We start from the raw sequence: 45,801 nt of genomic DNA on the forward strand, positions 1-45,801 counted from the left end.
TGAAGGCGCAGGGGAAGAGTAGTAAACCAGACCAACCGATGAAGACGAAACGGTCTCTTTTGAGCCAGTCATCGAGAGCATCAAACAGCCCTCTTTCTGGGGCGCGTCCGACAGCAATGGTCATGGGGGTTTTCTCCGAAAAATGTATATTATTGCTAAGATTCCTTGCTCTCTTCTCCATCTATCCGAGCAGGCGAGCAGATGTGTGGAAGAATTGTGAGAAATCTTTACTTTTCTTAACTTACACTATATTGGAAAAAATGACCAATATTTTTTAGGTCGATCTTAAGAAAATCTAAAATTTTTCGGGGAGACCACTTGCTGCGTGTTGCGGGGGGAGATGGGGAGTTATGCCGGCTCATTTGCTTGGTATTGTCGTCTTCACGTCTTGAGTGGAATGCTAGACCCCTCTGTGCGGTAATTATCCCCAAATTTCGGATGGGACATAATCGTGTAAGACTTAAGTAGAGTTCACTCGAAAGGGGAATGATTAGCTCAAGAATCCCTCGCTTTTAGCGACGGGAGTGTCAATAAAGCTGTTGGCAACTATAAATGACAAGTCGATGACGGAACAGGCACTAATAACCCTTACTAGCGATTTTGGACTACGGGACGGTTATGTGGGCATTATCAAGGGAGTAATTGCGGGAATTGCCCCCCATGCTCGCACGATCGATCTGAATCATCAAATTTCGCCCCAAGACCTCTACGCTGGTCGTTTTATCCTCCTAAATGCCTATCAATATTTTCCCCAAGGCACTATTCATCTGGCAGTTATAGATCCAGGAGTGGGAAGCAAAAGACGCGGGGTAGGGATTCGTTTTGCCGGTGGTTATTTAGTCGGTCCAGATAATGGTTTATTTAGTGGTATTTTAAGTCAATCTCCCGCTATGTCTGCCGTTAATCTCAATAATTCTTCCTGTTGGCGCACTCCTAACCCTAGCACAACTTTTCACGGTCGTGATATTTTTGCTGCTGTGGCCGCTTATTTAGCCCAGGGAGTACCCCTAGAAATGTTAGGTGAGATTATTGATCCCGATAGCTTGCAACAATTAGCGATCGCTGTTCCGCAAATCGAGGAAGATAAAATCAGGGGTCAAATTCAATATATTGACATTTTCGGCAATTTAATCAGTAATATTGCCGATTATCTCCTAGAAGGAAAAAATTGGTCGGTGCATTTGGGTCGAAAAATTATCCCCGCAAAAAACACCTACAGTGATGTTCCTTCGGGGGAAATAGTCGCTTTTATCGGTAGTCACGGGGGGTTAGAAATTGCCGTCAATAGTGGCAGCGCTCAAAGGCAATTACACCTAAATATTGGCGATGCGATCGAGGTTAGAATAGATAGGAGTCAGTGATCAAAACTGATAACTGATAACTGATAACTGATAGAGCCTTTTAATCAATTCTCATGCTAATATCTAACCAAGTAGAACGGGTAATCGGGGCGCTAGTGGAAATATAATCTACTCCTGTTTCGGCAACGTTGCGAATGCGATCAAGGGTAATATTTCCCGATGCTTCTATTTTGGTTTTACTATTAAAATTGCGGATCATCTCCACAGCAGTTTGCATCATCTCTAGATCCATATTATCTAACATAATGATCTCTACCTGCTGATGCAGAGCTTGATTCACTTCTTCTAATTGGCTAGTTTCTACCTCAATTGTGAGAGGATAGGGCATATTTTGCCGTACACGACGCACTGCTTCCTCGATGCTGCCGGCAGCTTGAATATGATTATCTTTAATCATAATTGCATCATCTAACCCCAAACGATGGTTAATCGCACCACCGATACCGGAGGCATATTTTTCTAAAATTCGCAATCCGGGGGTAGTTTTGCGAGTATCCACCAATCTTGTCGACAAATCGGCAATTTTCTCCACATACTGACGAGTGGCAGTAGCAATCCCACTCAAGCGCATGGCAAGATTTAAAGCGACTCTTTCCCCGATTAACAGCGCATCGAAGGAACCTTCTATCTCGGCAATAACCTTAGACTTGGGGCAGAATTCCCCCTCAGCAACGGTGGGGGTAAAGTGAATAGTGGGGTTAAGCAGTTGAAAAACGCGTTCAGCTACGGGTAAACCAGCAATAACACCAGCTTCCTTGGCAATCCAACTAGCTTGACCGATTTTAGCATGACCGAAGAAAATTGCTTGGGTGGTGCGATCGCCTCTACCGAGATCTTCTCGTAACCAGTTTTCTAACAAGGGATCAAGAACTAATAGGGGCGGTAACATAGAATTTATCGAAACAATCGGGACGTATTTATTTTAAGTCTAGGAATGTTTGACCTGTTTGTAAACTTTCTTTAATCGAAACTTATTCCTTCATAGATTAACTCGATCGCACAGTGAAAATCGAGGCTAGATAGAATAATTTCTTCCCCTTGACTATAAGCGCAGTAAAACCAAATTTTATCTTCACCGCGGCGATAAACCTCAACACTAATCGATTCGGCATCGACTAAAACGTATTCTTGTAAACTGGCAATCTGACGATAATATTGTAACTTTTTAGTGCGATCATAATTTCCTGTGCTAGGGGAAAGCACTTCAATAATCACTTGTGGATGTTGAATAAAATTACGAGATTCCCTATCCCTAGAATCGCGACTAATCACCAAATCGGGATAAAAATAACGACTATTATTAGCTTGTACCTTCACATCAGATACATTCACCCGGCAGCCTCGCGGACGGAGATGAAGTCTTAAAGCAGTATAAAAATTCAAGGTAATATCATTATGAGGCAGACTACCCCCAGTCATGGCGATAATTTCCCCATCAATGTATTCATGGTGCCATTCCTGGGTAGCTTCCCATTCTAGATACTCTTCTGGGGTCATTCTTTTTGGGTATTGAGGTTGAGCAATCATTTTTCTTTTTCCTTGTCAACTAACTAAATTAATATCCCATTTCCTTTTTATGTTATACTATTTTATCGCCTGAAGATTTAAGAATAGTTATAATTAAGCGGCGACTGATTACCCTAATGATAAGATAGAGAGACAAAGCATTATTATCGCAGGTCGCTAAGATGACGAAAACAGTTGCCGATATCATGACTCCCAATCCCATCACCGTCACCGCTAACACTTCCCTGTCGGAAGCAGTGAAGATTTTGGCCGAAAAGCGTTTTAGTGGCTTACCCGTGGTGGATGACAATATGCGACTGATTGGGGTTATCTCCGAAACTGACCTTATGTGGCAGGAAACGGGAGTAGAAGCTCCTCCTTACATTATGCTCCTCGATAGCGTCATCTATCTACAAAATCCTAGCCGTCACGAGAAATTACTCCATAAAGCTCTCGGTCAAACCGTGGGGGAAGTAATGACCGATAAACCCATTAGTATCACAGGCGATTGCCCTTTGAAAGAAGCGGCCTCGTTAATGTATGATCGTCATGTGCGTCGTTTGCCGGTGATTGAGGAAGAAACCCACAAAGTAATTGGTATTATCACCCGGGGCGATATCATTCGCGATATGGCAAAATCCGAAGCATGAAGCGCCGTCAATTTCTCGTTAATTCCGCCCTAACTGCTGTTAGTTTTTCCCTAATTCCTAGAAAAGTTGTTAGTGCTAATTTTCCTCTAATTAAACCGCCACATCTACAACCAGGGGACGGAGTGGGTATTATTAGTCCGGCAGGAGCAACTTTTAAAGAAGATGATTTGAACATAGTTATCGAAGCAGTTAAAGCCCTAAAATTAGTCCCAAAAGTTGGTCAATACGCTTTAGATCGTTATGGTTACTTAGCTGGTAAAGATAGCGATCGAGCATCGGATATAAATCAATTTTTTGCCGATGATAATACTGCCTTAATTGTACCAATTCGCGGCGGTTGGGGCAGCGCTCGTTTATTACCTTATCTCGACTACGATTTAATTCGTCGTCATCCCAAAATCATCTGTGGTTTTAGTGATATAACTTCCTTATTATTGGCTATTTATGCCAAAACTGGTTTAGTTACTTTCCATGCTCCCAATGGCTTTTCTAGTTGGCGCACTGCTCAAACTGAAAGCTTTCGACAAGTTTTATTTTCTGGGGAAAAGTTAACTTTTAGAAATCTTCCCGATCCCGATGATGCTAATCGTTTAATGCAGGTAAAAAACCGCATTCAAACTATTACTAAAGGTCAAGCAAAAGGTAAATTAATCGGCGGTAATTTAACTACTTTAGCCTCAATAGTTGGCTCCCCCTATCTACCAGATTTTACCGGTGCTATCCTATTTTTAGAAGATATTGGTGAAGATGTTTATGAAATTGATCGCCTGTTAAATCAATTAAAATTAGCGGGAATTTTCGATAATTTAGCTGGATTTATCTTCGGTCAATGCAGCAATTGTAGCGCCGATAGTGACTATGGTTCCTTGACGTTAGAAGAAGTGATTAGAGAATATATTCAACCCTTAAAAATTCCCGCTTGTTTGGGTTTAATGATCGGACATTTAGAAATCATTGAAACTATTCCCATCGGTATTGAGGTAGAATTTGATGCTAATCGGGGAACAATTACTATGTTAGAGTCGGCGGTTAGTAAAGCGTAAAATAGCTGACTGTTGCTATTCGCTTTTTTAGCTGATAACGGAATATTTAGACTGGCGAAGTCACACTAAATCCGTTGAGTATAGGCTAGTTATGAGGAGAGGCACTCATGCAAGAGCCAAGCTTCAGAAGCTGATTACTGATTACTCGACCGAATCTAAAACCTAATTTATTAAGCTAAAAGCTTTGATGTGCTTAGTTTCTAACCTTATTTTTAGGTAAGAGAATTGCCAGATTTTTTCTTTTGCCTTTTGCCTGTTGCCTGTTGCCTTCAGAAACTGATTACTGATTACTGATTACTGATTACTGATTACTGATTACTGTCGCGGTTGTACAGGGAAACCTTGACGCTGAAGCATTTCCGCCGCATCTTGACCAGGTTGATAGTTGATGCCGAGGGTAGAGGTGGCCGTATCTTCGATGATTTTGGGAGTGAGGAGAATAATCACCTCACTGCGAATATTGCTATTGGTACGACTGCGGAATAAAGCCCCTAAAATGGGAATATCGCCTAAAATCGGCACTTTTCTCTCAGAACTCTGTTGGCGCTCTTGGATAATCCCGGAAAGAATTAAACTCTGTCCATCCCGGAGACGAATCACCCCAGAAGTCAATTCCCGACGAATCAGAGGGGTAAGGGTGTTAACTGTGAGACCACCGCTATCAAATTGAATTGGAGACCCCGGAGAGGCAACAGTGGGACTAACGGACAGGGAAATAAAGCCGTTATCATCCACCTGATCGACGTTTACCGCTAGAGTTAATCCAGCATCAGCCAGGACAGGAGTAGTGGTGCGTACACCACTGAGAGGATCCACCTGGGTGTTAACACTTTCTAGCACTTTCTCGGTCAGCTTAACGGTGGCCTGTTGACCTTCCTGCACTACTAGGGAGGGATCGGTGAGAATCTTGGCATTTCCTGTCTGAATTGAGGCTTGCAGGGTCATCAGGAATTTTTGGGGATATTGGAAGAGAGTCGGGGGTTCGTAGGTGAACACGGGGGCTCTACCGTCTTCACCAGGAGTGAATTCACTCAATCCGGGCTGAAAAGGATTACTAATCCGACCAAAACTAGGGCGCGCGTAGGGTGTCAGACCCCCTGAAAAGTCATTCGGTCCCTGGTTAACACGGCCAAAGGGAGCACCATTCTGAATGTCAATAAAAGGTTGAATTTCTGCTGTTCCCGTACCCGATATGATATCGAAAATCGGCACGACAGGCTGTGCAAAAGCCCCCGGTCTGGATACAGTTGAGCTAGTGGGTGGGTTCATATTACCAAAGTTCAGCACCGCCGCCCCGTTATCTTGAACGAAGAAACCATCGTTAAAACCAAAGGAAAAACTACTGCTAAATTCGTCCGTATTGAGCAGGTTGACATCAATAACTTTGACGTTAACCACCACCTGACGGCGACGGGCATCCAGTTGGGTTAATAAAGAGGTGGCGATCTGGACTTGCCGCGGTTCGCCGATTAAATTGATAGAATTAAGGCGCTCGTCGGCGGCAATTCTTAAACCGGTTAAAAGTAGGGCAGCTTTTGAGCCTTCTGTGTTTTGGGGTTCCAGTGCCTCTAGGGTGGGAGGAGTATCTCGGCGACCGATGACTCGTCCGGTGAGGGGATCGACGATATCTTCGGTTTGGGTAACTAAACGCTGGTATTCTGCACCTTGGGTGGCGAGGAAAATGGCGGCATTAACGGCTTTAACTTGGTTGAGACGCAGGGTGCGGCTAATCAGATTACGAGCACCTTGGGGTAATTGCGCTCCGACAAAAATGGTTTTACCCTGACGGTTGGCCTGGAGTCCAGAAATTAACAAGACGGCGTTAAAGATGTTTTCCACCGATTCGTTAGTAAATTCCAAGGAAACTGTCTGGGAGGTGGCGTTAGCTTCCCCCTGGGCGCTGGTGAAAACGACGTTATAACCGGCATAGTTAGCGAGGGTCATTAACACTTCTCTAGCGGAAGCTTCCCGCAATAACACACGAGGTACGGTGATATTACGATCGAATTTGACCTTTTCGGCACTAGCATCGATGTTAGAGATGGCAATATCTCCCACTGGTGGGGCAACGGCCCGGGGTAGGGTGGGAGAGCTGGGGGCTTGGGGTGCGCCTTGAATGATAATTTCCGGGTTGGGAACCATAGGCGCACTTTGGGCGAGCAGTTTTTCACTGGCTAAAATGCGATCACTTATTTCCTTTTGTACGGCATCGGGGGTGGGAAGGAGATTCTTCGGTCTTTTTTGTAAATTTTCTTGACTAAACTCTTGCGAAAATTCAATTTTTGATGTACTCGATTTTAACTCCGAACCATCGAAGGATTCGGGGGTTTCGGCCAAGACGCTCAGGGGAGCCATCAATAAAAACGAAGCAATTTGCGGGATAAACAGGGCATAACGGGACGGATTCACTTTAACTTCACTCCTCAACAATTACGGGATTCAACGGATAAAAAACGCAATACTCACACTGGAATCAAAACTATTTAAGCACTGAAAGTTCTCCTATTGGGGCGGACTAGCGGGGGGCTGACCTTCGGCTGGGGGTTGACCTTCGGCTGGGGGTGGCGGTGCTAATTTCGCTAATTCGGCGGCATTGAGAGGAATAATCACATCGAGAAGAAAGGTGGTAGTAACGGGTTGATCGCCTTGGGGAACGATAGTGGCTTGATTTTTGCCGGTACTAACCACTTTAACCACCGATTTTTCCTTTTCTATCTGGGTATTCAGACTTTTCAATAAAATAAGCGGTTGTAATCTTTCTAAATCCCGAATAACCTCTTGGCTGTTAACATAGTTCCCTTCGATCTTGACGTTAAAAGTTTGACGTTTGAGCTTGTTATTAACTGCGCTACCGAGGGAACTATCGGAGACCACCACTGGTTTTAGTCCTTGGGGTTGGAAACTAATCAGCTTAACATTGCGAGACTTAAAGATATTACTAATATCTAAGAGAATTGTGCTTAAGTCCTTTTCTTGAGCAAAAAGCGCCAGAATTTGCTGTTTAGTTGCCTCTTTTTGTTGCAACTGACTCTCGATTTTTTGTAATTCCGTGGCCCCGAGACTACTTTTTTGTTGATCTACCTGTTGTTGTTTGCCGGCTGCATCGATTTGCAGTTGCTGCAAGGTATTATAAGCGGGCATCACCCAGTTAAACAACAGATAGAGTCCGCCAAGCAAACCCACCATACTGGCGGTGATGCCACTATTGCGGGGAGTAAAAGTTATCCCGAAAGCGGTGGGATACTGGTCAAGTTCCTCTAATTCCTGGTCCTCATTGGCAATGTATTCTTCAGTAAAGGTCATGGTTGAATGGCTCCTTGGCGTTTGAGGGTATTAATCCTGGTGATAACTCCGATCGCTCCATTCCTGGCGAGATTGGGCAGTTGTTCCGTAGCGGGGGTATCACTTAATTGGGCGGTGATCACAAATTGAACCGCTTGGGGGAAACTAACACTAATATTTTTGTACTCATTAGCTACCTGTACGGGTAAATCGGCCAGGGCGGCACTTTCGATCGCTGTTTGTTTACCCTGTAAAAAAGGGGAAGCTTGCAGGGTTAAGAGATAATCATTGACTGCTTCGTAACTACTGGCAAAACCACTAATTTTTAACTGAGTAGCCGGATTGGGTTGCCCCTGATCTGGGGCAGCGGGAACTTCCACCTGCTGCAGACTGGTTAGCTGGACACCAGGGGGAGTTTGTTGGCGAATTTCCTGGAGAATGGCTGACATGGGCCTAATCTGATTGAATACAGTTACCAGAGCTTTATTTTCTGCTTCTACCGCCGTTAATTGCCCTTTTAAATCCTCTATTTTTTTAGTTTGGGCTTGCAGTTGACCTAATTCCCCGTCCAGTTGCTGAATTTTGGCCTGAGTTTCGCCGGTTTGCCAACCGACGATTAAACCGAGTAATCCCGTCAGGGCCAAGAATCCAGCCCCCACTCCCACACCGATCAACAGGGGTGTTTGTTTACTCATGTTAATAGCGGTGGGCATCTTGGCCGAGGTGGTTTCTTGCCCCGTTTGCTTAAGATGGCGCTCCTTGAGAAAATTAACGTCAAGACTATACATAATTTTTGTCTATACCTCCCGTAATCCTAAACCGAGAACTGTTCCTAACCCTGGTCTTTGGGTATGAGGAATCTCTTGATTGATGGCTAAGTTCAGTGCTGTGATCGGATCGATTTGCGTGGTGGGGACGCTGAGATGTTGGGTAAAATACTCGTCTAGTTGTGCTATCCCCCCCCCGGGACCGGCTAAAAGTAACTGGACGATTTCCAGTTGCTCACTTTGGTTAAGATAGAACTGAATCGATCGGCGCAATTCATCGGTTAATTCTCCTAAAACCCGCATCAGTGCTATTATCCCAGGGTTACTATAGACGGACGATGTGCCAGTATTGGTGCTAAGACTATCAAAGGGAGTAGTCGGGATTGTCATCCCCAAAAGAATCTCAGGACTGCGAGAAGTGGGCAAATTCATCGCCCTGGAGAGGGCATTTTGTAGCTGGAAAGTCCCGATGGGGACAGTGCGAGAAAATTGGGGAACTCCATCAACTACGATGGCAATTTCCGTGTTATCAAATTCTATATCGATAATCACAACGGCTTCATGGGAACTAAATTGTCGCAACTGTTCGCGAATTGTCCGAATTAGGGCAAAACTATTAATTTCTAGCACATCTACCCGTAATCCTGCCTGTTGGAAGGTTTCCATATAGGAATCGGTGATTTCCCGACGTGTGGCAACTAATAAGACTTGTACCTTTTCAATCCCGTCTTCATCCTGAAAGTAGCCTAGTTTTTGGTAGTCGAGATCCACTTCCTCCCGGGGATAGGGCAGATATAAACTGGCCTCATGATTTAAGACTGTATCGCGCAATTCCTGATCGTCCAATTCTGAAGGAATGGGGATAATCCGGATAATTGACTCGCGCATAGGGACACCAGTAGCAACTTGTTTGCTAGTAATTTTATTTTCCTTGAGTATTTCTTGGATTAATTGCGCTAAAGCGGGGGAATCGGCGATTTTTCCCTCCTCAAAGATGCCTTCCGGGATATCCGTCGAACAATATTTAACTAATTTATGATTTCGTCCCTGTTTGGCGATCTGAGCGACGTTAATGCGCTCTGGGGTAATCTCTAAGCCAACACCTTGAGATTTTCTTGTCAACAGCTTCTTAAAAAAACTTACCATAGATTTTACTGAACAGCTGGGGATTGGTGATTAACAAAGCAGACAATTTTTTGCCCTGATTTTATCTATTGCCGATCAAGGCAGTAAATCAGTCTCTAAACGATCCTAACTGGGTAAATCACCCAGAAAAGGTAAAAATGGAGGAGGAGAGCCGCTATTTCTGTACTCAATGCTAACCCGATTATCTGTGTTCAGATCGAGCGAGGTTAATCTTGACGGGGTGAGAGGAGGGGAAGTGCCTATTGATGGTGACATTGTAATCAATTTTGGTGAAAGAACCAAGTCTAGACAAAAAATATTTAACCCCTCCATCTCGTTTCCTACTCCAGAAAAATTCGCTTTCGTTGGTTAGAATACCCAAGTATCTAGAAAAAATTTAAATTTTTCGGCTCTCTTCCTTTTTTGTGTGATAAGTTTAACTTATATAAAAGTGTTCAATCTTTGTGTCTTTTCTGTCTTTGTGGTTGGTTCCAGTAGCTCGCTGGCAAGACCGTATCTTAGAATATATTTTACCCGCCAAACCCAAGAGAGCCATTTTTCTAGGCACTATTTTGGATTGATTCCTGGAAACCAGCGATCAAATGCTTCTGACGGGCGTGATTTTCCCGTATAATTAGGAGTTTGCACAGTGATAAAAGAAGTTAAGGAGCGAGTTCGATGGCACAAATGTACTATGATGAAGATGCCAATTTAGATTTATTAGCGGGAAAAACGATCGCTATTATTGGTTATGGTTCCCAGGGTCATGCCCACGCATTAAATCTCAAGGATAGTGGCGTTAATGTGATTGTTGGTCTATATCCCGGCAGTAAATCGGCCATCAAAGCCAAAGAAGCCGGTATTCCGGTTTATGATGTGGCCCAAGCCGCTAAAATTGCCGACTGGATCATGATCCTCTTACCGGATGAAGTGCAGAAAACGATTTATCTCAACGAAATTGCCCCGAATTTGAGCGAAGGCAAGGTGTTATCTTTTGCCCACGGCTTTAATATTCATTTTGGTCAAGTGGTTCCCCCAGATAATGTCGATGTGGTTATGGTCGCACCCAAAGGACCGGGCCATCTCGTCCGTCGCACCTACGAACAAGGTCAAGGGGTCCCCTGTTTATTCGCCGTCTATCAAGATGCTACCGGCCAAGCACGCGATCGGGCAATGGCCTACGCTAAAGGTATCGGTGGCACTCGGGCCGGGGTTTTGGAAACCACTTTCCGCGAGGAAACAGAAACCGACCTTTTTGGCGAACAGGCAGTATTATGCGGCGGTTTAAGCGCTTTAATTAAAGCCGGCTTTGAAACCCTCGTAGAAGCTGGTTATCAGCCCGAATTAGCCTATTTTGAGTGTTTACACGAAGTGAAACTGATCGTCGATCTGATCGTCGAGGGCGGTTTAGCGAAAATGCGCGATAGTATTTCCAATACAGCCGAGTACGGTGACTATACTCGCGGTCCACGGGTGGTGACGGAAGCGACTAAGGCCGAAATGCGGAAAATCCTCGGGGAAATTCAATCGGGACAATTCGCCAGAGAGTTTGTCCTCGAAAATCAAGCAGGTAAACCGGGATTTACCGCGATGCGTCGTCAAGAAGCAGAACATTCGATCGAAGAAGTCGGCCAAGATCTGCGGGCGATGATGAGTTGGCTAAAACGCTAGTTCTCTTTTTTCGCTGGAGGGTTGGACGCGACGCAGGAATTCTTCCCGTTGCCTCTCCCTCTGCTGACTGGGAGGTTCCGGTCTGGGTTTGGGCATTAGGGACACTATCAACCGATTAATTTGTTCTCTGGTATTGCGGCTATAGCTACTCCAAGGTCGGGGCAAAAAAACATCGCCGACGGTGACGAAACCGAGGGCACCAAAGAGTAGGATGACGGAAATAAATCTCTTAGGCATACTCTTGATGATTCGGCGCAAAAGTTTATTTATAACTGTTAGCCGATTATTTCCATTTTAGTAGATCGCCTCCCGTGATTTGACCAGACCGATCGCCCGTAAACCGGCAATCACACCACAACCGATCACCATACCGACGAGGGAACGAATCAGATTTTCTACGGGAATGATCGGAATTAAAGCGATCCAGACTTCTTCGGGCCAGTTAAAAATCGAGTAGGTAATGGCGACGACCCCTAAATGGGAGAGGCCGCTGGCGGTCCAAGTACCCCCAAAAATTCCCGCCGCTACTAGGACAAAATTGCCACCTTTGATCCAATGGGTAAACAGAGTCCGGGTTGGCAGGATAAATAATACCAAAGCCGACCAATCAACGAAAGCCCCGGCAATAAAGACTCGTGGCGAAATGCCGTTCAGTCCGATCGCCCGGTTAGCGTAGATAAACAAGGGAATCAGAAAAATTAACGTTAATCCTAACCACCAATAACGGCGTTTTTTGCCTAAAACCATCGTTCCCGCCACAAAACTAGACAAAATCGCCCCAAAGACCGAAATAGCGGGAATTCCTGCCGTGTAGGGGGCAAGAAAAGCCCCAATTAAGGATCCAATACCACTAGCGATCGCCCCAGCGATCGGGCCGAGTAACCAACCCAAGAGGGGAAAAACCGCTTGACTGAGGGGCATACTACCGCCGGAAGCGAGGACAATGGAGAAGGGAATAAAAGAAAGGGTAGTGACAATGGCCGCTAAGACGACAATATAGGCGATCGGCGCACCATCAATGGCGGCACTACTGACAGCTTCCACTTTGCGTTCTTCCCCTTCGGGGATAATATCTAGGGTCATAGTTGCAAGGGTAATTCTAACTTTTCTATCATCCTCTGGTTTGATCTCCTTCGGGCGATGAAAAGGATATTCTTGATTAAATCCTTTGAAAAAATACCAGTTAATAATAGTTTGCCTCTGGGGGTTAACCAGTTATAAAACTTTTTAAGTTGGGCTGTAGGTGAGGGCAAATGCTCGATGATACTAAATCCGTTAAGTATAGGCTACATATCAGGACAGGCACTCATGCAAGAGCCACTCATGCAAAACGGAGAATAAATAATCAGTTTTTAATAACCGGATTTATGGCATAGAACGAGTTAGTTAGGACGCTTTCAATTTTCAAACTCTTATCGGTCAAGGGTTTCAGCGATTGATTGTCCTAACCACCCCGATCTTTGCTATAGTATGACATCCAAAGAGATAAAACTAAAAAACAGTAGCACCAGCTTTTGGCGTATATCCGCAAAAACTGGCACCGTCTATCTATTCAGTTTCTTATATTTAAGGTCTTTATCTTGGCTGACCTCATTTGAAGTTATCTATAGTATTTACTACTTTTCGCTATTTACCTCTATACTTAATTATTTTTTAATATTTACTTTTGTGATGATTGGTCAGGTTTTATTAAGTAATGCTGCGGATGGAGGGAAACGCCGAGAATTTGTGATACCCATACCTCAAGATCGTGGATTGGATAAGCTTGCTCCCCCGTCAAAGGGTTTACCATTGGTTTCACCAGAATGGTAAACATTCCCAGACGATTTCCCGCTAAAACATCGGTAAACAAGCGATCGCCAACCATAGCAATTTGTTGGGGGGGAAGTCCCATGGCTGTCATCGCTTGCCGGAGTTTGCGTCGAGAGGGTTTCACCGCACCGAGAAGGTAGGGAAGTTGTAAATTCTCAGCGATCGCGCCGATCCGATTTTCGCTCAGATTATTGCTTACCAACCAAATCGGTAGATAAAGACGCAAGGAATCGACCCAACGCTGTAAATCGTCAGAAACCGTCGTTTCCTGGAGGGGAACAAGGGTATCGTCCACATCGAGAATCAATCCCTTAATCCGATGCTGACTCAAAATCTCCAGAGTGAGACCGAGAATCGTATCCCCTAAAATTAAATCAGGTTGTAGAATTTTTGCTCTAGTCATTAACTTCTCAAAAATAACTGGCAGCGAGTCGATCAAACTCAGCTTGATCAAAAAACCGTTGCCCTCTTTAGTATAAATGACCGACTGCCCCTGAAAATAATGCCTGGCCGATCCCTTCACTTGGCCGCTTGAATCACCTGTAAACTACCACCAGCGTATAATTTTTGTTGACAATCACGAAAACCGATCGCCTGTAAAGATCGGATCAGGTCCCGATCAATAAACTGCCAAGCGGTATCGGTTTCAAATAATTGCAAAAATAGGGCTAAAGAAGGCCAAAAAAGCGGGTTAGTGGGTCGATGAAAATCCACGAGGGCAAAAATTCCCCCCGGTCTGAGAACTCGATACACTTCTTTAAGAATTTCCTCTAACTGCTCTGGTTCCATTTCGTGGAGAGCGGCGCTAGTATGAACAAAGGCGAATTCTCCAGCATTAAAGGGCATTTTTTCGGCTAATCCCTCCACATAATGCGCTTGCGGCACCTCTAAACTAGCTCGCTCCAGGGCCACAGGAGAGACATCTAAACCGGTACAGCGATCGGATAGGGGGACTAAATAACGGGTGGTTTGACCAGCACCACAACAGAGATCGAGGATAGGGTCATTTTTAGCGATTTTTAAACCTTCTAGGGCCAATTGCCGAAAACGGGACTCCCCACCCACTGCTAGGGCAGCCAGACGGGAGATACCATCGTAAAGCCATTGATATTGATAACTGAGGGGACGTAAAATTGTAGCCAAGATCAACCTCCAAGATTTGATTAAGTTCTATATTGTCTGTAATTTGTTTTAACGGTTCCACCGATATATTGTTAAACTTGGTAAAGAATCTGAAAATTTAAAAATTATCTGTTAACACTATGGGTCGCGTTGGCGTTTTATTATTAAATTTGGGTGGGCCGGAGCGGTTAGAGGATGTGCGTCCTTTTCTATTTAACCTTTTTTCTGACCCAGAAATCATCCGTTTACCGATCAAAGGATTACAAAAACCGTTAGCTTGGTTAATATCGACGTTAAGAGCGAGTAAATCCCAGGAAAATTACCGTCAGATCGGCGGTGGCTCCCCTTTACTCAAGATTACGGAAGCACAGGCCACGGCACTGCAACAACGTCTCGCAGAAATGGGGCGCGAGGTGAGCGTTTATATCGGGATGCGTTACTGGAATCCCTTCACCGAAGAAGCGATCGAGCGGATTAAACGAGACCATATCAAAAAATTAGTTATTCTTCCCCTTTATCCCCAATTTTCGATCAGTACCAGTGGTTCCAGTTTTCGTGTGCTAGAGGAAATGTGGCAGCAGGATCCCTATCTGCGTTTGACGGAATACACTCTCATCCCCTCTTGGTACGATCATCCCACTTATCTGAGTGCTATGGCCGATCTGATTGCGCGAGAATTAGAGCAGTGTCCTAATCCTGACCAAGTACATATCTTTTTTAGCGCCCATGGTGTCCCCCAAAGTTATGTGGAGGAAGCGGGAGATCCCTATCAAAGGGAAATTGAAGAATGCACTAGGGCGATCATGCGTACGCTCAACCGACCCAATCAGTACACTTTAGCCTATCAAAGTCGCGTCGGTCCAGTGGAATGGCTAAAACCCTATACTGAAGATGCTTTAAAAGAGTTGGGAGAGCAGGGAATTAAGCATTTATTGGTCGTGCCGATTAGCTTTGTCTCGGAACACATCGAAACCCTGCAAGAAATCGATATAGAGTACCGAGAAGTGGCGGAAGAAGCCGGAATTGAACATTTTCAGCGAGTACCGGCTCTTAACACTCACCCGATGTTTATCGAATCTCTCTCCCAGTTAGTGGTAAAATCCCTAGAGGAAAAACCCACCACTTTCGAGCAAATTACCCATCCGAAAGCGAACATGAAAATGTATCCCCAGGAGCGTTGGGAATGGGGAATGACCACGGCAGCCGAGGTGTGGAATGGTCGATTAGCGATGATTGGTTTTCTGGCAATTATTATCGAATTAATTACCGGTCAAGGACCGCTACATTTTGTTGGTTTACTATAACTTCGAGCTTCGGTGCCATTGCGTTTGATGGTAACTACCAAAATGAGGTTGGGTTTAACTATATTTAACCCAACCATTGGTGATTTCATCTTCTCTTAGGACATCATATTAGCAGAACGAACATTAACGTTAACTTCTAGCCTGCCATTGCCGAGCATATCTAACCCAGTGACGCTAAACAGATTAGCTTTAATCCCCCTTTCCTGAAAATTAGCCTGCAATTCTTTGATGAGAACCTCTTCCACTTTCCCTTCATCATCTGCTAGAGCTTGGACGATTTTAGCGGCGAAAGAGCCAATTTTTGCGCTTAATATTTCTTCCACATTGGTAATCTCGATAATAACCATTGATTTTTCTTCTTAGTAGAGGACAAAGAGCTTGACAAGCCAATAAGAACAGAATTTGCGAGAAAATAGAGCTGCTCTCATCTTAGGAATCAGTATAACCTGCACTGTTACCCCCTAAACGTAAATTCCCACCCAGAAGGAGATGACTACATGATAAACCTAGAGACCCTAGAAGGTTGGTTAAATGCTCCAGTGGAAAATGAGCGACTAGAATTTAAAGAGGCTAAAACTCAATTTGATACAAACAAACTGTTAAAATATTGCGTCGCCCTTGCTAATGAAAGAGGTGGCCATTTTATCTTAGGTGTTACCGATAAACGTCCCCGTAAAATTGTTGGTTCACAAGCCTTTCCTACACCCAAAGAAATTAACAGAATTAAAGCGCTAATCGTTGAAAAACTTCGCTTGCGCGTGGAAATCACCGAATTGGCCCACCCTGATGGTCGTGTCTTGGTTTTTGAAGTGCCAACCCATCCCACAGGACAACCTATCGCCTTTGAAGGTGCTTATCTAATGCGAGCAGGGGAAGACTTAGTACCCATGACACCTGATCTGCTTAAGCGCATCTTTGCTGAAGATCAACAAGATTGGTTTTGTCAATCCGCTCGCTCTCATATCAGTCCAGATGAGGTGATTGACCTACTCGACACCCAAACCTACTTTAAATTGCTCAAGCTTCCCTATCCTAGCCATCGTGATGCTGTTCTAGAAAGGTTACAAGGCGATCAACTCCTTGACAAAACATCAAAAGGTTGGACAATTCCTAATTTATCGGCCATCCTTCTGGCCAGACAACTTGAGAGCTTTTCCCCTACCTTAGCGCGTAAAGCACCACGAGTGATTATCTATGAGGGAACAGGTAAAATTAACACTCGGCTGGAACAGACAGTAATTACGGGATATGCTGTGGGTTTTGATGGTTTAGTTAATTTTGTCCACGATTTAGCCCCTCAAAATCGCGTCATCGAGGAGGTTCTTAGGGAAGAAGTGAAAATGTTTCCTCGACAAGCTTTGCGAGAACTGATCGCCAATGCTTTGATTCATCAGGACTTTCTCGCTACAGGCGCTTCGGTGATGATTGAAATGTATGATGATCGAGTAGAAATCTCTAACCCTGGTATTCCTTTTATCAAAGTAGAACGCTTTATAGACGAATATCGCTCCCGTAATGAGCAATTAGCTGACATAATGCGTCGTTTTCGCATTTGTGAAGAAAAGGGCAGTGGTATTGATAAGGTTATTTCCGCTGCCGAGAAATTTCAACTTCCCGCACCAGATTTTAGAGTAGGTGAGATCCGAACAACTTCTATCCTATTCGCTCATCAGGATTTTGGCAAAATGAGTCAATCTGACCGTATTCGCGCTTGTTATCAGCACTGTTGTCTCCTATATGTCAATAATCAACGGATGTCTAACCAAAGCTTAAGAGAGCGATTTCATTTAGACGAGTCAAGAACTGCCACTGTTTCTCAAGTGATTGGGGCAACTAAAGAAGCGGGACTGATTAAATCCGACGAATCTGAATCTAAATCAACTCGTTATGCTCGTTATCTCCCCTTTTGGGCCTAGACTAGCCTTGGGCGAAGTGTACACTGAGCTTAGTCGAAGTGTGGAAATGCTAAAAAGTGCTTTAACGCAAATCCATTTTAGGGATGTCAAATCGGCGAAACCCTTATACAGCAAGCAAAAAAGTGTTTTAACGCAAATCGACATTTTTCCAAGAGGAGATTTTATCATCACTTCCACACGGGAGTGGGACTTGTGGACGACAACGGCGATACATTTCTTTAAACTGCACCCCCTAAACGTAAATAGCCTTCAATAAAGCTATCTAAATCCCCATTCATTACCCCGGTAACATCGGTGGTTTCCACATTACTACGGAGATCCTTAACTAATTGATAGGGATGAAAAACATAGTTACGGATTTGATTGCCCCAAGCGGCCTCCACCATATCGCCGCGAATTTCGGCGATCGCTTGAGCCTGTTGTTCCCGAGCGATAATTAACAATTTCGCTTTTAATAAAGCTAGGGCTTTTTCTTTATTTTGTAATTGCGATCGCTCTTGGGTACAACGTACAGCGATACCTGTGGGAAGATGAACTACACGCACGGCAGTTTCCACTTTATTAACATTTTGTCCACCTTTTCCCCCCGATCTAGTGGTGGTAATTTCTAAATCTTTATCGGGAATTTCTACTCTCACCGCATCATCGCCCAAAATTGGCATTACTTCCACCCCGGCGAAACTGGTTTGACGTTTACCATTAGCATTAAAAGGGGAAATTCTGACTAACCGATGGGTGCCTTTTTCTCCTTTCAGATAACCGTAAGCATAAGTTCCGGCAATTTCAATTGTCACCGATTTAATTCCCGCTTCATCTCCTTCTGATATTTCCGCTAAAGTGACTTTATATCCCTGTTTCTCGGCCCAGCGAGAATACATTCTCAGGAGCATTTCTGTCCAATCCTGGGCATCGGTTCCCCCGGCCCCGGCATTAATCGTTAAAACCACTCCTTTTGCGTCGTAGGGACCATTTAAAAGCTGTTGCAATTCCCAGCGATCAAGGTCATGCTGTAAATGAGTTAAATTGTCGGTCGCTTCTTCTAGTAAAGTTCGATCGGATTCTAATTCTAATAACTCGATAATTGCCTTAGTATCTTCTAATTGTTCACACCAACCCTGATAGGTTTGTAAAGAAGATTTACATTCATTTAGTTCTTGCAGGGTTTTTTGGGCAGTATCGGGATTATCCCAAAAAGTGGGTACGGCTGCCACCTGTTCTAAGTCTTTAATTTTGGCCCTTAAAGTGGGTAAGTCAAAGATAGTCCTGGGTTTTACCCAGGCGCGATCCTACTATCTCGATACCTTTTTTTAGTTCCGATATTTCCATGTTTTCAGTTATCAGTTATCAGTTATCAGTTATCAGTTACTCTAGAAGTCAGGAGTCTGGGGAGTCAGTCCCGATGAAAAAATTTTCACCCCCACAGAGGAAAGAGGTTTCCTTCCCTACACCCCACACCCCACACCCTACACCCTCTTTCAAGTCAGGAGTTGAGAGTTGGGGTTTTAGGGTTTTGGGGTATTAGTTGAAATTCCCCTGTCTCCCCATTTCCCCATTTTCCCATTTCCCCATTTCCCCTATGCACTATCTGTTCCCCGTTCCGCAGTTCCAGCGTTCCCTAAAATGGTACGATCAACCCGCGCAGGGGGGCAAGACTTTGTAAAGCATTTTCAGCCTTATCGCGACTACTAAACGCGCCTATTTGCCAGACGCGACGACCTTGGTGGGAAGTGGGGAAAGCGTCGGGATAGAGAGAACGAACCTTAGTACGATCGCTATCGGTTTTAGCTTCAATTACTACTTTAAAACCTTTGCGGCCACTATTGCTGCTATTGCTACTACTGGGATTAGCGGCGGCTCGATTAAAATTAATCACATCCGATAAACTTCCCGGATTGCCTAGGTTGCGCGGTGGTGGCGGTGGTACAATTGCATTACTATTCTGAGCATTGGGAGGAGTCAGGGGGGGTAAATTATTGGTAACTGGGGTCTGTGGGGTAAAATTTGGCTCTGGTAGTGGATTACTGACCGCTGGCTGAGGATTGCTCTCTACTGCTGTTTGTGCAGCAGTAAAGGTATATTCTCGCACTTCGGGATTAGCAGAAGGATTAACTGGTGTTTCTGCCTTGACGGATTCTCTGGGGGGGGAATAACTATTACCCGCGAGTAATTCCGGGGGAGGATTGAAACTGGAACTATCGGCAGTTAGATAGATATGACTGAGATTTTGACTGGCTAGACTGCGTTTAGTAAAGCGCCAGCCATCGATGAGATAAATTTGCATTAAACCGGTCCCTAAACCTTTTGTCCGTCCAATAATTACCTCCGATTGTCTGGGATTGCGGGGGGTCCCGACGAGGACTAATTCCCCGTTGCGTTGTACGATACGCAGCAGGTATTCTAAACCGTAATCTTTGCCCTGAATGCGAAGGGAATAACCGTTACTGTCGGTGGCCCGTTCACAACTGCCGGTAAAATCGAAATCGAGGAGGAGAGGCTGAACAATGGTCGGTTCTCTGCCATTTACCGCCCAACATTGACGTTTTCCTTGGATTTGTTGCAAAATCAGTAAATCGTATTTTCCGTTACCGTAGGGTCGGGCAATAGCGATAAAATCCTCTTGATTAACTTCTCGTTGTTCAAAGAGAGTTGCTTGACTAGGTGTAGTCAGGAGACAACCCCCCAGAAGCGAAAACAGTAGGGTAAATTTTAAGGATGATTTTAGATTCATAAATAGGGAGCGTTGTTATGGAGATCGTACTTGCATTTATTTTATCGATCTAGACGTAAGCGAGAGATTTTTGTTTTCTTGGAAGATAGCTATTACTTGACCTAATCCACAGTAGGATAGAGATTGCTAAAAATTGACCCTTGAGTAGAGTGGCAACAAGATGGCTTCATCGGCGATTATTGGATTGGGAAGATCGGGAATAGCGGCGGCAAGATGCTTAAAACGGGATGGTTGGCAGGTGACATTAAGCGATCGCTCTGATTCTCCCAGTTTACAAGCAACCAAAACCAATCTGGAAAGGGAAGGAATTATTGTCAATCTTGGTCAAAATCTCAGTCTAGAGGCTTCGGACTTGCCTAATCTTATCGTGGTTAGCCCCGGCGTGCCTTGGGATGCCCCGATTTTAATTACTGCCAGGGAAAAAGGCATCGATACGATCGGAGAATTAGAATTGGCTTGGCGTTATCTGCAATCTTCTCCTTGGTTGGGGATTACGGGAACTAACGGCAAAACCACCACCACCGCCCTCTGTGCCGCTATTTTTCAAAAAGCGGGGTTAAATTCCCCTTCCTGCGGTAATATCGGCTATGCTGCCTGTGAATTGGCTTTAAAAGCCGATAAGTACGATTGGATTATTGCGGAGATTAGTAGTTATCAGATCGAGTCTAGTCGAGATTTATCGCCGAAAATCGGCATCTGGACAACTTTTACCCCCGATCACCTCAGTCGTCATCAAACCCTGGAAAATTATTATCAGATTAAAGCCTCTTTACTACAAAGAAGCGATCGCCAAATCCTCAACGGTGATGATCCCTATCTGCGTCAAATCGGTGTTAGTCAATGGCAAGAAGCTTACTGGACTTCTGTTCAGGGCAAAGAGGCACTCTTAGGCGATCCTAGTCGTGGTGTTTATCTCCAAGATAACTGGATCGTGGCTTTTGGGGAATTAATTGCCCCGGTTAATCTCCTGAAAATGGTGGGCAGTCACAATCAGCAGAATTTGCTTATGGCTGTGGCCGCCGCTAGATTGGCAGGAATCGAGAAAAAAGCCATTACGGAAGCGATCGCCACTTTCCCTGGCGTTGCCCATCGTCTTGAGTATATTTGTACCCATAAAGGACTAGAATTTATTAATGATAGTAAAGCAACTAACTATGATGCCGCCACAGTGGGCTTAAAATCCGTCCCTAGTCCAGTGATTTTAATTGCGGGGGGAGAAGCGAAAGCAGGGGATGATCGGGCTTGGATCGCTGAAATTAAGGCAAAAGTCGCCACTGTGCTGCTGATTGGTGACGCTGCCGGCGATTTTGCCTGTCGTTTAGCATCGACAGGTTATCAAGATTATGAATGTGTGGAAACGATGGACAGGGCAGTTCAACGCGCGGCTGAACTAGGACTGGCTAAAGAGGCTAAAGTGGTGTTATTATCCCCCGCTTGCGCTAGTTTCGACCAATACCAAAGTTTTGAACATCGCGGCGATCACTTTCGGCAATTGTCTCTACAGTTGTAGGGAAGTGGGGGAATGGGAAAGTGGGGAATTTCAACTAAAACCCCAACAACCTAACAACCTAACACCCTGTTGCCGACGACTAAGACGCAATTTTTGTTCCCAAAGATACTCTTTTTTGGCTAAGTTGGGTAAAATCAGGAGGAGTTAACCAAAAAATTAAGAGAAAAAAAACGTGCTGGGATCGTCCTTCCATCTTGATCATCTTTTTAAAAAGCCCCTAATTACCTGCCTCTTGTCCTGTGTGGGTGTCTTGCTACCGATCCCAGTTTTAGCGACACCGGTGGCAGTGTTAAAAAGTCAAGAAAATGCCAATCAATGGACAGCTATCACCAGTCGTCTGCAAAATGTCGGCGTTAATTACTGCATTCTCCAGAGTAATCAGTGGCAAACTGACAAGGATTTAAATAAAATTAAGGTTCTAATCATCCCCAACGTCGAGACTATTTCCGGTTTACAAGCTGGTGTCTTGAGTCGTTGGCTTAATCGCGGTGGTAAAATAATTGTCACCGGTCCGGCGGGGAATCTTTCGGAACCTGCTGTGCGTAATCAATTGCGATCGCTATTTGGGGCCTACTGGGCCTATCCCCACTCCCAAGCTTACACCCTGCGGCCGACTAATTTAGGCGAACTAAAAAACCAAAAACCTCTAGCCAGCAGTCTCCTCGGTGGCGTGGTTATCCCCACGGGAGTTAATAGCCAAACCGTCGCCGTCTGGGGGGCGCGCAATAACCCCCCCGCCGTTGTCCTCAATAATAACTCGATCTTTCTCGGTTGGCGCTGGGGCAGTGATGCCGTCGCTAATCTCGCCCTCGATAGCGCTTGGCTAGAAACCGCCCTGCAACGCTACGGCATTAATCGCAGTTCTTCTCCTAGCACAATTGCGCCCTATTGTCAAGGCCAATCAACAATAGTTAATAATATTAACAATGCACCAACAGCGATCTCGCGTAGCGAGCGCGTTGCGACCGCACCCCGTCGTTCTGTACCCCAGATTGCAGAAAATCCCCCCAATGAAACGGCGAGATTAAGTCCGAATACTGGGCAAATTCCCCCCAGAGGAACCCTAACTCCTCAACAAATTAGCCAAATGACGGCGGAATTGCAGGGATTAATCGGGCGTTATGGGGCGACTCTCTTAGCTGCAGAAGCCAGCAATAGTAATATATCCAATACTGATAAATCCTTAGCACAAGCATTTCATGATCGCGGGAAAAATTCCCCCACCACAGATACAGCTAGACGATTCCGTTTAGCCCTAGAAAATGCCCAAGGAGCCTTAAATAATTTTCAGAATTTAATCGCCCAGGGTTCCTATACCCAAGCGCGGGAATTTTGGTTACAAGCGCGGCGAAGTCTTTGGGATAATTATCCCACTAATCGGCAATTTGCCCAACCAGAAATACGGGCAATGTGGTTAGATCGAGGCACGATCGTACAAGCTAAAAACGAGGAGGATTTAGCCAGAGTATTCGATCGCATGGCCGCAGCGGGTATTAATGTGGTCTTTTTCGAGACAGTTAATGCTAGTTATACTATTTATCCCAGTCAAGTTGCCCCCGAACAAAATCCTTTAACTAGAGGTTGGGATCCCCTAAAAGTTGCCGTTAAATTAGCCCATGAACGCAATATGGAAATCCACGCCTGGGTGTGGGTTTTTGCGGCGGCTAATCAAGCTCATAATAAAGTATTGGAGCAACCATTAGATTATCTCGGGCCGGTTTTATCCCGTAATCCCGATTGGCGGGCAACTAATAAAAGTGGTGGTTCTTTTGATTATAGTCAAGGCACGAAAAAAGCCTTTTTTGATCCCGCTAATCCCGACCTACAGAACTATCTTTTATCTCTTTACGAGGAAATTGTCAAGAATTACGATGTGGATGGCTTGCAGTTAGATTATATTCGCTATCCCTTCCAGAGTCAAAATTCTAATCAAACCTATGGTTATGGTAAATCCAGCCGTTGGTTATTTAAACAAATCACAGGAGTTGATCCCATTACTTTAAATTCCCGGGGTGCTTTATGGGAACAATGGACTAGCTTTAAAATTCGTCAGGTTGATACTTTTGTCTCGCAGGTTTCTACTCGTTTAAAACAGATTCGCCCCCAATTAAAAATGTCGGCGGCGGTGTTTCCCCTAGAACAAAAAGAACGATTATATCGTATTCAACAAAACTGGGAAGAATGGGGACAAAATCAATGGATAGACCTGATCTTTTTAATGACCTATGCTCTTGATACAGGTACTTTAGAAGATAAAACCCAGTCTTTATTTGATCGCCAAATTGCAGGAAATGCTCTGATTATACCTGGGATACGTCTGTTAAAAGTACCCGATCAAGTCACGATCGATCAACTACAATTTATTCGCAATCTTCCCACCTCGGGATTCGCTCTTTTTGCCACAGAAAATCTCAATCCCAATTTGCAAACAATTCTTAATCGCATTCAGGGATCGATAATTACGAAAAAAGCGGAACCTTTACCCCACCGTCAACCCTTCAAAACCGCAGCAGCGCGGTTTAATTCCCTGCGTCAAGAGTGGAGTTTTCTCCTAATGAATAATTTATTAGCAATGGAGGAGGGAACCTTAAAAGCTTGGGGGCAAGAAGTGGACGAAATGGCTAATCTACTAGAGCAATTGGCTCATAATCCCAGCCCTCGCAATTTTACTTTAACGCAAAATGCTTTAAAGCGATTTAGCTATCAATTTAAATCTGTGATGTCCAGACAAAAAGATTTATCTGCCTATCAAATACAAGTCTGGGAAAATCGCCTCGCAACCCTACAAAGTCTCTTAAGTTATGGTCAAAGAGTTGAGTTTTAATTAGGATTTACTGAAAAAGTTTGTTGGTGGAGTCAGGAGACAGGAGACAGTATTCAGGAGACAGCTTTTATTTATTCTCCCCACACCCCACACCCCACACCCCACACCCTCTTGTCAGAGGCCCGCCGGAATATGTAACAATTTATGGGAGAAACCCCCAAGCAAATTTAACGAGGAAAACATGGCAGCTACAATTAAGAAAGGAGCTTTAGTCCGCGTGGTGACGGGAAACCTAGAAAATAGCCTGGAGTCCCTAGCTAGCGATCGCCGTTTACCCAGTTATATGTTCGACTCGACAGCAGAAGTATTGGACGTAAAAGATGATTACGCTTTGGTTAAATTCTATGTTCCTACCCCCAGTGTGTGGCTAAAGCTCGAACAACTGGAACCCGCCTGATGAGGAATTGCCTCATCCATAAACCATGGCTGACTTCTACGATACACCCATCCCCTGTCAATCGCCCCGAGTCTCGGTTATTGGTGCTGGCAACGTCGGACGCACCCTGGCCCAACGCATCGCCGAAAAAAACCTCGCTGATGTGGTTCTCCTCGATATCGTCAATGGTTTACCCCAGGGTATTGCCCTAGATTTGATGGAAGCCCAGGGCATAGAACTGCACGACAGTGAGATTATTGGCACTAATAACTACGAAGACACGGCAGGCTCGGATATTGTCGTGATTACGGCCGGATTAGCCAGAAAACCGGGCATGAGTCGCGATGATCTCATGAATGTCAATGCTAAAATTGTCGTCGAGGCCGCCACTAAATGCCTCAAGTATTCGACCGGAGCCATTTTTATCGTCATCACCAATCCCCTTGATGTGATGACCTATCTAGTCTGGCAAGCAACTGGTTTGCCCCCCCAAAGAGTGATGGGAATGGCGGGAGTCCTGGATTCTTCCCGTTTACAAAGCTTTATCGCTATGGAATTGGGGGTTAGTACCGCCGACGTTCATGCTATGGTTTTGGGTGGTCACGGTGATTTAATGTTGCCCCTACCCCGTTACTGTACCGTCAGTGGTGTGCCGATTACCGAATTAATGGACGAGATGACAATTAATCGTCTAGTGGAGAGAACTCGCAACGGAGGGGCTGAAATCGTCAAATTACTGCAAACTGGCGGTGCTTATTACGCCCCTGCTTCCTCTGCCTGTATCATGGTCGAGACGATATTGAGAAATCAATCCCGTTTACTGCCGGCGGCAGCCTATCTCAAGGGTGAATACGGTTTACAGGATGTCTATCTGGGGGTTCCCTGTCGCTTGGGCTGTCGGGGTGTGGAAAGTATTCTGGAAGTGCGTTTAACCGATGCTGAACGTCTGGATCTACACACTTCTGCTGCCTCAGTTCGTCAAAATGTTCATTTAGCTCTTGACAGTCTCAAGGTTTTGATGTAGTCAATACAATTCGTATTTTAAAAGGGTACAGGGCAAAGAACCGTTATACAAGGGAGTGCGACGGGAAGAACGCAGGCCGATTTGTTTAGTCAGTTCTTTGTTACCCGATAAAATATAGGCTGTCCAACCCTTAAACCTCTGTTTTAAGACATCACCGAAGGATTTATATAAGGCCCCTAATTCTTCGGTATTGCCCAATCTTTTGCCGTAAGGGGGATTACAGAGAATAATCCCTCGATCGCTCGTCGGTTCTAAGTCGGTGATGCTTTGCAAGCTAAAATTAATATAGTCCTGCACTTGACAAAAATAGGCGTTATCCTCGGCCTGATGCAAAACCTCATAATCGGCATCACTAGCATAAATTGGCGCATTTAGCTGAAATTTTTGTTTTTCTTTAGCTTCCTTAACCAAAGATTGCCATAAATCCGGTTGATAGTCTGGCCACTTCTGGAATCCGAACTGGGAACGGGATAAACCGGGGGCAATATTTAAAGCTTTTAACGTCGCTTCGATGACAATGGTTCCTGAACCACAGAAAGGGTCCAAAAGCGCCATATCATCCTGCCATGCCGATAATTCTACCAAAGCAGCGGCGAGACTTTCTTTCAGAGGTGCGACTCCCATGGCCCGATGATACCCGCGACGGTGCAAACTATGGCCAGAACTATCTAAACTAAGTACACAGCGATTTTTCTCGATATGAGCGTTAATTTGCAGGTCGGGGTTTTCTGTATCCACAAAAGAACGGGGATTTCCCTGCTGACGCTGTTGGTCGATAATAGCGTTTTTGATGCTTAAGGCGGTGTAATGGGTGTGATTGAGGCGATCATTCGTTCCCGTACATTGTACCGCTAAAGTTTCCTCACTGCTGAGATAATCGCGCCAATCAATGGCTTGAATGCCATCATACAGTTCCTTCCCATCCCCACAGGGAATTTCGGCAATGGGAACCAAAACCCGAAAAATAATTCTTGACCAAAGATTGACTCGATAGAGTAGGGAGATATCCCCCTGAAAATGGACTCCCGTGAATACTGGTTTCACTTCTTTGGCCCCTAGGAGTTCTAATTCCCTAGCGGCAATTTCTTCTAGTCCCCTAGCGGTAGTAGCAAAATAGGATCGAGTCATTTCATTTATCAGTCATCAGTTATCAGATGTGAGTTTTCAGTGACTAGCGCCAGTCGTTGGTAGCTTGAAATCAGAAAGATTTTAATTTTTGTCCCCTTGTAAATTCTCTTTCTGATTTGCTCAAGTCAGTTAAAATCGTCTAATGCCACAGGATTTAGTCGGTGGGAAAATTTTGCCCAATCACGGGCATAACAATCCTCTTTTGTCAAGGCAGAAATGTTTAATAATTGTGTCCCTGTGGTCATTAGTTTTATCCCGACTCTGTGGATATCTCCTCTCCCCTAGAGTCTTAACAGGTAATTGAGATGCACGGGTAGCTAATCTACTGAGAAACCCAAAAAATGCGTCTTTGATTAGGATCCCGTCGGGGACTTTGTTCCCCCATGACTTGCCTCGCTTGACTGGGATCAAAACTACGACTAAATTGATCCCGCAGTTGATTAACGCGTTCCTCCTTTTCCTGGGCTGCCAAACGCACTTCTTCCAGTTTTGCCTGTTGCATCTGTTGGTAGGGTAACAAACGAGCGATCGCAAAAACCGCCGTGATCGAAAGGGTGCTATAGGCAATAATTCGCAGCCAAATCTCGATAATTTGCCATTTTTGAGATTTATTGCCGCTTTTTGGCTTTTTTTGTGGTTTTTTGTCGGTTTGGTTTCGTGTTCGTGCGGTCATAGATTTATGAGTACAAGTAAAATCGGTGAGAAAGGTGGCTAATTACTTTTAAGTTACACCCAATCACTGATAACTGATGACCGATAACCGAAAAAACCCCAATCGGTCTATCCTATAGCTAGGTCAGACGGGATTAGGGTTTATTGAAAGCGATTTTACTTATAAAGTTCCGTCGCTAGACGAAAAGCCAAAATCCCGGGGATTAAAGCAATTACCAGAGCGACTAGAACTTGAGTATCAGAAAGCATTGCTGATTATCTCCTCATAAAGATATTCATCCAATACTTTCCGACATCATCGGGGTTCTCTGCATCATTTCGTTACAAGACTTCATATCTCCCCCCTGATGACGGTTATCTCCCCTAGAAAAGAAAGTTGTAAAAGCGTTAAGCTGAAGTATTGCCATGATTACATTTATTTTTACCTGCGGCCTCAATGTTAGACTCGCTCCTTGATTCATCTCTAACCCTTAGTCTAAAAACCCCGTTAATTCTGTTGGTTCTCATTGCCCTAGAAGCGGTATTATCAGCAGATAACGCCATTGCTCTCGCTTCCATAGCACAGGGATTAGGAGATCATCAGCGTCAACGTCAGGCCTTGAATATTGGCTTAGTTTTCGCCTATATTCTCCGTATGGTCTTGATTCTTACCGCCACTTGGGTGGTTAAATACTGGCAGTTTGAACTTTTGGGAGCAGTATATTTGCTCTGGTTAGTCTTTAATTACTTTGCATCCCCTGAAGACAAGGATCACACCCATCATAGTCTCCAGTTTCACTCTCTCTGGCAAGCTATCCCCCTAATTGCCGTTACCGATTTAGCTTTTTCCCTCGATAGTGTCACCACCTCCATCGCCGTGGCCGATGATACTTGGTTGATCCTGCTTGGTGGTACGATCGGAGTAGTTACCCTGCGCTTTATGGCGGGTTTATTTATTCGCTGGTTAGAGGAATACACCCACCTAGAAGATGCTGGTTTTGTCACCGTCGGTTTGGTGGGTTTAAGACTGCTGTTGCGGGTGATTAGTCCCGATTTTGTGCCGCCGGAATGGATTATGATTAGTTTAATTGCTATCCTCTTTGCTTGGGGTTTCTCAAAACGCAACGATCGAGAACCAATAGAGAGTGATACCATCCAATCTGATAAATTGCCATAAAATAATCATCAGGAGTCAGGAGATTATTTTTATTTATTCTCCCCACTTCCCCACTCCCTACTTCTCAACCCCTCACTAATTACCGACCACTGAAAAGAGAATCCCTAGAAGATCATGTCATCTTTACCGACTCCATCTGCTGAGACCTTAGAAAATTCTACTCGATCGCCCTCTTGGAAAATTAAACTCCTCTACGATGGAGAATGTCCCCTCTGCTTGCGGGAGGTTAATTTTCTGCAAAAACAGGATGCTGGGAGAGGATTAGTTGTTTTTGTCGATATTGCCGCCGAAAACTATAATCCGGAGGAAAATGGCGGTATTCCCTTCGCGGCAGCCATGGGACGAATCCACGCCGTACTAGCTGATGGTACTATCATCCAAAATGTGGAAGTGTTTCGCCAAGTCTATGATATTTTGGGCATTGGTTGGATTTATGCCGCTACCAAATGGCCGATTATCGGGTTTCTAGTGGATATTATCTATGAAATTTGGGCTTCTTGGCGATTAACCTTAACCAGAAGACCGAATTTAAAAACAATCTTAGCAGAACGTCAAAAAAGGCAGCAATGCAACTTATCAAATCGTTGTTCTGGGTGAGTTAAAATCTCCTAAAAAATAGGGATTTAAATACTCCCTAGTAGGGTTCTTCTGTTGCTGATCTAACTAAATCAACGCTTCAAAATAATCGCGAATTTGATGACCTCGCCCGGATTGACGCAATTTTTGCAATGCTTTCAACTCAATTTGTCGTACCCTTTCCCGGGATAATTCCAAAGTACGACCGATATCGGCTAAAGAATGGGATTTACCATCGAGAAAACCATAGCGCAATTCAATCACTTCTCGTTCACGAGCGGTTAAATCTGCCAATAATTCTCTGATATCTCTTTGCAAAGATTCATAGACAAGATGATTTTCTGAAGACAGGGCTTCGGTTTCCAAAAGGTCTAATAATTCCGTATCTTTTTCCTTACCTACTTTTATTTCTAAGGAAACCGAACGCGGCACTTTCATCAACAATTCCCGCACTGCTTCAGGAGTCAGAGCTAACTCTTGGGCAATTTCCTCGACCGAAGCAGTGCGACCGCGCATTTGCGAGATTTTCGTTTGTGCCTTCTTAATTCTGTTCAGTTTTTCGGTAATATGAACCGGTAAGCGAATAATCCGGCTTTGAGTTGCGATCGCTCTGGTAATTCCTTGACGGATCCACCAGTAGGCATAGGTACTAAAACGATAGCCTTTGGTGGGATCAAATTTCTCGACGGCGCGTTCTAAACCCAGAGTTCCCTCTTGAATCAAATCTAATAATTCTAAACCGCGATTCTGATATTTTTTGGCCACCGACACCACTAGACGTAAATTCGCCTTAATCATCTGTTCTTTGGCACAGGTACCAAGGGTAATAATTTCTTCTAATTCCCCCACTTCTAAGCCCGCTAGGTGCGCCCAACGCTGTTTTCCTATTTTTAAAGCATTTTTTAACTCAGACACGCTGATTTTGGCGGTTTTTGCCCAACGTTCTAGGGAGGGACGATGGACTAATTGAGCGGTTAGCCGATCGCGAATCTCAATTAACTTGACAAATTGCTGTACTTGTGCATCACCTTGTTTAACAGCAGTGGCACATAATTCCAGTAAAGACAGATGACGCTGCACCTGTTGCGCTTGTTCAACTTCCTCATCCCGTTTGAGTAGAGGCACTCTGCCAATGTCTTTTAGGTATAAACGTACTAAATCAGTGGTTGTCCCTTTGTTGTAGCTTTTTTCAGGACTAGATACTAAATCATCTTCTAAATCACTGCCGAGAAAATCTTCATCTCGGTCGATCGAGTTTTCCTTCAGTTTTAGGGCAGAAAAAGAGGGAGAGATAAATTCAGTTTCGAGCATCGAGGGGTTAATTGCAGACATGGTGGCTTCTCTAGGGGTGACTGTGATAGGAATTAGAAACTTCTAAATCGTTCACCGTAGTCATAGATTTCCCAATTAAGCGAGAAAATGATACAGTCGGAAAAATTTTTTTCTCAAAAGTATTTATCTTTAAACCTAGAAGTTACACCAAGTCTGGGGTTTACCTTCTTAGTCCAACTTCTCGAATTAATGATTGATTTAGAAGTAATTTCCCCTACACCCCTATTTCCATCTATTCCTGATTTTCCAGATAATTACTGATCTGTTCTAGTTTAGCCAGGGCTTTTCCCGACTGTAAAGATTTTTGTGCTTGTTGGAACCCGGTGGGGATATCTGGTGCAATTCCACAGCGCCAAAGATAAAAACCACCGTTAAAAATTGCCGCATCGGTTAATTCATTATTTTCTCCAGCTAATAAACCCTTTAATTTATTGGTGAGCATTTCTAAAGATTCGAGGGGATAATCCGACGGACAAAAGCTATAATCGCGAGGATTTAAGAAAAATCGCTGAAAGGAAGGGGGATCGGTGGGATTTCCCAGACCAATAATCGCTGTCCGATTACAGGCTAAATCACAACTGCCCTCTAATCCTTTCACAGTCGTGAAATGAGAAATATTTCTCAGGGCAAAAGTTTCGCAAAAACGATCTTCGGTGGGGGGATGAACAAAACCCGATATTTGATGAATATTACCGACAAAAGGCGACCACATTAACTCTACCGTGGCCATAGGCGGACGTTTACCGATTTGCTCCCGATAGGTGGTGAAATTATGTACTAGGGGAAAATGGGACGGAATGTAGAAAAAAGTCAATCCTGTGGTGATTAAACAGTCTTTCACTGCTGCTAAGGATAGTTGACTAAAATCTGCTCCTAATTGCTGCCAGATTTCCCTGAGGGAAATACCGTATTTAGTCGGCATTCGATCGCCACCGTGCAGGACTACGGGAATCCCCGCCGCCGCTAGGATTAAAGTAGTGATCGGAGTAACCGGGGCAGTGCGAGAGCGTCCATCGTAGGGATTACCAAAAATAGCGATCGGATGCTGAAAAGAGGCTGATTCTAGGGTTATTTGCGGGCCAAGCTCGGCGTAGGCATCAAGCATTCCCGCTAACTCATCGCTGGTGGGGCGTTTAATGCGATGGGCAATCATAAAAGCACCGATTTGGGCTGGAGTCGCCTCTTGGGTTAACATCATCTTGGTGGCCATCGCCGCTTCAGAACGGGTTAGATTTTTGCCCGTATGGGTGCCACTACCGATCGCTTTTAATAATTCTCGAAAAGTATCGCTCATCTCAAGGAAGAAAATAAAGAGTAAATAGGATTGATTGGGATTTTTAAGGCTGGACAGGGGGATTTTCTCAGCTTTTAACCACACTTTGCTTCATTTGCCGCACTAATTGACAAAAATGAGCGATCGGTGGTATCTGTAGGCGATCGCTAGTGGTGACGAGGACTACCTGACGGGTGAGACGATGACTAAATTTACCATTATTAAGATGGGGATTTTCGCCACTAGGGGAAGCAAGAGGACGAATGGCGAGGGTAGCATCGCTACGAGCTTCCATCAGGGCAGATTGGGGCAGAAGAGCGATAATATTACCCTGACGCACCACACCGCGAAAAGCATCGAGGGTGTTTAATTCCATAACAGTTTTCAGGTGGGCATCCTGACGGGAAAACCATTCTTGTACTAATCTTTGCATTCCGTAGCCATCTTTGAAAACCACTTGCGGATAGGGGATTAATTCCGACCATGGCACTTCTTTGTATTGGGCGAGGGGATGATTTGCGGCCATGAGAATTTCGATCGCTTCTTGGTATAATACCTCGACCACCATCTCCGGACTAGAGGTGAGAAAACGATTATTCATTACCAACGCCACATCTACTAAACCATCCCGCAGCACTTTTAAAGCGCGATCACTGCCTAGTGCTGTCACTCTTAACTGCACTTCTGGGTATTCAGCGCAAAATTTCGGCAAAATCGGCGGTAAATAATGGGCGCACACAGAATGAATCGCCGCCACACACAATTCTGGCTGTTTTCCTGCTTGTAGGTCAGTGATTTCCTCGTGAACATTCGTCCATTCTTGACAAATTCGTTTCGCCCGGGGCAGTAATTTCTCCCCAGCAATGGTTAACTTCGCTTGGGCGGTGCGATGGAAAAGAGGTAGTCCCAAATCGGTTTCTAGGGATTGAATCTGGCGGCTGATAGTCGATTGGGTGACTCCACACTGGCGCGCGGCTTGACCGAAATTGCCCGTATCGGCTACGGCTAAAAAGGCTTGCAACTGCTCGATCCGCATTCTTTCTCGTTTTAATTACATTCCCTCATGACTTTATGACAATAACGAATTTTATTCTGACTTTTGGTAGAAATTGCTACCGTTTTCTCAATTATCAGTTATCAGATGTGAGTTTTCAGTTCACTGATTACTGTTTACTATTGACTGTTCACTGAAAAAAACTAGCCCTGCACCACCTGTTTAAGGGTGGTAAAGGTTTCTAGGTTGATTAACCCCCGGCGTTGGCCTTTTTGGTTGGAAATGCCCAAAAATACCGATTCTCCCTGTTTGGGATTGCGATCAAATCGGGGTGAGGAATTGATATAAACTAAAGCACTATCGGACTCCATGGCGAATTGACGACTTTCTCGATAGGATTCGGTGACAATACAATCGGCATGACCGCTACTATACTTATTAATCCAAGCGATCGCATCAGTGAGGGTATCCACTAACCGAAAGGCCAGAGTTTTTTCTAAATAGGGTCTTTGCCAATCATTATCGGTAGCAATGGTTAAATGTTCCGGAAAATCCGCCGCTAATCGGGTATCTCCCCGCAATTTAAAGCCCTTTTCCTGCAAACTTTTAAACAAACGGCTTAAAGTTGAAGAATTCTGATGGGGACTAATTAAAACTTTTTCGATCGCGTTAACCGGATCTGGTATGCTGCCATGACTATCGATAATTACCTGACGAGCTAACTCCAAATCCCCACTAGGAGACCAATACAAATAACAGTTTCCCATGGCCGCGCGCAAAACGGGAACCGTAGCCAATTGACTCACCCGACCGATTAAACTAGGGCGACCGTAGGGAATAATCAAATTAACATAATTTTCTTGGGTCAGCAACTCCTCTAGGGAGGGACTAGAATCACAGGGTAAACCACTCACACAATCCACGGGTAAACCCACATCTTCCAATGCTTCTTGGATAATTTCCGTAATCACCCCATCGGAATGACTAGAGGCATTGGAACCGCGAATAATCAAACTATTGCCACTTTTTAGGGAAAATCCTGCCGCTACGATCGCTAATTCGGGAAAACCTTCATAGACGAAGGCAATCACTCCTAAGGGCATCCTTTGGCAATAGGTTTGGGAAGGATTAAGTTGATAGGCTGCGTTAATTACCTGTTGCAGCGGATCCGATGCTTCCGCTAGTTGTTGTAATACCTCCACTGTTGTCTCTAAACGTTCGGGAGTTAACCGTAACCAGCGAATCATTTGTTCTGAGACGGCCATCTCTCGACTGACTTCTAAATCGAGGGTATTGGCTTCTAAAATGCGATCAAAGCCCGTTTTAATGCCCTTAGCGATCGCAATTACTCCGCGATTTCTTTCGTTGCCATTAAATTGACCTAGAGCCAGAAAAGCATTGTATGCTTGCTTAAAGATCGTCAGGGGGGGGGTGGAGGAACTTTCGATCATAGATTCTTGTCTAGCGTCGATAGGCTAACCAGAAGATGAATGCGGGCAAAATAACTAATAGCATAACTAGAATTGCCCCAAAAATCACGCTTACCCCCGGCGGTGATTTTAAAATTAAGGGTAGCCAGACGATCGATAGTAACAGAATTATCCCCATCATCAGGGGTAATACCTCTTGTCCCAGGCGCTGATTGGTACTCACCCAACGAAATCCCGTCCAGCGCCAAGTGCGTTTATAGGGGTACTGGGGGGCTAATTGTTCGATAATTTGGCCGTTTTCCTGGACAACAAATATCTGTTGACAGCGATCGCATCCAAAGGCATCGGTCAATAAAATCGGGCATAATGTCCCTTTCCGACGACAGGGACAGGGATAGTCTTGGTGTTGGTCGATTTTGGTATGTTTATGCGGTCGCACAAGCTAATTTTTTGTTTATCAACGGTTGTTTTTAGTCGCTCGTGGGGGGGAATAGCTCAGGGATTCAATGGTTGCCCAAAATCCTGAAACCTGTTTCTCACGGGTAATTCCCATCTTAAGGGATACCTCTAAATTATTCATCCCAATTTTAAGGTCTATTTCAAGATTTTTTTAAGCGGGCAACGCGATTCGAACGCGCGACATTCACCTTGGCAAGGTGACGCTCTACCACTGAGCTATGCCCGCAAGCCTTTTTTTTACACTTCCCTAACTATGCCAAATCTCAGAGCATTTGTCAAGTGGTTTGGAGCATTTTTTTACAATGATTCATCTTCTGGCAAATCCCCCAAACCCGTAATAGCTTCGAGAACCACTTCTATCTTAGCCTGTAGTCGGTTGAACTGATGTTCCAAGCGATCAAAGAGCTTGTCAATGGCGGCGAATTTTTCATCTATATGCCGTTCCATAGCGTCAAAAGCTTCCGTAATCCGCCCCTCTGGTTCTAAATCTAATTCCCGAGTCTTGATTCTCTCGACAGCGTTGACTAATTGCCGTCTGAGTTGGTTAATATATTTGTTCTGTTGGGCTTCGCTCATCAGTGGAACTCTTGGGGAGTGGGGACAACTAAAACCCTAAATGCTGGGGTAATTTTCTTAGCCTTCTATCAGTGCCTGTCGGGGATTATTTTCCAATAATTCTAGGGGTTTTTCTTCATCCTGGGGGCGCAATTGACGCATGAGACTAGCCATTTCTAGGGCAGATAGGGCATAATTCCAGCCCAAATTACTTTTAATACCCGCCCGTTCGAGGGCTTGTTGTAGGGTATCAGTGGTGAGAATACCGAAGACAACGGGAACACCTGTCTGAAAAGCGGCCGCGGCGATGCCTTTGGCGGCCTCGGCGGCAACGTAGTCAAAATGGGGCGTTTGGCCGCGAATAATTGCCCCTAGACAGATGACGGCATTGTAACGGTGGGAAAGGGCGACTTGACGGGCTACCATTGGCACTTCAAAGCTACCGGGTACCCAGATATAATCCACTTGAGTGCCATCGGGATTGACATCAACGCCGTGACGCTTGAGACAGTCTTGACAGCCTGATAACAGTTTATCGGTGACGAGATCATTAAAGCGACCGATCACGATCGCAAAGCGCAAAGAGGATATATCCTGGGTAAAATTTCCCTCAAAAACAGTCATAGGTAGAAGGGGATAGGGGAGTAGGGAGATGGGGAACTGGGGGGTAGGGGAGGTGGGAAGTGGGGAGTAGGGAGAGTGCTGCCTGCTGCCCCCTGCCTCCCGTCTCCTGATCAAGACTAAATCACTAAAAAGTTTAAAATAGCGACGGCAACGACTAAAATTGCCCAAATGGCCGAACCGAGATAGAGAAGGGGTTTCGATTGATCCCAGTTTTGGGGGGAAGCATAGGCAACGGGGACACCAATCACCATCAGCAAGGAAAATAAAACTAGGGCAATGAGAAAAAATTGAAAAACAATAGACATGATTGGGTTCTCCTAAAGCAGTTGATCTTTATCTAGATAATTCTCCCAGATTTGATACTTGTAGGGAAGATACTCGCTTCCACTCAACTTAACTGGACAATCCTTCCTCTAACTCCCCCCTGAATCAGGGGTTACAAGGATATATCCCCGTCAGACCGAATCCACGAGCATTTTAATTTTACTGCCAGTGACTACCCAGCCGCAGCGGTGCTGAAAACTTTTTTGATGTCTCCGTCCTTGCCAAAAGCAGGATTACAGGGGTTAGGTGGGGGGGAGTGACTTCCTAGTACCCCCTGCCCAGATTACCCTATTTTTGCGTTTTCGCCAAACCTGGCCTAGAAGGGTTTCCAGACTGCCGAACTGCTAAAAGCTAATGGTTGCAGCCTAGGTCAAGCCCCCTAAACGGATGCCGGCACCAAAAATGACGAATAATACTGCTAGAGTGGTGACAGCGACTATGTGCAGGGCGAGAGAATTTAAGTTTTCCTTGCTCAGTTTAGGAAGGAGAAAAAAGCGGGAATGAAGGGCTAAGATGAGAGTTAATAACAGTAAAGCCAACTTAATTCCTATATAAACTGATAAAAAACTATCAAATGACCAAAAATAACGAAAACTGGGCAAATAAATCCAAGTCAGTCCTAGGCCTGTTATTACCTGCAACAATAGCGCAGATAACCCAAAACCTTCAAAATATTGCTCAAATTGACGAATTAGGTCTGGTTCTCGGTTTTTGAGGGCCTGGGGTAGAACTGTGACTGCCAACAATAAATGGCCACCGGCCCAGACGGTCGCCCCTAGGGTGTGGAGAATTACTAAAATTTTGAATAACATGGGTTTCTCTCAGTCATGATTTGCTAACTTATAGTTCTTGCTGCGGTTATTTCCGAGTATTCAGTAACAATAAATACAGAAAAAATTCTAATATCTTCTCTCTACTAAAGAGTATGGATTTAATTTTATGTCATCAAACGGCGGATTTTGACGCTTTGGGGGCAGCGGTGGGTTTATCGTTGCTGAAAGCGGGTAGTCGTATTGTTTTAACGGGAGGCGCGCACCCGACGGTGAGGGAATTTTTGGCCCTACATCGGGATGAATTTGCTTTAATTGAACTGCGTAGTGTTAGTCCGGCCCAGATTCGCTCTTTAATTATCGTTGATAATCAGTGGCGGGAGCGTCTGGGAAAAGCCTCCCAGTGGCTAGATTTAGGGCATTTACAGGCGATCGAATTGTATGATCATCATTTGGATAGTGAAAGTGATATTCATGCCTCTAGCGTCCATTTAGAGGCAGTGGGAGCTACCACGACTTTAATTGTCGAAGCTTTACAAAAAGCCCAGATTAAACCAAACTCGATGGCAGCGACGGTAATGGCGCTCGGTATTCACGTTGACACGGGTTCCCTGACTTTTGCCGGTAGTACCCCCAGGGATGCCTATGCTTTGGCTTGGTTAATGACCTGTGCTGCTAACATTAAAACGATCGCCCAATACTGTCAACCGAGTTTTTCCCCGCGCTTACAGGAATTATTTAGCCTTGCTTGGGAAAATCTAGAGATTAAAACGATCTATGGCCGTAAAATCGCCCACGTTCTCCTCCATACTGCCGATTTTATCCCCGGTTTGTCTAGTGTGGCCGAGCGCCTAATGGAATTATCCGATAGTGATGCGTTACTTTTCGGCCATATTTATAGTAAAAACGAGGAAGATAAGTCCCGACAGCGTTTAACTGTGATTGGTCGCTCTAGAATCGATGGAGTGAATCTATATCAGCTTTTTTCCCCCTATAACGGCGGTGGTCATGCTCAGGCCGCTTCGGTGAGTTTTCGCGATGTTCAGCCAGTTCAACAGTTAAATCAACTGCTGGGGGACTTAATTGCCCAAATTCCTCCCCCTCCCACCGCTAGGGATTTAATGTCTTCTCCGGTGCGAACCATTCGTCCCGATACTTCCATATCTCAAGCCGAGCGCATCCTTTTTCGTTACGGCCATTCGGGGTTATCGGTGGTAGATGAGCAGGATCGCTTAGTTGGGGTGATTTCTCGTCGTGACCTCGATTTAGCTCTCCATCACGGCTTTTCTCGCTCTCCTGTGAAGGGATACATGACTTGTAATCCGAAAACTATTACCCCCGACACTTCCCTTCAGGAAATCGAGTCACTGATGGTAACCTATGATTTAGGGCGTTTACCTGTACTAGAAAACGGGCAGTTAGTCGGTATCGTCACTCGTACAGATGTATTAAGACAGATCCATCAAAATGAGCGGGTGCGTTTTGAAGGGGTTGCTTTGGTTTCCTGTCTTTTCCCAGCGATTAAAGAGCGTTTAGAGCCGATTTTATGGTCATTCCTGCAAGCTGCCGCCGCTGCCGCTCAAAAACGCGGTTGGCATCTCTATCTGGTTGGGGGTGCGGTGCGCGATTTATTGTTAGCGGCAGAAAGGGATAGTTTATTGTTACAGGATATCGATTTAGTGGTGGATGGCTGCCATCGCGCCGCCGATGTGGGTGCGGGGGTAGAGTTGGCTAATTGTCTAAAGGAAATTTATCCGGGGGCCCGGTTATCGATTCACGGGGAATTTCAGACGGCGGCTTTGTTATGGCACAAAGATGAGCGTTTTGGCTCGTTATGGGTGGATATTGCCACGGCACGCACGGAATTCTATCCCTATCCCGCCAGCAATCCCCAAGTGGAGGCTAGTTCGATTCGACAGGATTTGTATAGAAGGGATTTTACGATTAATGCTCTGGCAATTCGTCTAACTTCCCCGAAAGAGGGGGAATTACTAGACTTTTTTGGCGGTATGTTGGATTTACGCGCCCAACACATCCGGGTTCTCCACGCTAATAGTTTTATCGAGGATCCGACGCGCATCTATCGAGCGGTGCGTTTTGCCACTCGGTTAAGATTTGTTATTGAACCCTTGACAGAAAGCTATATTAGGTATGCGATCGAAAGTGGGGTTTATGAGCGCTCACGACAACAAAATCAGAATGCACCGGCTTTACAGTCCCGTTTAAAAGCGGAGTTGAATTATATTTTAGAGGCAGATTACTGGGAAAGTGCCTTAGCAAAGTTGGCTGATTTGGGGGCTTTGCACTGTTTACACAGGGATTTAAGTTTAAATCGGGCTTTATGGCGACAATTGCGCTGTCTCAGTCGTTGGTTAGATTGTTTAAGTCTGGAATTGCCAGTGAATGCTTGGTTAATGCGGTTGGAATTATTAATCGCTTCTCTGGCTGTGGGGGAAAGAATAGCGATCGCTAATAATTTACAATTGCCCAAAGATACTGTGGCGCGTTTACAAAAACTAGAAGTTATGGAAAGGGAGATTAGCAATAATTTTGCTTATGATCGACCCGTTAGTCAAATGGTCAGCTTTTTCAATGGTTATCAGGTTCCTAGTTTGTTACTGGTGGCGATGAGGAGTCAGACTAGGATTCGGGGTTTAATCTGGCAATATTTAACTAGATGGTCGCAGATCGAGGCTCCTATCGACGGCAATGACCTAAAAGCTTTGGGTTATCAACCCGGTCCCCAGTTTAAACTATTACTTGCGGCAGTGTTGGGGGCGACTTTAGATGGAATAGTCAGCAATAAAAGCGAAGCTATGGCTTTTATTGCTAGATTAACTAAGTCAGCAGATTAGGTATCGGCTGCCCCTTCATTTTCCGAAGATTGTCTTTGATCGCTGGAATAACCGCCTCTACCTCCTCTAGTGGTGGTACGATTAGAGGCAGCCCGGAATTGACGAGCGTAGGCGCGGTTGCGTTCAGCTTTTTCTTTTTTCAAATTACGACGTTTAGCCACAAGAATCTCCTTGGGATAATAGATAGACAAGCGGGGAAACGAGCACTCGCTTCCCCTATTGACAATGAAAACAAGTTAGGTAATCATAGCCTAGAATGGTTACGATCAGGGATTAGTAGCGACGGTCTCGATTGCGATCACCACCAGCGAAGGAAGATTTGGGTTCTTTTTCACGAGCTTGATTGACTTTTAATTCTCGTCCCATCCATTGGGCTCCGTCAAGAGCGGCAATAGCGGCCGATTCTTGCTCTGGGGTTTCCATTTCCACGAAAGCGAATCCGCGTTTTCTTCCCGTTTCCCGATCCATGGGGAGGTGAACGCGCTTAATTTTACCATATTCGGTAAAAACCTCCACTACGTCTTCTTGGTCAACCTCGAAGGGGAGATTACCAACATAAATTGACATAAAACCTATCCTTGCACAGATAAAAACAACAGATTTGTAGAGAACCAAGATTTCGGGAACTAGCTGAACCAATACTAAACAGAAACGCTTAGACCATTAATACTGACAACGAGCCGCAGTGCCGACTTTTATTCTCAATATCCATCCTAGCACATAGCTATTAGCTTTGATCGATTCTACCTCTCCCGCCACGGGAGCAGATAAACTAGACTATAATGCTGCCCTATAAAATGCCCTAATTATGAGTTTATCCCCCCATCCGATCGAAACTGCCCTAAAAACCCTAGCAGGGAAAGCGGAAAATTCCATCGAACAAATAACAACCCTAGAAGACTTAGAACAGCTAAGGGTGAATTATCTGGGTAAGAAAGGAGAATTATCGCAGATTTTACGGGAAATGGGCAAATTAAGCCCCGAAGAGAGACCGCGACTCGGTGCGATCGCTAATGAGGTCAAAGAATTAGTACAATCGCTGCTGGAATCCCGGCGAGAAAGTCTCCAGAATGCCCAAATTAAGGCGAAATTAGCGGCGGAAACCCTCGATGTCACCCTACCTGCTCTTAGCCGTCCTTTAGGGCGAATTCACCCCTTAAATAGCACAGTTGATCGCATGATCGATATTTTCGTCGGTCTGGGTTACAACATCGCCACTGGGCCGCAGGTAGAAACCGATTATTATAATTTTGAGGCTTTAAATATCCCTGCTGACCATCCGGCCCGGGATATGCAGGATACTTTTTTCTTGAGGGATGGTCGTTTATTGCGGACCCATACCTCCCCGGTCCAGATTCGCTACATGGAAAGTCACGAACCCCCGATTCGGATTGTGGCCCCGGGGCGCGTTTATCGTCGCGATACCGTGGATGCAACCCATTCCGCAGTTTTTCATCAAGTGGAATTATTAGCGGTGGACCGGGGATTAACTTTTACGGATTTGAAAGGAACAATTAAAGAATTTCTTAAGCAAATGTTCGGGGCCGATTTACCGGTTAAATTCCGCGCTTCCTACTTCCCTTTTACTGAACCCTCGGCCGAGGTAGATGTGCAGTGGAAAGGCAAATGGTTGGAGGTGATGGGCTGTGGTATGGTGGATCCTAATGTCTTAAAAGCAGTCGGTTATGACCCCCAAATCTATACGGGTTTTGCTGCTGGTTTTGGCGTGGAAAGATTTGCTATGGTATTACATGAGATAGACGATATTCGCCGTTGTTATAATAGCGATATCCGCTTTCTCCGCCAATTTTAGGGGGATAAACCCGATGGTCATGAGTGAAGATTTAACCAAAAAAAGACTCCTATCCGTGGCTTGTCATGCTTCGATCTTTTTGAGTGCTACGCTGGTATCGGTGGGGATTCCCTTAGCTATTTATTTCATTTCTGATGATGAAACGGTGAAGGAAAACGCCAAAGAAGCTTTAAACTTTCACCTAAATATGTGGTTATACTACCTAATTGCCGGGATTCTAGTTTGGGTTTTAATCGGTTATTTGCTCTTACCGATTCTTGCTGTGGTGAATATGGTTCTCCCCATTCTTGCTATTCTGCAAGTCTGGAAAGATGCCTATAAGGTTTTCCGTTATCCTTTTATTTTCCGGGTTCTGTAATTAATTATCGGGGTTGAAACCTGTTCAACCCTTTTTTATTCCTATTCCCACTAGAAAAATAGCCTCTGGAGTTTATGACTAAAATTGTCATCATCGGTGCGGGGATAGTGGGGGCCACCATTGCCTACGAATTAAGTGCCATCGAAGGATTAGAAATTACCCTCATTGATGAAAAAAAACCTGGACAAGGAGCAACTGGGGCAGCTTTAGGGATTTTAATGGGGATTATCAGCCATAAAACTAAAGGTAGAGCCTGGAAACTGCGGCAAGAAAGTTTAAAACGTTACGAAACCCTCCTTCCTGAGCTAGAATCCCTCACCGGACTGACTATTCCCTGTAACCGTGATGGTATTGTCCTACTGCGATCGAGTGCCGAAGACGAAGAAAATTGGCGCAAGTTAGCGCAAATCCGCCAAGAACAGGGATATTGTCTAGAGATATGGGATACAGAGACTTTAAACCAAAAATGTCCCCAAGTGGCCAGCGAGCATCTCCAGGGTGCTATCTACTCCCCCAGGGATCATCAAATTAACCCGGTCCTGCTCACGGAAGCTCTCGTCGCTGCTGCGGCAAGAAGGGGGGTAAAATGTCAATTTGGGGTAAAAGTTGAAAAATTCGGGAAGACAGAGCTTCAAAGCTCTAGTTTGAGGCAATGCACCCACGTTTACAGTTCCAGTGGTATAGAGGAAACCGACTTTTTGGTTCTTTGTGCGGGAATCGGTTCCACTGCTTTAACTGAAACTCTTACCCATCCAGTGGAGATCCGACCGGTTTTAGGGCAAGCTTTGCAGATAAAATTGACCCAACCCTTAGAAAGTTCCGATTTTAAGCCGATTTTAACGGGAAATGACCTGCATATTCTGCCTTTGGCCGGAGCGGAATACTGGATTGGGGCAACGGTGGAATTTATAGACGAAAAGGGCGAAATTATCGCCGATACTGCCCTATTAGAGCAAGTGTATCAACAGGCGATCGCTTTTTGTCCATCTTTGGCTGCGGGTGCGATCATGCGTACTTGGTCAGGTAAGCGACCGCGACCGGAGAAAAAATCCGCTCCCATCATCGAATATTTGCCCGGATACGATAACGTTATTCTAGCCACGGGACACTACCGCAACGGGGTTTTATTGGCCCCCGCTACCGCTAAAATGGTCAAGGAAATGTTAAGTGGTAAGTTAGGTATTGATCGCTTATCGGCAGCCGATGACCCTATCTGACCAAGAAAGACAACAACTCTGTGACACTGCTCGGGAAGTGGCGAAACTTTCCTATTCTCCCTATTCCCGTTTTCGGGTGGGGGCGGCGGTCTTGACAGATAAAAAGATTTATGCTGGTACTAATGTAGAGAACGCTAGTTATGGCTTGAGTTTGTGCGCAGAAAGGGCAACTTTAGCGCAAATAATCGCAGCGGGCGATCAAGAAGTACGGGCGATCGCTATAGCCTGTATCGATGGGGTGGACAAGGATGATATTAGTCAGTTAACTCCCTGCGGAGCCTGTCGTCAATGGATAGCCGAATTAGCGCCGCAAGCAGAGATTATTATCTGTGGAACTCAGCAAAATTATCGTTTTAGTCTCTCGGATTTACTGCCTTTTTCCTTTCGTTTTTAACTGTGGGTAAAGTGTAGGGGTTAAGGTACTACAATGCTATCGCCTTGATGCACTTTTGACTATTTAGGGTTTGCTGAATAAATCCGCCAATTGAGACTTGAATTGGCGGAGAATCATCAAAAACAGTTTTTGCCTCCTCAAATGAGGCTGGCTGCTTTGATAGATTGCGTTTTGCCTTATTTTTATCCCAGTAAAACTGCCTAAAGCCATTATACTGCTACCCACTGAAACTGATGGCACATTTTTGATATGTTTTGTCTATTACTTGAACGGGATATATTCAACTGTATTGAACCATCGATCTGGTTCAGAAACCCAAGTAAATTTCCAGTGGGGCTAAAGCTGACGAATATTACTAAAATCTCGCTAACTGGAAGATATGCCACTTGTCTTAGGCTGCTTCATCTCCAACACTTAAGGGGCTAATAACTAAATTTTATCTCCTCCCGTGGCGACATTTTTAAATCTTTCTTGGGCAGCGGAAAAAGCCTCTTTCATCACCATTTGGATCCTTTTAGGATCGGGTTTTTTACCCCCCATTAAATCGCCAAAATAGACACAAGCACCCTCTCCTAGGGCCCAGGTATAGGCGGCAGCCCAAGAAGCGGCGATGACACTGCCAAAACCGGGAATAAATTTCACTAATTCCCGACCGATGGCCTGGGCCAAAAAGCCGCCAGCGATCGCACTGACAATTCCACCGGCTTGGGATGGGGTTAAGACTTGACCGTATAGTTTGCCTAAAACCCCCACCATTGACACTTGTAGGGCGGTTAACACGGGCATAGTCGCTAAGGGTAAGGGAATCGCCGCCAAGGTTCCCGCTATGACGGAAAAGGCTAACATATAGCGTCGGGCCACGTCCCGATAGAGATGGCCTAATTTATCGCTGGTTTCCCGATCTAAAAGTTGGTGGATGGTGTTAGCCTCGGCTTTTGGCAATAAATCGGCTAAATTGTCTCTAAATGCCTCTAAACCGTAAAAAACGGGGTTGTAACCGTCTTCCTCTAGGGTGAAATCTATTAGCACAGAATTGTCATATAAATCCTTAAAAGTTTCTTTAATTTCTTGATAGGCGCGATTGATATCCTCGCAATCGGGAGGATAAGGGGGATGATCGGCGGTATTAGGAGGATAAAGCTGATGAAGGCAGGTTACAGCCAGTAAACAGGGGATTTTAGGGTATTTTTGCCGCAGTTGTCTGGTAATTTCCAGAAGGCTATCGGTGGCAAAATCATCAATTTTTACCGTCACGATAAAAACTTGGGCGCGTCCCGTGTTTTCGGCTAAATCTGCTAATAATTCCGCGATTACCGTGTCTGTGTGTTGATAGGCATCTCCTAACCCCACTGTATCGGTAAAAATCAACAGGGGTAAGTCTTCCGCGGGGTAGGTGTAGCGCTGGGTGTTTTGGGTGTGGGGACGGAAACCTTGCCCGACGATTTCCGCCGAAACTCCCGTTATTCCCCGAATAATCGAACTTTTTCCCGTTTGGGGTTTGCCGATTAACAGCGCCTCGGTGGTGGGTAATTCTTGACGGACTTTTTCTAAAATTTCCGCCACTTGAGTGTCACTAACACTAAACCACTGGAGGACAGTATTAGTCAACTGGTCGATGGGGAGTCTTTTCATCACTTCCCCCGTGAGACTATTCCAAGTATTGACCAAAGAATCAATGGGCAGTTTATCAGTCATGGGGATTAGAAGGGTTTATGATAACTAAATTGACACTCCCGTCGTCAAGCTGACGCTGTGACGGGGGATTCTTGATTCATAGAAACCCGCTTTTGGGTACAAGTACCAAAGAGTCTTACAGTTTCTCCCCAAGCTTGAAATTCCGACTGTCCATC

The 45,801-nt window shown here is 45.0% G+C and carries 45 protein-coding genes, 1 tRNA gene and 1 pseudogene; 17 read left to right on the plus strand and 30 right to left on the minus strand.

From position 1 onward, the window contains the following. Positions 1 to 124, minus strand: a pseudogene (locus MiAbW_RS14855) (photosystem II D2 protein (photosystem q(a) protein)); the annotation flags it as partial. 439 nt (positions 125 to 563) lie between these two features. On the opposite strand from MiAbW_RS14855, the gene MiAbW_RS14860 reads away from it, so the two are divergent. Beyond that, entirely contained in the window at positions 564 to 1,361 is a 798-nt protein-coding gene (locus MiAbW_RS14860) for an SAM hydrolase/SAM-dependent halogenase family protein (protein WP_151696778.1), read from the plus strand. A gap of 40 nt (positions 1,362 to 1,401) precedes the next feature. On the opposite strand, the gene nadC is transcribed toward MiAbW_RS14860, so the two are convergent. Next, positions 1,402 to 2,250 carry a carboxylating nicotinate-nucleotide diphosphorylase gene (nadC, locus tag MiAbW_RS14865; RefSeq protein ID WP_151696738.1) on the minus strand — a complete coding sequence of 283 codons (849 nt, stop codon included), beginning with the start codon at positions 2,248 to 2,250 and terminating at the stop codon, positions 1,402 to 1,404. Positions 2,251 to 2,321: 71 nt separating this feature from the next. Beyond that, entirely contained in the window at positions 2,322 to 2,888 is a 567-nt protein-coding gene (locus MiAbW_RS14870; protein WP_151696739.1) for a Uma2 family endonuclease, read from the minus strand. 161 nt (positions 2,889 to 3,049) lie between these two features. Between MiAbW_RS14870 and MiAbW_RS14875 the strand changes: the two genes are divergently transcribed. Continuing rightward, entirely contained in the window at positions 3,050 to 3,517 is a 468-nt protein-coding gene (locus MiAbW_RS14875) for a CBS domain-containing protein (protein WP_151696740.1), read from the plus strand. Continuing rightward, positions 3,514 to 4,560: a S66 peptidase family protein gene (locus MiAbW_RS14880; RefSeq protein WP_151696741.1), complete on the plus strand. Its 1,047-nt coding sequence runs from the start codon at positions 3,514 to 3,516 to the stop codon at positions 4,558 to 4,560. The genes MiAbW_RS14875 and MiAbW_RS14880 overlap by 4 nt, the downstream gene beginning before the upstream one ends. A gap of 315 nt (positions 4,561 to 4,875) precedes the next feature. On the opposite strand, the gene MiAbW_RS14885 is transcribed toward MiAbW_RS14880, so the two are convergent. The 4 genes from MiAbW_RS14885 to pilM form a co-directional block, all read right to left on the minus strand. Then, positions 4,876 to 6,969: a secretin and TonB N-terminal domain-containing protein gene (locus MiAbW_RS14885; protein WP_151696742.1), complete on the minus strand. Its 2,094-nt coding sequence runs from the start codon at positions 6,967 to 6,969 to the stop codon at positions 4,876 to 4,878. Between the two features lie 93 nt (positions 6,970 to 7,062). After that, on the minus strand, positions 7,063 to 7,863 hold the full coding sequence (locus tag MiAbW_RS14890; RefSeq protein WP_151696743.1) for a pilus assembly protein: 801 nt from the start codon (positions 7,861 to 7,863) through the stop codon (positions 7,063 to 7,065). Next, a complete protein-coding gene (locus MiAbW_RS14895) occupies positions 7,860 to 8,630 on the minus strand; it encodes a PilN domain-containing protein (protein WP_151696744.1) in 771 nt (256 codons plus the stop codon). The genes MiAbW_RS14890 and MiAbW_RS14895 overlap by 4 nt, the downstream gene beginning before the upstream one ends. Before the next feature lie 9 nt (positions 8,631 to 8,639). Continuing rightward, entirely contained in the window at positions 8,640 to 9,755 is a 1,116-nt protein-coding gene (gene pilM, locus MiAbW_RS14900; RefSeq protein WP_151696745.1) for a type IV pilus assembly protein PilM, read from the minus strand. 657 nt (positions 9,756 to 10,412) lie between these two features. On the opposite strand from pilM, the gene ilvC reads away from it, so the two are divergent. Beyond that, on the plus strand, positions 10,413 to 11,405 hold the full coding sequence (gene ilvC, locus MiAbW_RS14915) for a ketol-acid reductoisomerase (protein ID WP_151696746.1): 993 nt from the start codon (positions 10,413 to 10,415) through the stop codon (positions 11,403 to 11,405). Here ilvC and MiAbW_RS14920 read toward each other — a convergent pair. From MiAbW_RS14920 to MiAbW_RS14940, 4 genes are all read right to left on the minus strand, one after another. Further along, the gene (locus MiAbW_RS14920; RefSeq protein WP_151696747.1) at positions 11,394 to 11,642 is read right to left on the minus strand and encodes a hypothetical protein; all 249 of its coding nucleotides are present in this window, start codon (positions 11,640 to 11,642) and stop codon (positions 11,394 to 11,396) included. The two genes, ilvC and MiAbW_RS14920, sit on opposite strands and share 12 nt — an antisense overlap. 57 nt (positions 11,643 to 11,699) lie before the next feature. Beyond that, entirely contained in the window at positions 11,700 to 12,488 is a 789-nt protein-coding gene (locus MiAbW_RS14925) for an ECF transporter S component (protein ID WP_151696748.1), read from the minus strand. Positions 12,489 to 13,065: 577 nt separating this feature from the next. Beyond that, positions 13,066 to 13,620, minus strand: a complete 555-nt coding sequence (locus tag MiAbW_RS14935) for a YqeG family HAD IIIA-type phosphatase (RefSeq protein WP_151696749.1) — start codon at positions 13,618 to 13,620, stop codon at positions 13,066 to 13,068. Positions 13,621 to 13,736: 116 nt separating this feature from the next. Next, positions 13,737 to 14,360: a class I SAM-dependent methyltransferase gene (locus tag MiAbW_RS14940; protein WP_151696750.1), complete on the minus strand. Its 624-nt coding sequence runs from the start codon at positions 14,358 to 14,360 to the stop codon at positions 13,737 to 13,739. Between the two features lie 119 nt (positions 14,361 to 14,479). Between MiAbW_RS14940 and hemH the strand changes: the two genes are divergently transcribed. Beyond that, complete coding sequence (gene hemH, locus MiAbW_RS14945; RefSeq protein ID WP_151696751.1) at positions 14,480 to 15,643, plus strand: ferrochelatase; 1,164 nt, start codon at positions 14,480 to 14,482, stop codon at positions 15,641 to 15,643. Positions 15,644 to 15,738: 95 nt separating this feature from the next. On the opposite strand, the gene MiAbW_RS14950 is transcribed toward hemH, so the two are convergent. After that, positions 15,739 to 15,990, minus strand: coding sequence for a hypothetical protein (locus MiAbW_RS14950; protein ID WP_002739055.1), 252 nt, complete (start codon positions 15,988 to 15,990; stop codon positions 15,739 to 15,741). Between the two features lie 150 nt (positions 15,991 to 16,140). Between MiAbW_RS14950 and MiAbW_RS14955 the strand changes: the two genes are divergently transcribed. Continuing rightward, positions 16,141 to 17,559, plus strand: a complete 1,419-nt coding sequence (locus MiAbW_RS14955; protein ID WP_151696752.1) for an ATP-binding protein — start codon at positions 16,141 to 16,143, stop codon at positions 17,557 to 17,559. 218 nt (positions 17,560 to 17,777) lie between these two features. On the opposite strand, the gene prfB is transcribed toward MiAbW_RS14955, so the two are convergent. Both prfB and MiAbW_RS14965 read right to left on the minus strand, forming a co-directional pair. Further along, positions 17,778 to 18,885 (minus strand): peptide chain release factor 2 gene (gene prfB, locus MiAbW_RS14960; protein ID WP_151696753.1). Its coding sequence is split into 2 segments (ribosomal slippage): positions 17,778 to 18,812 and positions 18,814 to 18,885, totalling 1,107 coding nucleotides; the frame shifts between segments, so codons are not numbered across the junction. 289 nt (positions 18,886 to 19,174) lie between these two features. Beyond that, entirely contained in the window at positions 19,175 to 20,287 is a 1,113-nt protein-coding gene (locus MiAbW_RS14965; RefSeq protein ID WP_151696754.1) for a DUF3747 domain-containing protein, read from the minus strand. A 160-nt stretch (positions 20,288 to 20,447) separates the two neighbouring features. On the opposite strand from MiAbW_RS14965, the gene murD reads away from it, so the two are divergent. The 4 genes from murD to mdh all read left to right on the plus strand — a co-directional run bounded on the left by murD (position 20,448) and on the right by mdh (position 26,021). Beyond that, a complete protein-coding gene (gene murD, locus MiAbW_RS14970) occupies positions 20,448 to 21,797 on the plus strand; it encodes a UDP-N-acetylmuramoyl-L-alanine--D-glutamate ligase (protein ID WP_151696755.1) in 1,350 nt (449 codons plus the stop codon). A gap of 172 nt (positions 21,798 to 21,969) precedes the next feature. Next, entirely contained in the window at positions 21,970 to 24,621 is a 2,652-nt protein-coding gene (locus tag MiAbW_RS14975; RefSeq protein WP_151696756.1) for a glycoside hydrolase family 10 protein, read from the plus strand. A 181-nt stretch (positions 24,622 to 24,802) separates the two neighbouring features. Then, positions 24,803 to 25,018, plus strand: coding sequence for an NAD(P)H-quinone oxidoreductase subunit O (locus MiAbW_RS14985; protein WP_151696758.1), 216 nt, complete (start codon positions 24,803 to 24,805; stop codon positions 25,016 to 25,018). A 25-nt stretch (positions 25,019 to 25,043) separates the two neighbouring features. Then, the gene (gene mdh / locus MiAbW_RS14990) at positions 25,044 to 26,021 is read left to right on the plus strand and encodes a malate dehydrogenase (protein ID WP_151696759.1); all 978 of its coding nucleotides are present in this window, start codon (positions 25,044 to 25,046) and stop codon (positions 26,019 to 26,021) included. Here mdh and MiAbW_RS14995 read toward each other — a convergent pair whose 3' ends face one another. The 3 genes from MiAbW_RS14995 to psaM all read right to left on the minus strand — a co-directional run bounded on the left by MiAbW_RS14995 (position 26,022) and on the right by psaM (position 28,070). Then, entirely contained in the window at positions 26,022 to 27,149 is a 1,128-nt protein-coding gene (locus tag MiAbW_RS14995) for a THUMP domain-containing class I SAM-dependent RNA methyltransferase (protein WP_151696760.1), read from the minus strand. Between the two features lie 322 nt (positions 27,150 to 27,471). Next, positions 27,472 to 27,822 carry a hypothetical protein gene (locus tag MiAbW_RS15000; RefSeq protein ID WP_151696761.1) on the minus strand — a complete coding sequence of 117 codons (351 nt, stop codon included), beginning with the start codon at positions 27,820 to 27,822 and terminating at the stop codon, positions 27,472 to 27,474. Between the two features lie 155 nt (positions 27,823 to 27,977). After that, complete coding sequence (gene psaM, locus MiAbW_RS15005) at positions 27,978 to 28,070, minus strand: photosystem I reaction center subunit XII (RefSeq protein ID WP_012264462.1); 93 nt, start codon at positions 28,068 to 28,070, stop codon at positions 27,978 to 27,980. Between the two features lie 187 nt (positions 28,071 to 28,257). Between psaM and MiAbW_RS15010 the strand changes: the two genes are divergently transcribed. Continuing rightward, positions 28,258 to 28,977 carry a TerC family protein gene (locus MiAbW_RS15010; protein WP_151696762.1) on the plus strand — a complete coding sequence of 240 codons (720 nt, stop codon included), beginning with the start codon at positions 28,258 to 28,260 and terminating at the stop codon, positions 28,975 to 28,977. Between the two features lie 114 nt (positions 28,978 to 29,091). Next, complete coding sequence (locus MiAbW_RS15015) at positions 29,092 to 29,574, plus strand: thiol-disulfide oxidoreductase DCC family protein (RefSeq protein ID WP_151696763.1); 483 nt, start codon at positions 29,092 to 29,094, stop codon at positions 29,572 to 29,574. Between the two features lie 66 nt (positions 29,575 to 29,640). On the opposite strand, the gene sigC is transcribed toward MiAbW_RS15015, so the two are convergent. The 10 genes from sigC to MiAbW_RS15065 form a co-directional block, all read right to left on the minus strand. Continuing rightward, positions 29,641 to 30,885: an RNA polymerase sigma factor SigC gene (gene sigC / locus MiAbW_RS15020; protein ID WP_151696764.1), complete on the minus strand. Its 1,245-nt coding sequence runs from the start codon at positions 30,883 to 30,885 to the stop codon at positions 29,641 to 29,643. A gap of 232 nt (positions 30,886 to 31,117) precedes the next feature. Further along, positions 31,118 to 32,179, minus strand: coding sequence for an anthranilate phosphoribosyltransferase family protein (locus MiAbW_RS15025; RefSeq protein ID WP_151696779.1), 1,062 nt, complete (start codon positions 32,177 to 32,179; stop codon positions 31,118 to 31,120). A 67-nt stretch (positions 32,180 to 32,246) separates the two neighbouring features. Next, complete coding sequence (locus MiAbW_RS15030) at positions 32,247 to 33,194, minus strand: LysR family transcriptional regulator (RefSeq protein WP_151696765.1); 948 nt, start codon at positions 33,192 to 33,194, stop codon at positions 32,247 to 32,249. Positions 33,195 to 33,355: 161 nt separating this feature from the next. Next, the gene (locus MiAbW_RS15035) at positions 33,356 to 34,603 is read right to left on the minus strand and encodes a glutamate-5-semialdehyde dehydrogenase (protein WP_151696766.1); all 1,248 of its coding nucleotides are present in this window, start codon (positions 34,601 to 34,603) and stop codon (positions 33,356 to 33,358) included. Between the two features lie 10 nt (positions 34,604 to 34,613). After that, the gene (locus tag MiAbW_RS15040) at positions 34,614 to 35,021 is read right to left on the minus strand and encodes a hypothetical protein (protein ID WP_151696767.1); all 408 of its coding nucleotides are present in this window, start codon (positions 35,019 to 35,021) and stop codon (positions 34,614 to 34,616) included. 174 nt (positions 35,022 to 35,195) lie between these two features. Beyond that, positions 35,196 to 35,267, minus strand: a tRNA-Gly gene (locus MiAbW_RS15045). A 71-nt stretch (positions 35,268 to 35,338) separates the two neighbouring features. Next, positions 35,339 to 35,617, minus strand: a complete 279-nt coding sequence (locus MiAbW_RS15050; RefSeq protein WP_151696768.1) for a hypothetical protein — start codon at positions 35,615 to 35,617, stop codon at positions 35,339 to 35,341. A 57-nt stretch (positions 35,618 to 35,674) separates the two neighbouring features. Then, positions 35,675 to 36,220 (minus strand): 6,7-dimethyl-8-ribityllumazine synthase, encoded by a 546-nt coding sequence (gene ribH, locus MiAbW_RS15055; RefSeq protein ID WP_151696769.1) that lies wholly within the window; start codon positions 36,218 to 36,220, stop codon positions 35,675 to 35,677. Between the two features lie 116 nt (positions 36,221 to 36,336). Further along, a complete protein-coding gene (gene psbZ / locus MiAbW_RS15060) occupies positions 36,337 to 36,525 on the minus strand; it encodes a photosystem II reaction center protein PsbZ (protein WP_004160875.1) in 189 nt (62 codons plus the stop codon). Positions 36,526 to 36,909: 384 nt separating this feature from the next. Then, a complete protein-coding gene (locus MiAbW_RS15065) occupies positions 36,910 to 37,356 on the minus strand; it encodes a CopD family protein (RefSeq protein ID WP_151696770.1) in 447 nt (148 codons plus the stop codon). A gap of 113 nt (positions 37,357 to 37,469) precedes the next feature. Between MiAbW_RS15065 and MiAbW_RS15070 the strand changes: the two genes are divergently transcribed. After that, complete coding sequence (locus MiAbW_RS15070) at positions 37,470 to 40,169, plus strand: CBS domain-containing protein (protein ID WP_151696771.1); 2,700 nt, start codon at positions 37,470 to 37,472, stop codon at positions 40,167 to 40,169. Here MiAbW_RS15070 and MiAbW_RS19630 read toward each other — a convergent pair. Both MiAbW_RS19630 and MiAbW_RS15075 read right to left on the minus strand, forming a co-directional pair. Continuing rightward, entirely contained in the window at positions 40,166 to 40,330 is a 165-nt protein-coding gene (locus tag MiAbW_RS19630; protein WP_002733784.1) for a hypothetical protein, read from the minus strand. The genes MiAbW_RS15070 and MiAbW_RS19630 overlap by 4 nt on opposite strands. Before the next feature lie 112 nt (positions 40,331 to 40,442). Continuing rightward, positions 40,443 to 40,736, minus strand: coding sequence for an RNA recognition motif domain-containing protein (locus tag MiAbW_RS15075; protein WP_151696772.1), 294 nt, complete (start codon positions 40,734 to 40,736; stop codon positions 40,443 to 40,445). A gap of 241 nt (positions 40,737 to 40,977) precedes the next feature. Between MiAbW_RS15075 and pheS the strand changes: the two genes are divergently transcribed. The 4 genes from pheS to cdd all read left to right on the plus strand — a co-directional run bounded on the left by pheS (position 40,978) and on the right by cdd (position 43,951). Continuing rightward, positions 40,978 to 41,982, plus strand: coding sequence for a phenylalanine--tRNA ligase subunit alpha (gene pheS / locus MiAbW_RS15080; protein WP_151696773.1), 1,005 nt, complete (start codon positions 40,978 to 40,980; stop codon positions 41,980 to 41,982). A gap of 13 nt (positions 41,983 to 41,995) precedes the next feature. Then, positions 41,996 to 42,340 carry a DUF4870 domain-containing protein gene (locus MiAbW_RS15085; protein ID WP_151696774.1) on the plus strand — a complete coding sequence of 115 codons (345 nt, stop codon included), beginning with the start codon at positions 41,996 to 41,998 and terminating at the stop codon, positions 42,338 to 42,340. Between the two features lie 74 nt (positions 42,341 to 42,414). Beyond that, on the plus strand, positions 42,415 to 43,557 hold the full coding sequence (locus MiAbW_RS15090; protein ID WP_151696775.1) for an NAD(P)/FAD-dependent oxidoreductase: 1,143 nt from the start codon (positions 42,415 to 42,417) through the stop codon (positions 43,555 to 43,557). Beyond that, the gene (gene cdd, locus MiAbW_RS15095) at positions 43,544 to 43,951 is read left to right on the plus strand and encodes a cytidine deaminase (protein ID WP_151696776.1); all 408 of its coding nucleotides are present in this window, start codon (positions 43,544 to 43,546) and stop codon (positions 43,949 to 43,951) included. The genes MiAbW_RS15090 and cdd overlap by 14 nt, the downstream gene beginning before the upstream one ends. Positions 43,952 to 44,380: 429 nt before the next feature. Here the strand turns inward: cdd and MiAbW_RS15105 are convergent, their stop codons facing one another. Further along, the gene (locus MiAbW_RS15105) at positions 44,381 to 45,646 is read right to left on the minus strand and encodes a YcjF family protein (RefSeq protein ID WP_151696777.1); all 1,266 of its coding nucleotides are present in this window, start codon (positions 45,644 to 45,646) and stop codon (positions 44,381 to 44,383) included. Positions 45,647 to 45,801 lie beyond the last annotated feature (155 nt).

This window comes from Microcystis aeruginosa NIES-4325 (genome assembly GCF_008974145.1).
Lineage (GTDB): Bacteria > Cyanobacteriota > Cyanobacteriia > Cyanobacteriales > Microcystaceae > Microcystis > Microcystis aeruginosa_G.

Bases quoted from the DNA above. Each gene is read 5' to 3' on its own strand.
- MiAbW_RS14860 (WP_151696778.1), top strand. From the start codon at position 564: ATGACGGAACAGGCACTAATAACCCTTACTAGCGATTTTGGACTACGG.
- nadC (WP_151696738.1), bottom strand. From the start codon at position 2,250: ATGTTACCGCCCCTATTAGTTCTTGATCCCTTGTTAGAAAACTGGTTA.
- MiAbW_RS14870 (WP_151696739.1), bottom strand. From the start codon at position 2,888: ATGATTGCTCAACCTCAATACCCAAAAAGAATGACCCCAGAAGAGTAT.
- MiAbW_RS14875 (WP_151696740.1), top strand. From the start codon at position 3,050: ATGACGAAAACAGTTGCCGATATCATGACTCCCAATCCCATCACCGTC.
- MiAbW_RS14880 (WP_151696741.1), top strand. From the start codon at position 3,514: ATGAAGCGCCGTCAATTTCTCGTTAATTCCGCCCTAACTGCTGTTAGT.
- MiAbW_RS14890 (WP_151696743.1), bottom strand. From the start codon at position 7,863: ATGACCTTTACTGAAGAATACATTGCCAATGAGGACCAGGAATTAGAG.
- MiAbW_RS14895 (WP_151696744.1), bottom strand. From the start codon at position 8,630: ATGTATAGTCTTGACGTTAATTTTCTCAAGGAGCGCCATCTTAAGCAA.
- pilM (WP_151696745.1), bottom strand. From the start codon at position 9,755: ATGGTAAGTTTTTTTAAGAAGCTGTTGACAAGAAAATCTCAAGGTGTT.
- ilvC (WP_151696746.1), top strand. From the start codon at position 10,413: ATGGCACAAATGTACTATGATGAAGATGCCAATTTAGATTTATTAGCG.
- MiAbW_RS14920 (WP_151696747.1), bottom strand. From the start codon at position 11,642: ATGCCTAAGAGATTTATTTCCGTCATCCTACTCTTTGGTGCCCTCGGT.
- MiAbW_RS14925 (WP_151696748.1), bottom strand. From the start codon at position 12,488: ATGACCCTAGATATTATCCCCGAAGGGGAAGAACGCAAAGTGGAAGCT.
- MiAbW_RS14935 (WP_151696749.1), bottom strand. From the start codon at position 13,620: ATGACTAGAGCAAAAATTCTACAACCTGATTTAATTTTAGGGGATACG.
- hemH (WP_151696751.1), top strand. From the start codon at position 14,480: ATGGGTCGCGTTGGCGTTTTATTATTAAATTTGGGTGGGCCGGAGCGG.
- MiAbW_RS14950 (WP_002739055.1), bottom strand. From the start codon at position 15,990: ATGGTTATTATCGAGATTACCAATGTGGAAGAAATATTAAGCGCAAAA.
- MiAbW_RS14955 (WP_151696752.1), top strand. From the start codon at position 16,141: ATGATAAACCTAGAGACCCTAGAAGGTTGGTTAAATGCTCCAGTGGAA.
- MiAbW_RS14965 (WP_151696754.1), bottom strand. From the start codon at position 20,287: ATGAATCTAAAATCATCCTTAAAATTTACCCTACTGTTTTCGCTTCTG.
- murD (WP_151696755.1), top strand. From the start codon at position 20,448: ATGGCTTCATCGGCGATTATTGGATTGGGAAGATCGGGAATAGCGGCG.
- MiAbW_RS14985 (WP_151696758.1), top strand. From the start codon at position 24,803: ATGGCAGCTACAATTAAGAAAGGAGCTTTAGTCCGCGTGGTGACGGGA.
- mdh (WP_151696759.1), top strand. From the start codon at position 25,044: ATGGCTGACTTCTACGATACACCCATCCCCTGTCAATCGCCCCGAGTC.
- MiAbW_RS14995 (WP_151696760.1), bottom strand. From the start codon at position 27,149: ATGACTCGATCCTATTTTGCTACTACCGCTAGGGGACTAGAAGAAATT.
- MiAbW_RS15000 (WP_151696761.1), bottom strand. From the start codon at position 27,822: ATGACCGCACGAACACGAAACCAAACCGACAAAAAACCACAAAAAAAG.
- psaM (WP_012264462.1), bottom strand. From the start codon at position 28,070: ATGCTTTCTGATACTCAAGTTCTAGTCGCTCTGGTAATTGCTTTAATC.
- MiAbW_RS15010 (WP_151696762.1), top strand. From the start codon at position 28,258: ATGTTAGACTCGCTCCTTGATTCATCTCTAACCCTTAGTCTAAAAACC.
- MiAbW_RS15015 (WP_151696763.1), top strand. From the start codon at position 29,092: ATGTCATCTTTACCGACTCCATCTGCTGAGACCTTAGAAAATTCTACT.
- sigC (WP_151696764.1), bottom strand. From the start codon at position 30,885: ATGTCTGCAATTAACCCCTCGATGCTCGAAACTGAATTTATCTCTCCC.
- MiAbW_RS15025 (WP_151696779.1), bottom strand. From the start codon at position 32,179: ATGAGCGATACTTTTCGAGAATTATTAAAAGCGATCGGTAGTGGCACC.
- MiAbW_RS15030 (WP_151696765.1), bottom strand. From the start codon at position 33,194: ATGCGGATCGAGCAGTTGCAAGCCTTTTTAGCCGTAGCCGATACGGGC.
- MiAbW_RS15035 (WP_151696766.1), bottom strand. From the start codon at position 34,603: ATGATCGAAAGTTCCTCCACCCCCCCCCTGACGATCTTTAAGCAAGCA.
- MiAbW_RS15050 (WP_151696768.1), bottom strand. From the start codon at position 35,617: ATGAGCGAAGCCCAACAGAACAAATATATTAACCAACTCAGACGGCAA.
- ribH (WP_151696769.1), bottom strand. From the start codon at position 36,220: ATGACTGTTTTTGAGGGAAATTTTACCCAGGATATATCCTCTTTGCGC.
- psbZ (WP_004160875.1), bottom strand. From the start codon at position 36,525: ATGTCTATTGTTTTTCAATTTTTTCTCATTGCCCTAGTTTTATTTTCC.
- MiAbW_RS15065 (WP_151696770.1), bottom strand. From the start codon at position 37,356: ATGTTATTCAAAATTTTAGTAATTCTCCACACCCTAGGGGCGACCGTC.
- MiAbW_RS15070 (WP_151696771.1), top strand. From the start codon at position 37,470: ATGGATTTAATTTTATGTCATCAAACGGCGGATTTTGACGCTTTGGGG.
- MiAbW_RS15075 (WP_151696772.1), bottom strand. From the start codon at position 40,736: ATGTCAATTTATGTTGGTAATCTCCCCTTCGAGGTTGACCAAGAAGAC.
- pheS (WP_151696773.1), top strand. From the start codon at position 40,978: ATGAGTTTATCCCCCCATCCGATCGAAACTGCCCTAAAAACCCTAGCA.
- MiAbW_RS15085 (WP_151696774.1), top strand. From the start codon at position 41,996: ATGGTCATGAGTGAAGATTTAACCAAAAAAAGACTCCTATCCGTGGCT.
- MiAbW_RS15090 (WP_151696775.1), top strand. From the start codon at position 42,415: ATGACTAAAATTGTCATCATCGGTGCGGGGATAGTGGGGGCCACCATT.
- cdd (WP_151696776.1), top strand. From the start codon at position 43,544: ATGACCCTATCTGACCAAGAAAGACAACAACTCTGTGACACTGCTCGG.
- MiAbW_RS15105 (WP_151696777.1), bottom strand. From the start codon at position 45,646: ATGACTGATAAACTGCCCATTGATTCTTTGGTCAATACTTGGAATAGT.